Below are 57197 nucleotides of genomic sequence, written 5' to 3'. Positions count from 1 at the left end.
ATAACGGGGGAGACCATATACAGGCCCTAGGTTAGTCTCTTAATCTTTTAGTATGAAATGGTAATGTTTAGCTATCGCAATGGTGAATATTAAACTAATGTGACGTAGTAAGCGTAGGTATTAGCAAGTGTCCAGCAACGCTAACTCACAGGAGATGCGCTATGATCGACCGTCCAGTTACATTGCCAACGCCATTAAACGTACTCGTGTCGAAGTCACTAAGCTTATGTGAGCTTATATTACCCGTATGCGATGTGTTTTACCCCTTTGCTGCCATCTATGAAAACGGCCGAGTAGGTTGTATTTTCAACGACGAAACACAAGGTCAAAAGCGAGAGTCACAGCTTATCGAGCAGCTTCAGTGGCGAATTATCGATACCACCACCGACACAAACAGCTACAGCGTATTGGTTTATGCTGCGGCGGTTAATACCCAAGACAGTAAAACCCTCGACGCCATTGCCATAGCCACTGCTACACCAAATCATGAAGAGCGTTTGATTCTTTACCCTTATTACAAAGTTGATGATAAGGTAGTCATATCGCCACCAATTGATACGGTTACCCGGTGAAATTCGAGCGACTTTATATTTTAAACCGAGCAGAATTGCAGACACGTTAGTAATTTTAAAAACGTGTCTGCTTTCGTATCAGCTCAAACTTCTATTGAACGACGTATCTCGGCGTAGACCATAAACGGTCAATAATGAGGCCTTGGAAAGGTAGGCCGCTAGTAGGTGTGCAATACCTTTTACATTCGTTGTTACGATTAAAATTTTTTGTACTGTCATGGGCTGTCTTTGCTTGCCAAATCCCATTGGTCTGCTAGCATTCAGCCCAAAATTCATTAGCAAAATTAGGGATTAGTTATTATGTCTCGCGTTTTAATTATTGGTGCTGGCGGTGTTGCGTCGGTAACTGTGAAAAAATGTGCACGTTTACCGCAACATTTCGACGAAATTTACTTAGCAAGCCGCACGGTATCTAAGTGTGAAGCGCTACAGCAAGAAGTAGGTGCAGATCGCGTTAAGGGTGTTTTCGCTGTTGATGCTGACAACGCAAAAGAAGTGGAAGCACTTATCAACGAAGTAAAGCCAGACCTAGTAATCAACCTTGCGTTGCCATATCAAGACCTTCCAATCATGGATGCATGTCTTGCAACTAATACTGATTACCTAGACACCGCCAATTACGAGCCTAAAGACGAAGCGAAGTTTGAATACTCGTGGCAGTGGGCTTACCAAGACAAGTTTAAAGACGCGGGCATTATGGCCCTTCTTGGCAGTGGCTTTGATCCAGGTGTAACTAACGTTTACACAGCATATGCAGCTAAGCATTACTTCGACGAAATCCACTATCTTGATATCGTAGACTGTAATGGCGGCGATCACGGCCAGGCTTTCGCGACTAACTTCAACCCTGAAATCAACATTCGTGAGATTACCCAACGCGGTCGCTATTGGGAAAACGGCGAGTGGAAAGAAACCGATCCGTTAAGCGTACGTGAAGATCTGGACTATCAAAACATTGGTGTTCGCGCATCTTACCTGATGTTCCACGAAGAGCTAGAGTCTATTGTTAAGCACTTCCCTACCCTTAAGCGTGCACGCTTCTGGATGACCTTTGGCGATGCTTACCTTAACCACCTGCGTGTACTTGAAGGTATTGGTATGACTAGCATTGAGCCAGTTGAATTCCAAGGCCAGAAGATTGTACCACTAGAGTTCTTGAAAGCAGTACTTCCTAACCCAGGCTCACTTGCTGAAGGTTATAGCGGTATGACGTGCATTGGCACTTACATCACAGGCATTAAAGACGGCAAAGAAAAAACTATCTTTATCTATAACAACTGTGACCACGCGAAATGTAACGAAGAGGTAGGCGCGCAAGCAGTATCTTACACCACAGGTGTTCCTGCGATGATTGGCGCAGCGCTTATGCTTAACGGCACATGGAAAGAAGCAGGTGTATGGAACATGGAACAATTCGATCCAGACCCATTCATGGATATGCTTAACGAGCATGGTCTGCCATGGCACGTACTCGAATGTGAAGGTAGCCCTTTCACTAAATAATTGAAACATCAGGGCGCTTAATTCAAGCGCCCTTTTTTATTAACGCCACTATTTAAATCTAGATCAGATTACTGGAATGTAGGATACAGAGTAGTTTTGAGCTACGACCTGTAATGTAATACATTAGGCGTTTGATAAATGTTGAAAGCCGTTTTATTTTTTGGAGCTTTATCCCATTGACCGATTTAACTCAACGTACTGATATTCCCTCTCCTTGCTACGTGCTTGAAGAAGCAAAATTAATTAAAAACCTTGAGCTGATGAAACGGGTTCAAGACGAATCTGGCGCGCGTATTATCTTGGCGCTTAAAGGCTTTTCTATGTGGTCTTGCTTCGACATCATCAAACAGTACTTACACGGAGCAACGGCCAGTTCGGTTTGGGAAGCGAAACTTGCTGCAGAGATGGGTAAAGAAGTTCACGCATATTCTCCTGCGTACAAGGTTAATGACGCAAAGGAATTGGCGGGTCTTGTTAATCACCTGTCTTTTAATAGTTTGACCCAGTGGCATGCACACAAAGACGCACTTGCCAATGTGTCATTAGGCCTTCGTATAAATCCAGAGCATCAAGAAGCCGATACGCCACTGTACGACCCAGCTGCGCCAGGTTCGCGCCTGGGTATACGCGCTAGTGAGCTAGAAGGTGTAGACTTATCGGGTATTGAAGGTTTTCATTGTCACAACCTTTGTGAGTGTGACTCCTATGCTACTGCACGCACGCTTGAAGCTATTGAAAAACGCTTCGGAAAATGGCTTGGCCAATTAAAGTGGTTAAATCTAGGTGGTGGGCACCTGATGACCCGTGAAGGGTATGACGTTGAGCACCTTATAAAAACACTAAAAGATTTTAAAGCCCGTTACCCACATCTAGACGTAATTCTTGAGCCAGGGTCTGCGGTAGCATGGCAAACGGGACCTTTAATTTGCGAGGTGGTTGATATCGTAGAAAACGACGGAGATATCGCTATTTTAGACATTTCTGCCACTGCACACATGCCAGATGTACTGGAAATGCCTTATCGACCTACCATTTTGGGCGCGGGTATGCCTAATGAAAAAGCATATAATGTGAAGCTAGGTGGCAATTCGTGCCTTGCAGGCGATGTCATTGATACCTACTCATTCGATGCGCCGCTTAAGACCGGCGATCGATTACAGTTTGAGGATATGATGCATTACACCATGGTAAAAACCACCTTCTTCAACGGCGTAGAACACCCTGCTATCGGTATTCTGCGCGCTAACGGCGACTTTGAACTGGTTCGCGAATTCAGCTACGAAGACTTTAAAGGCCGTTTGTCTTAAACTTGAGACGAAAAATCAGTTAGCTATTCTCTATAAAAAAAGCCCGTGACATTGACGTCACGGGCTTTTTGTTTAGGTTCGTAAATGCAAATTATGAGTTCGATTTTGTCTGTTCTAGCGCCCAAAGGCCTGCGTACTTATTAAACTGATATTGTGCGAACAAAACAGCGAACAGGAATCCTCTACTTCCATCCAAGATCCCTAAGCGGAAAATATAGATTTGGATAAAGGTTAGCATTGACCTTAACAATGCCAACGCAAGCCCATGGCTCTTTTTACCTGCCTTAAATTTTTTAGTCGCCATTAGGCATGTGTAATCGCGATTTTTATGTAGCAAGTGTTCAAAATCACGCACTGAGTAATGTTTTAGATAGCCACCTTTCAAACAAATTGCCTCACCTTGATGTACCACTTTTTCATGGACAATATCTTTGGTGAAATGTGACGCTTCTCTTTTAAAAAGCCTTGTAGGTGCCCTGCCAGTCCTTCCAAATCTGGTAACTTTTCCAAGGAAAATATTGCGCCAACGCAATTTGTAAGCGTTATGAATGGGCTCGGACATGAGTAGTTTTGAGATAGTGGACGCTAGCTGCTCGTCCACTTCTTCATCTGCGTCGAGAGATAACACCCAATCGCACGTTGCTTTATCCAGAGCACGTTGCTTTTGAACACCAAAGCCCTGCCAATCAGTAACAAACACTTTGTCTGTAAATTGGTGAACAATTTCTACCGTTTTATCTGTGCTACCACTATCAAGAACAACAATCTCATCTGCTATTTTTTCGATAGACTTCAAACAACGGGCTATGCGGTCTTCTTCGTTTTTGGTAATAACAATAACAGAAAGGGTTTGGCGCATACTTCAATCCTAAAGAGAGCTTCTAAAACAGGCGAGTATACAATAAAAGTGTGCAGAATAATCGCTAAACACTGTTCTAGTGACTATACAACTCCACTTCCCGACGCCGCCTCAGATTTGTCTATCTCACCTTCAGCCAGTACTTCGTCATCTAACTCAATTTTAAATGACGTTCCCGCTTTTCCATTCAGGCTATAACGAAAGCCGTACATTTCGCCTTCATTTAGAGAAACATCCGCAAAGGTATTAGGGTGGATTAAGTCGTAAACACCTGAGTCGTTAGCTTGAGAAAATATATCAACTAACCATTTTCCTTCTGACATGGTGATTTTGAGTGTTTTTGTCATATGAGCCTCCATAAACCTCAGTCCTTTTTGAACTGGGCAGTTGACGTGAATTACACTCCTTTGTATTTATTCCAAGGCCCTTAAGATCAACAACGTGTTTACGCTTTTGCGTCTAGCCCAGCTTGATAAAGCGCATTCTTTTTCAAGTCATAGTGAGTGGCGACCACCGCCGCGGCCTTTTTAAGCGGCATGTGCTCACACAAAACACTTAGCAACGACATTGCCTCACTGGGTATCGCCTGGTCACTTACCTTCGCAGGGCCAATCATGACGACGAATTCGCCTTTCTGGTGCGCAACATCCGCATTGAGATAATCAATTACATCTTGCGCGCTGCCACTCACGTAGGTTTCGAAGGTTTTGGATAGCTCTTTCGCTACCACAATCTGGCGATCGCCTAGAACGCGCTGTATATCAGTAACGGTGTCTAAAATTCGACGTGGCGCTTCATAGTAAACAGTGGTGAACGTTCTATCTATTAGCGCTGACAACACGCTTTCACGTGCCTGCACTTTAACCGGTAGGAATCCTTCAAATATAAACTTGTCTGTTGGCAGTCCCGAAGCACTTAATGCTGTAATTGCAGCACATGGGCCCGGCAGAGCGCTAACCGGAATACCTTGCTCACGGCACTTGCGTACCAAAACAAAGCCCGGGTCGCTGATTAACGGCGTTCCAGCATCACTTATTAATGCTACCGACTCGCCGCCCTTTAAACGCTCACAAAGCATTGCTGTGCGCTTACCTTCGTTATGCTCATGCAGAGAAAGAGTTTTCGTTCCAATGCTAAAGTGCTGTAAGAGTCGAGCGCTGTGACGGGTGTCCTCGGCAGCGATCCAGCTTACTTCACTTAATACGCGTATTGCTCTGGCACTTATGTCGTCTAAATTACCAATAGGTGTTGGAACAATATATAAGGTGGCGGTGTCTGTCATAACAGTGATTAAGTCTTACGTTAATTTTGAAGAATATGCGATAAGTGTATCACGCCATTAGTCCAGATTATGCTGGCAAGCGTAGATTTTCACACTGGTTAAGATAAACTTGGCTTATAACGATGTAAAAGGAATGAAACTGTGCGTCATATTGGACAAGCTGGAAAAATCTTTACGCTATCAGCCGTCGCTTCTGTATTGGTGCTAACGGGCTGTGGAAGTACACCTAAAACCCAGTCAAAGCCTGTGGTAGTGGAACCTACCCCAATTGAAACCACACAGGTTGAAGATAACGTCACACCTGAGCACAAACTCCTTGAAGCAAAAAAAGTATGGGAGCGCACCCGCAACAAAGAACAGCGCGATACGCTGTTGCTGCAAGCGGCTGACCTGTACCTTCAAAATCAACAGCCCGTTTTGGCTCAGCAAGTGCTATATGAGGTAAAAGAAGACGGTATTTCAGGGGTAAATCAATCTTATTACTCCCTTCTGGTAACCAAAGCCTATGCGGGAATGCCTGATGCCTCGGCAGAAGAATTGCTGGCTATGTTGGATGGCGTAACCGGTAAAGGTGAAACCGCATTCCAAAAAGCGGAGCTTCAAACCCAGCTCTTCACGCAGCAAGGCAACCTGGCTGCGGCAGCGAATAGCGTATTAAAGACCAATCTTACTGACGATGAAAAAGTGCAACAAGTTTGGCAGTGGATTACCTCCATTCCTGCATCGTCACTAGATTCAGTAGGCAGTGCTTATCCCGACCTATCTCCTTTCATTACTCTTCGCGAACTAACTGAAGAAAACGCGTCGTCACCGGAAAAATTAGCCAAAAGCCTGCAGCAATTTAAGCAGGTTTATCGCGGTCATGTATTAGAAAACGCTTTGCCTGAAAACGTGATTGAAGCAACCGAGCTTACCGATGCTGGCGCCAACGATATTGCGGTTTTACTACCACTTTCTGGCAGGTTAGCACGCACAGGACAAGTCGTTAAAAATGGCATCATGGCGGCCTATTACACCGATGTTGAAAAGCGCCAAGATGAACATCTTCTACCTCGCCTTCGTTTTATCGACACCAACGAAGTAGATACACAGCATTTACTCAGCGAAATTGGCGATACCAAGTTCATCATTGGCCCTCTTTTAAAAGACACTGTTGAGCGTTTAATTCCCAGTTTGCCGCTTGGTGTGAACGTACTTGCATTAAACAGGCCTGACGAATTGCCAGACAATGCGTCTGCTAAAGGGGTGACAACAGGATCATCAAATCCGGCGATAGCCGATGATGCTCTTGCCTCTGGTACAGGTCTCGCAGGTGATGACACACAAAATGAACTCCACTCATTAGGCTTGCCTACCTCGCTGAATTATTACGGACTAGCACCAGAAGATGAAGCAAAGCAGCTTGCTGAATTTATCTTTAATAAAGGATATCGTGCGCCTATCGTTATTGCCGCACAAAGCAGTCTGTACCAGCGAATGGACGACACCTTTAAAAAGCACTGGCGAATACTCAACAATCAGGAAAACAAGCAGCGCGCCAACATAACGTCGGTATCGTTTAACGACAGTAATTCACTTCGAGAGGGAATTACACAGGCGCTAGATGTGGCGCAAAGCAACGAGCGTATCAATCAAATTGAGTACATGACAAATGATGAAGTGTACAACATGCCTCGCAGTAGGCGTGATATTGATGCCATTGTTGCATTTGCCTCACCTCAAGACACAGAACTGCTTAACCCCATTATCGAAGCGAGCTTAAACCCATACGATGGCAAACAAGTCCCCGTGTATGCCACCTCTCGTTCAATGGATTACGACAGCGGGAAAAACCAATGGCGTGACCTGCAGAATGTGCACTTTATCGACATGCCTTGGTTAATGCCTTCACATAGTTGGCAACCTCTTCAGCAGGAGGTTGAACAGGCTTGGCAAAATCAAAATACTATGCAAAAACGTTTATTTGCGTTCGGTTTTGATGCCTATCAGTTGTTGCCTCAGCTAGGCATGCTGAACACGCTAAAATATCTTTCACACGAAGGGTTAACGGGTACACTTTCCCTTAATCAACAAGGTGAAGTAATACGCAAACAGCCTCAGGCAATTATTCGTAACGAAAAAGTTCAAATGCTTTCGGAGTGAAATTATGTCAACACTGCAAGGGAGTGCAGCAGAAGACAAGGCCTGTAAATATCTGATGGAACAAGGCCTTACTCTTCGATGTCGAAATTACCACACTCGGCGTGGCGAGCTCGACATTGTAATGCAAGACGGCAGCACCATAGTGTGCGTTGAAGTTAAATACCGAAGACGAAATCAGTTTGGCAGTGCTCTAGAGTTTGTGACTGCCAAAAAGCTCCAGCGAATTCAGGCTGCGTTTGATTTCTATTTGTTAGATAATGGCTTAAATCCAGCGTCTACTTCTCTGCGAATAGACGTTGTTGCCATAGACGGAGACAACCTTCAGTGGTTGAAGAACGTGGGCTAAAGACTGACAATATCCAGCTTTTAAACTGATGTTCCCCAAAGAGGACTGGAAGCGTACGCCAACGATGAGCGCGGCCGATATTGATGAAAATGTCTTTATGTCAGACGTATTCCGTTTGTTTTATCTTATGATTTGCAACCCTTCATCGGTTTGATGAAAGTTTCTTAGGTTCCCACAAATAATGAGTCATCCCAACAACAAGGTTTCGTCCAGCAGCGTTGATAACCAAGAAATAGAGCTAATAGTCGGCAACTCCAGCTCTAATTTTTCTGGCGTAACGTCTACGATGCTGCAAGTAACATCGCTACAGAAGCATATGATTAATTTGCGGATAATGGGCAAGCATTTTGTTCCAGACCCATCAATGACTATTACTTTTTGGGAGGTCGCAAAAATGTGTCGACGCCCGCTTAGTAATGGTAAGTGGCGAATTTTTCATGCACGTCGCGTTGACGAGATGATTCAGGGTGTGATCCTCAAATACGTGTTTCGCGCCAAAATAAAGCTTGTATTTAGCTCTGCCGCTCAGCGAAAGCGTTCGGCTTCTACGGTGTGGTTAAGCAATAAAATGGATGCGGTTATTGCAATGAGTAATCGCTCTGCAAAATATTTAAATAAGCCCCCCGCCAAGATAAATCTCCACGGTGTGCAAATAGACAACTACACGCCAGCAGAAAACAAGCAAGAAGCTTGGCAAGCATTAGGCTACGGCGGCAAGTACGGCATTGGCATTCTGGGCAGAGTTAGAGAGCAAAAAGGCGTTCATCTATTTGTTGAAGCATGCATCAAAGTATTGCCCAAATACCCTGACGTGAACGCAGTAGTTGTAGGTGCCATATCCTCGAGTAACCAAGAATTTGTAAACGAGCTTAAAGAAAAAATTTCTAAAGCCGGGTTAACTGACCGAATTGTTTTCACCGGTGAATTGCCGTTTGAGCAAATTCCTAGAATCTTCAGTGCACTGTCATTAGTAAGTGCACTTAGCTATAACGAAGGGTTTGGATTAACTGTACCTGAAGCCATGAGTGCTGGGGCTGCGGTATTAGCTACTCAGGCGGGCGCATGGGAAGACATCATCAGGCCAGGCGTTGATGGGTATATTGTTCCTACCAAAGACCAGCAAGCTGTCACAGAAAAGATGGATTTGCTGCTTTCGGATATGGACAAACTCGCAGAAATGGGCAAAGCCGGACGCGAACACGTTGTGAAAAATTTTAAGGTTGAAGATGAAGCTAGAAACCTGGTTGAGTTTTTTCGCACGCTTCAATAGTAAATGCGAGTTGATTATCGCGAGCGATAAACGTTAGGCCGTTTTTCTCTCGCGCTGAGGCCACAGTTTAAACCTCTGACTTTCAGATACTGGCCATTACAAAAATCAAGGCGCTGTAATGCAGCGCAAAAAATTTCACTAAATGGTCTGCCATTTGGTGAAAACAAAGAGATGACACATGATTGAACAGATAAAAGCGAATTTTACCGAGAGCATACAAACCAAAATAGCGGCATCGGAAATATTGCCAGAGCATATTGAGAAAGCGGCGTACATGATAGTGGAAGCCTTAATTAGAGGTAATAAAGTACTAAGCTGCGGTAATGGCGGGTCTGCAGGTGATGCGCAGCATTTTGCTTCTAATATGCTCAACCGGTATGAACGCGATCGCCCCAGCTTACCGGCAATCGCGCTAAGCACAGACACCTCTACCCTAACGTCGATTGCAAACGACTATAACTTCGAAGAAATCTTTGCGAAGCAAGTACGGGCGCTCGGCCAACCCGGAGATATACTGTTGGCTATTTCAACCAGTGGTAACTCTCGTAACGTCATAGCAGCGATGGAAGCGGCATTATCTCGCGATATGACCATTGTCGCGCTTACTGGCAAAGACGGCGGTGAAATGGCGGGCTTTTTAAGTGAACATGATGTAGAAATTCGCGTACCGTCAAACCGCACTTCGCGTATTCAAGAAGTTCATTTACTGGTAATTCACAATTTATGTGAATGCATTGACGACAGCTTATTCCCTGCCAATCACGGCGACGAGTAGTAAAACAGATAACGAGGACACAAGTGAAAAATTTGGGACTACTGGGTTCTTTATTAGCCCTAATTCTTACATTACAAGGGTGTGTAGTGGCCGTTGGAGCTGCAGGCGCGATGGCTGCGAAAGTGGCTAATGACAGACGTACTGTGGGCACGCAGCTTGATGACCAAAATGCCGATGCTGCGGTGTCGTATCAATGGTCGAAAAGCGATGCGCTTAAAGAGCAAGCTAACCTTCAAGTGGATGTTTATAACGGTGTAGCTTTGCTAACCGGGCAAGCGCCAAACCAAGGCTTAGTTGACGAAGCTGTGCGCCGCGCCCAAGAAGTAAGCTATATCAAAAAAATTCACAACCAAATTAGAATTGGCGAGGCGATAGGTGCAGGCACACAAGCCAACGACCTGTGGTTAGCGTCAAAAGTGCGTACTAAAATTGTGGCAGACGAACGAGTGCCTGCTCTACAAGTTAAGGTAGTGGTTCAAGATTCAGAAGTATTCCTGATGGGTCGGTTAACCAATTTAGAAGCCACAGCCGCTGTAGATATTGCTCGCAATATTACGGGTGTCGCGCGCGTAGTTAGAGCCTTTGAAATTGTTCAATAGAGAGTTCGCCACTGCCCTTTTGGTTGCAGGGGCACTCTTTATGGAAATTTTAGACGCCACGGTTATCACCACGGCGTTACCTGTCATTGCTGCCGACTTCAATGTGCCGGCAGCCCACCTATCTATTGGAGTATCGGCATACTTAGTAGCCGTAACACTTTTTATTCCATTAAGTGGTTACGCCGCCGATAAATTTGGCGCTCGCACTATATTTGTAGCAGCGATTGCCGTATTTACTTTTGCCTCGGTGCTTTGTGGTCTGAGTACCAGCTTATTCGAATTTACCTTATCTCGAATTCTTCAAGGTTTAGGCGGGGCAATGATGGTTCCCGTGGGAAGATTAGTAGTTCTGCGGGACTTGCCAAAGGAAAAGCTGGTAAAAACCGTGGCCATTATAACCTGGCCTGCGTTAAGCGCACCGCTACTAGGCCCTGTGCTAGGCGGTTACATCGCCACTCATTTCAGCTGGCAGTGGATTTTTTATATGAATATTCCACTGGGCATAATCGCTATCATCGCGTCACTGTATCTCCTTAAAAACATTAAAGGCAATGTAGGTAAATTCGATATTAAAGGCTTTTTGCTCACCGGTATCGGCTTTGCGCTATTTATGGCGGGGATCGAGTTTTTAGCGAGTACCAGCGACAAGCTTATTCGACCACTTGGCATCATCGCTATTGGCTTAGTACTCATGGTATTGGCAGTCAAACACGTAAAAACGGCCAAGAACCCACTATTTTCTTTCGATGCGATGCAACACAAAACCTTCCGGCTTACTGTGTTTGGCGGCTCTGTTATGCGTGTCGCACTTGGCAGTGCACCGTTTCTTGTGCCACTCATGCTCCAGCTTGGATTAGGTTACTCACCTGTAGAAGCCGGCTCACTGTTGCTGTGGCTGTTTGCTGGAAACTTAGCGATAAAGCCAGCGACAACGTGGATCATGAATACCTTCGGCTTCAAACGCGTGCTTGTAGTAAACGGCGTGCTCATCGCCCTTGGTTTTGTGGCGCTCGCGATGATAAATCACTCCACATCGTCATTTACTATTGCCGTTATTTTATTTGTTAACGGTATTACTCGCTCAATGCACTTAACGTTAATAAACACCATTGCTTTTGCCGACGTACCACCCAATAAAATGCGAGACGCAAACACGCTAGGCGCCATTTTAATGCAAATGAACCGCGGTCTTGGCATTACCCTTTCTGCGCTTGCTATCGCTGCTGCAGCATTCATTCTTGGACAAAGCGCCAATATGCCAAACCTACAAACGTTTACGCTATCTATGATGTTTATGGCCGCAGTAGCACTTGTCAGCATTTACGATAGCTTAATGCTGTCTAAGGAAGATGGTGATTCAGTGTTAAACAAACGAAAAGCGAAAAAAGCACGACAGACTTAGTTCATAGGCTTCATTAAGTGAACTGATGACAATTGTCATACGCGATTGGTGACGTTTGTGACTAACGCAATCTGAGGTACCTCGGCATACTTTACCTATAGACATTACAACATCAGGTAAAGCTCATGGAACAAGTATCTCACGCTTCGTCAATAACTCCCGCTCAGAATGCTTCCATCCCGTTGGAACAGCAGCGCGAAGATTTTAAAAAGAACCGATTCATTGCCATGCCGCTGGCAGGCACTGTTGTTTGGGCTCTGCTTGGTATCAGCGCTCCTTTTGTATCTGAATTAACCATAACCTGGTTGCTGTATATCGGCACAGGTGCCATCTTCTACCTCGGTGCAGGTCTCTCCTACCTCACCGGCGAGCGATTTTTTGCCAAGAAGGCAGCAAAGAACAGTTTTGATCGTCTTTTCTTCGTTGGCATGATCATGAGCCTAATGGTATTTGCCATTGCGCTTCCCGTTGCAGCCATCGACCACACCACCGTTCCATTGAGTATTGGCATTCTCGCAGGCCTGATGTGGATGCCTTTATCATGGGCTATCGAACACTGGATAGGCTACTTTCACACGCTAACCAGAACCTTCGGCATTGTCGCCGCCTGGTACTTGTTTCCCGATGCACGGGTAGAGGCAATATCGGCTGTGATTGTCGCTGTCTACATTGTGTCATTAATCACCCTTGAACGCCGTTTTCAATCAATCAAATCTAACTAATTTCACTTTAACTAAGAAGGAATGCATTATGACTTATTTACTTTTAGCAGTTGCAGTTATCACCGAAGTTACCGCTACCATGCTGCTTAAAATGTCGAACGGATGGGAGAAGTGGGCTTTTGGGTACGGCGCTATCTTTTTCTACGCGATATCTGGGATGCTGTTTGCCATGGTCTTAAAGAATATGGGAATTGGGGTCGCCTACGCCATTTGGTCGGGTATGGGAATCGCACTTATCACTGCTGCTTCGGTGGTATTTTGGAAACAAACTTTCGACATTTATGCCGTGCTGGGTATTATGTTGATTATCTCTGGTACGCTGCTAATTACTAGCAAGTCTGCCGTTGTATTTCAGTAGGGACGAAGTACTCACAATGCTCAGCAATAAAAGCATACAAGATAGTTACAGCGCGGTGCCTGCCGTCAAAAACGAGAGCACCGCGCCTGACATGCCCCTTTTGGCAAGTGGACGGAAAAAGCGCTGGTCTCACGGAAGCTTGTTTTTTTCACTGTTCTTCTTTGTTCCACTCATTATTTCCCGTCCTCTTCCCATCGAAACATGGGTACTTCAAACCCTGGGATACCTTAGCTTTGTCATTCTTTACATTAAAGCCATAAACCAGCCTGTTAAAACACTGCCCACTTATTTGCTACTCATGTTTCTACTTTCGGTAGCATGCAGCTTTCAAAACCCTGGTGGCGCAACCATTATCGGCTTTATTGCTTTTATCGTAGGTTATTACAATTCGCTCAAGACAGGCATAATGAGCATAGGCGTGATGATGCTGGTACTCGTGTCACTGCACATTACCGTATTTAATAACGCACATTTTCTTTTAAGTGCTTCGTTGCTCAACAGCTTAGTGCTATTCGGGTTTGGTGTTATGGAGCGCAAAGAAACGCTCCATAGTCTGAAAGAGAGCCAGCAAGCCGAAGCACTACGAGTATTGTCTGCGATCGCTGAACGTGAGCGAATAGGCAGAGACTTACATGATGTTGCGGGTCACGCACTCAGCTCTATTTCGTTAAAGGCACAACTGGCCGATAAACTCATAAGCAAAGATAAGATTGAAGACGCGCATCGCGAGGTGAAAGCGCTGGCACAGCTTTCTCAAGCGCTACTGAGTGATATTCGTCAAGCAGTGTCAGATATCAAGCAGCTTTCTCTTAGCGATGAAATAGCAAAAGACAAATCACTGTTAGAAGAAAACGGCTTTAATGTTACAACCGATATTGAAGGCGGCGCTGAAGCACGTTTAAGCGCTAAACAAGAAAGCCAGCTTGCGCTTATTATCAAAGAGCTGACAACCAATACCTTACGCTATTCAAACGGTAACGCGGTATCCCTTGATCTTGAAGTTAATGAGCAAACCGTGAAAATGACCTATAAAGATCATGGCGTAGTTGAGAACACCGCATCAATTAAAGAAGGAAACGGATTAATGGGAATTAGAGAACGCGCGGCGTCTATTCATGCGGATGTGGACATTTCTTTCCTTCCCCACCCTATTGTCAGGGTTCAGCTTACTGCCGAGCAATCTTTGTCACATAAGGCTTCCCTATGAACTCAAAAGCGCCAACTACCATTTTGATTGTTGAAGATCAGTCGCTGGTTCGCGATGCCATTGCCATGCTTCTGTCATTAGAAGACGACTTAACCATTGTTGAAAAGTGCAGTAATGGAAAGGAAGCCATTGATTATTTAAATGATAACCCTGCACCACACATTATTTTGAGCGATATTGAAATGCCGCTGGTTTCAGGGCTAGATCTAGCCGCCCACATTGCAAAGCAAAATCTCAATACCAAGGTGGTATTAATGACTACCTTTTCTAAACCAGGCTACATCAAGCGTGCATTAAGTTTAGGGGTTAAGGGTTTTATATTGAAAGAGTCTGACAGCGACTACCTGATAGATGCCATTCACAAAGTCTCTGCGGGAGAAAAGGTAATTTCGACTGAGCTCGCCATCATGGCTCTTGACGACAACAATCCACTGTCGCAAAAAGAAATGTCCGCACTAAAACTTGCTTCAGAAGGGCTTAAAACCCAAGGCATTGCTCAATCACTGTTTTTATCTGAAGGTACGGTAAGAAACTACCTCTCTGAGGCTATTTCAAAGCTCGATGCGACCAACCGCGTAGATGCTGCTCGCATAGCTAAACAAAAAGGTTGGCTATAATAAAGGCTTAAAACCACGTCGTAGCAATTGCTGTAGACGTCGGTATATTTAGCTTTTCAGACAAACCGGTAAGCACGCGTTCGGGACCGTATACGATACCTTGCTGTTTAGCGGTCCATACGCAGGTTAAAATACTCGTACCTTTGCGTAATTCACACTGCCACTTAGCGGTCGTTTCAGCGAGCCGTTCGTAGTCATCTTCTATTTCCCAACCTCCGTCTACATGGTCTACGATAAGTTGTTCAAATTGAGCGAACGGAATAGGTTGAATGATTACCCATTCGTTTTTCTTAAACTTTTTTTCTAACCGCGATTTTTTAAAACTGGTAAACAATCCCACGCTCCATCTCCGTATGATTGAAAGGCCCTACTTACTACAAAAGCACGTCTTCTATTTCGACACCGTTCCCATAATCTGCCCTGAAGGTGTTGGACAAGAACACGATGTTCCAACCATTTCACTATTTGACGTTGGGCACGCGCCATACTCACCGTTTCCGCTATAACGACATTGGTTACCAAATTCAGGTTTAGCAACTACAACCTTGCCGTTTTTCTTCGCGTTTATATCTTCATCGTCGGGTAAATACACCGTGTAGGTACACCCTGACAAAAGCATATTAACAACAAGAAAACCAATACCGTAAAGTGCTTTCACTTTCATAAATAGTTGCTGGGCATTTTTAGAACAGTTTTAAAACTATGCTAATAATGAAGATAAAACAAGAAAAAATAAGCAAAAAAAAGCCAGTCTTTAGACTGGCTTTATAATTGTAACTCGTTGTAGCTATTAGAATTCAGTTGAGAATCTAACACCAAACTCGCTTGCGTCGTTGCTTAGAATTTGCAGGATGTAGTCACCTGTATTCAAGCGTGCATTGTCGTAACGCTCATCAAAAATATTGCGACCGTAAAGTGCAACAGTATACGCATCATTCGCTGGCGTATAAGCGATGTCGAAGTTAACAAGCTCACGGCTATCAAGTTTAGTCATACGCTCAGGTGCTGAAGTAGGCTCACCATACATTTCTGCACGATATGAGTAATCTGCACGTACGCGAATTGAATCACCACCATCAAGCTCAAAGGTATACTGCGGACCAATTGCAAGGGTTAGGTCTGGAGTAAGTGGCGCTACAGGATTGAATCCATCTTGCTCTTCAACATCAACATCCATATAACCAACGCTGGTCATCATGCTGAAGTTGCCATAGGTAAACGTAGCATCAGCTTCAACACCACGAGATGTTTGCTCTACCACAAGGTTTGCGGTGTCGAAGCCACCTTCGCTCACGCGACTTACTTGGTAAGGAAGATCTTCAAACTCAGTGTTAAATACTGCAACGCTAATGTCGAAGTAATCATTCACACGACCTTTAATACCTACTTCATAGTTAGTAGCAGTAATATTGTCAGACGCCGTAAAACAGTTATTTGCGCGAACCGCCGCTTGAGCGCCTTCGATATCATCAAAGCCACCTGCACCGAAGAACTCACCAATTAGGCAGTAAGGACGTGCTGGGAATTGACCCGACTGGTAGCCAGACTGAATTGTCGCATAGCCTGTCATGCCATTTTCAAATGTGTAGTTAGTGGCGAGTTCCCACGTCACTTCGTCCCAATCATTTGAATCATAGATAGTACCAAGTGCTGAAAATACGTTCGCTGATGCTTCTTTTTCATCTTTCGTGTAACGAAGGCCACCAGAAAGGCTAAGCTCATCAGTTAAGTCACGGCGAACGTTAACGTAAACCGCTTTTGAAGTGGTTTCTTGATCGAGCTCTAGCAGGTTAGCCCCACCGTCAAAACTAGAGTCATCACCTTGACGGTTGCTACCTTCTTCATTGAAGTAGTAAACACCAGCAACAAAGTCAGTGTATTCGTTGATATAGCCGTTAAGCTGAAGTTCGATTGATGTTTGATCGGCTTCGCCACGCTCAGGGAACTGATCCAACGAGTAAATTGTACCGTCATCATCAAGACCTGCTTTGTACTTAGATGTACGCTGGCTTGCAACAACCTTTGCAGTGTAGTCTTCGTTAATGTCCCACTCCGTAGTGAGTGAAAGACCACGCGCTTCGTTCGACACGCCAGTTACTGCTTCAGTACCTGTTGCATTGTCGTAGATATCAGCGCCTTCAGGTGTCACATCTGTGTTTCGTAACGGTACGCCAACACCATTCTGACCACCGAAGTAGCGATCTGAACCCACTTCATCAATTAGCACAGTGTAAGGACGCAGACCGCCGTCACCATTGTTAGCATCTGCAGTTAATACCATGCGGAAGTCATTTGATGGCTCCCACTTAAGAGAAACGCGGCCAGAAACATCTTCAGTCTCACCAACATCGTACTCGGCGTTAGGCACGTTGATGAACTCACCAAGACCATCGCGCTTGTTAAATGACAGGTTCATGTTAAACGCTACGGTTTCTGAAAGACCGTGGTTAACAAAAAGATCAGCTTTAACGCGACCACGTGTACCAAATTCAGTGTTGATTTTGGTTACATCACCTTGGTCTGGCTCTTTTGTGATGATGTTAATTGCACCACCAATCGAGTTACGACCATATAGCGTACCTTGAGGGCCACGAAGTACCTCAATACGCTCAATATTATTTAGGCTCCAGTTTTGACCAACCTGACGGCCCAGATAAACACCGTCTACATAAACACTCACACCCGGATCGGTTGTGATTAGGTGATCTTGAAGACCAATACCACGAATAAATGGGTTTACAGACGATGTGTGGCCGGCAGAGAAACCAGTAACATTTAGGTTTGGAACGAATTTACCAACGTCAGTCAGGTCAGTAATACCTTGGTCAGCTAACTTGTCGCCATCGAAGGCGCTAATAGCAATTGGAACTTCATAGATAACTTGAGGGCGTTTTGTTGCGGTAACGGTAATGGCTTCAAATTGTTGCTCTTCAGTTGCTTCTGCTTCTTGGGCAACGGCAATATTTGAAATTGCTGGAACGGTCATCGCTACTGCTAGTGCGACAGGTGAAAGCTTACTGGCGAGTGCCTTAGACACGTCAGTATTGGTTTTCATGGTATAACCCCTTTGCGTGAGTGTTAGGTGTAATAATATTTTTAGGCCGCTTCAAGTTCTTCTTTGGAACTTTGAAAGACTAAACTCACTAATTTAAGAGGCGCACATAACCTTGTGCTTATACTGGATTACAGGCAATAAAAAAGTAAGTCGCAATAAAACATTACAAACTTACTTTCAATGAAACTCTGCTTTAAAAGTAGAACTTACTTTTCCAGCCCTCTAAAATTCAGTAGAAGAATTTAGGCTTGAAGACTGGAACGATATGTTACCGTTAGATTACGATCTTGCAAAGTAAAATATTACACTTTCACTAAAATAAGACTTCAAAATTAGACTAATTGGTTAGGTTAAGCATCAAACAAAAATTGTTTATAAGTTTCATAAAATCAATTAGATATCATAAAGATAATTTACTCTATCTCTTCACAACACCTAACCGAATAAAGTAAAGAACACCTAGACCAAATGGACAAACTTTAAACAAATCACCACTTACTTGAATCATTCTTTAGCTCAGAGCCTCTGCATGTAACTATCGTTACCAATTTACCTCCTCCGTTTAGGCAGTAGCTATCAATATGATTGCGCAAGGTTCGCCTAATGGGCGTAAATTGACGCATGGCTCTGTTTGCATATGGCGTTACACCATTGCACAGTTGTCAACACAGGCCGCTAAACAAGACTATCAGACTAATATCTTACTCTCGTTGTCGACAATCCTAACCTTTTAAGGTTGAAAAAACGCCAAAATGGGCATATATTGTCGACATTAGTCATTTTAAGATTCTATACAGTGTTAGCAAAAAGCGAACAAGCCATAACCAACGCCGACCGTACTTTCTTTCAGTTAAGGAAGGATATTGTTGAGGGCATCATTCCAGCAGGCAGTAAGCTGAGTGAAATGGAATTGTCGACAAAGTATGAAGTCAGTCGCGCCGTTATTCGTGAAGCCATCAATCGTCTCGCTACTTGTCACTTGGTGGAACGTAAAGCTAACGTGGGTGCACGCGCAGTGGCCCTGTCTCCCGAAGGTCTAATTCAGCTATATCAAGTGCGCGAAGCGTTAGAAGGTATGGCCGCGCGATTAGCCGCCAGGTATATGACTGACGAAGAAATTGCCGACATGCAGGCGTTGCTTGATAGCCACTTCGATAAAGTTAAAGACGGTCAAAGCTATTATCAAGAAGCCGGCGATGTAGACTTTCACTACAGAATTGTAACCGGCAGTAAAAACGATCATCTCATCAGCGTACTTGTAGACGGGCTTTACCATCTTGTTCGTATGTATCGCGTACAGCTCGGTATGGCTGGCCCTCGTGTAAGCACTGCGTTTGATGAACACAGACACATCGTTAACGCTATTGCCAATCGCGACGAGGAACTGGCTGAAATGCTAATGCGTCGCCATATTCTTTATTCAAAAAATAATATTGAGAAGAAGCTTAATCATGGTTAACACCACTCAGTCTTCTTCACACCTAATTCACCTCTACCCTACTTTCAAATAAGCGAGTGATTATCATGAGTGCAGGAAAGAAATTCAGAACCGCATTAGAGAACAACAAACCGCTACAAATTGTCGGCACCATTAACGCCTATACTGCCATGATGGCAAAGACCATTGGGCACCAAGCCATTTACCTTTCAGGTGGCGGCGTAGCGAATGCGTCTTACGGCCTACCGGACTTAGGCATGACGTCACTTAATGATGTGATTGCAGACGTTCAGAGAATCACCAGCGCATGTGACCTTCCGCTAATGGTAGACATCGACACGGGTTGGGGTGGTGCATTTAACATTGCCAAAACCATTCGTGACATGGAAAAAGCCGGTGCGGCGGCTGTGCACATGGAAGACCAGGTTGCACAAAAGCGCTGTGGCCACCGCCCTAACAAAGAAATTGTAAGCACTGAAGAAATGGTCGATCGCATTAAAGCAGCAGTAGATGCCAGAACTGACCCAGACTTTTTCATTATGGCGCGCACCGACGCGTTTGCTCAGGAAGGATTAGAGAAAGCTATTGAACGAGCTAAAGCCTACGTTGCAGCGGGCGCAGACGGTATTTTTGCCGAAGCAATACAAACCGAAGAGCACTACCGTGCATTTGCTGAAGCGTTAGACGTTCCGATCCTTGCCAATATCACTGAGTTCGGCAAAACCGAACTATGGAACAAAGAAGAGCTTGGTGAATGGGGTGCCGACATGGTGCTTTACCCACTAAGTGCGTTCCGTGCGATGAATAAAGCAGCAGAAATGGTGTACAAATCTATACTTGAAAATGGCGATCAAAAAGCCGTTGTGGACAGCATGCAAACACGTATGGAGCTATACGATTATCTTGGCTACCACGAATACGAGCAAAAACTAGATGCCCTGTTCGCAGAAGGCAAAAATTAGTAAATAAATTCAGCTTGAAGTTGGCGGGCACGAAGATGCAGGGGTGAAGTACAGTTCCCTGCCCCTCCATAGAAGCGGGAGCGATACGCAGGGCGTTACCACGCCGTGAACCCATCCATGGGGGCTCCGCCTCGGCATCCATGCCTCGGAGGGGTAACACCCTGCGCACCGCCCCGTTTCATCGGTGCCCCGAGCCGACTCTAAGCTGTAACTTACACAGTTTATTTTTAAACAGACTTTCAAGTACCTTACAAATTACACAAGACCGGAGACAACAAGATGGCTAAACAGTTAAGTGGCGCGGGTTTACGCGGCCAAGTTGCAGGTAAAACAGCATTATCTACCGTAGGTAAATCAGGTTCTGGTTTAACGTATCGTGGTTATGACGTAAAAGACTTAGCGCAAAACTGTCAGTTTGAAGAAGTAGCGTACCTTATTCTAAAGGGCAAGCTACCTAACCAGTCTGAGCTAGACGCTTATAAAACTAAACTTCGCGGCATGCGCGGTCTTCCTACCGCGCTTAAAGAAGTGCTAGAGCGCATTCCTAAAAATGCTCACCCAATGGATGTACTTCGCACGGGTTGTTCAATGCTAGGTAACCTTGAAATGGAAACAAGCTTTGACCAGCAGCAAGACGTGACAGACCGTATGTTGGCGTGTTTCCCAAGCATCATTTGTTACTGGTACCGCTTCTCGCACGACGGCGTGCGCGTTGACGTTGAAACCGATGACGATTCAATTGGTGGTCACTTCTTACATATGCTTCACGGCGAAAAGCCACGTGAACTTCATGAGCAAGTCATGCATGTATCACTCATTCTTTATGCAGAGCATGAATTTAACGCCTCTACTTTTACGGCGCGTGTTTGTGCTTCAACCTTATCTGATATGCATTCTTGCGTAACCGGTGCTATCGGTTCACTGCGTGGTCCACTTCACGGTGGCGCTAACGAAGCGGCCATGGAAATGATTGAAGGCTTCACTTCACCTGATGATGCCGAAGAAAAAATGATGGGCATGCTTGAGCGTAAAGAGAAAATCATGGGCTTTGGCCACGCTATCTACTCTGAGTCAGATCCGCGTAACGAAATTATCAAGCAATGGTCTGAGAAACTAGCTGCCGATGTAGGCGACGACGTGCTTTACCCTGTGTCGGTTCGTTGCGAAGAAGTAATGTGGCGTGAGAAGAAGCTTTTCTGTAACGCTGATTTCTTCCATGCCTCTGCGTATAACTTTATGGGTATCCCTACGCCATTGTTTACACCAATCTTCGTAATGTCTCGTCTAACTGGTTGGGCAGCACACGTTATGGAACAGCGCGCTGACAACCGTATTATTCGTCCATCAGCAGAATACACAGGCGAAGAACTACGCCCAGTGCCAGCTATTAGCGAACGCGCTTAAGATTAAGGTTGGGGTTTTATGAATATTGATTACCGTAAACCGCTTCCAAATGCGGGTATCGATTTTTTCGATACCCGTGAAGCGGTAGATGCTATTGAACCAGGCGCCTATGCCAAGCTGCCTTACACGTCGCGTGTATTGGCTGAAAACTTAGTGCGCAAATGCGCACCTGAGATGCTCACCGACTCGCTAAAACAGCTGATTTATCGCAAGCGCGACTTAGACTTCCCTTGGTTTCCGGCTCGCGTAGTGTGTCACGATATCTTGGGTCAAACGGCACTGGTAGACTTAGCCGGGCTTCGCGATGCTATTGCGGCAAAAGGCGGCGATCCGGCCAAGGTTAACCCAGTAGTTCCAACACAGTTGATTGTGGATCACTCATTAGCTGTAGAGCATGCCGGTTTTGAGAAAGACGCGTTTGAAAAAAACCGTGCAATTGAAGACAGACGTAACGACGACCGTTTCCACTTTATCAACTGGACAAAAACGGCATTTAAAAACGTAGATGTTATCCCTCCGGGTAACGGCATTATGCACCAAATTAACTTGGAGCGTATGTCACCGGTTATTCAAGCCCGTGACGGTGTTGCCTTCCCTGATACGCTAGTGGGTACAGACAGCCATACGCCGCATGTTGATGCACTTGGTGTAATTGCTGTGGGCGTTGGCGGCCTTGAAGCGGAAAGCGTTATGCTGGGCCGTGCGTCTTACATGCGTCTGCCAGACATTGTAGGTGTTGAGCTAACGGGCAAACCACAGCCAGGCATTACTGCAACCGACATCGTATTAGCGTTAACAGAGTTCTTGCGTAAAGAGCGTGTGGTATCTGCATATTTGGAATTCTATGGTGAAGGTGCATCGCACCTGACGCTGGGCGACCGCGCAACCATTTCGAACATGACACCGGAATACGGCGCCACTGCAGCCATGTTCTACATTGACCAGCAAACCATTGATTACTTGCGCCTAACAGGGCGTGAAGAAAAGCAAATTGCATTGGTAGAGCAATACGCTAAGCATACCGGTTTATGGGCTGATGATTTAGAAACTGCCGAGTATGAGCGGGTGCTTACGTTCGACCTTTCTGCTGTTGGACGTAACATGGCTGGCCCTTCTAACCCTCACGCTCGCTTACCTACCAGCGATTTAGAAAGTCGCGGTATAGCAGCGAAGTGGACCGAGGAGGAAGGCAAAATGCCTGATGGCGCGGTTATTATAGCGGCTATCACCAGCTGTACTAATACATCGAACCCGCGCAATGTTATTGCGGCAGGCCTGCTTGCGCGCAACGCCAACCAGCGCGGATTAACTCGCAAGCCGTGGGTAAAGAGCTCACTAGCACCTGGTTCTAAAGCGGTGAAGCTTTACCTTGAAGAAGCTAACCTAATGAGCGAGTTGGAAGATTTGGGCTTTGGCGTAGTAGCTTTTGCTTGTACTACCTGTAACGGCATGAGCGGCGCACTAGACCCTAAAATTCAGCAAGAAATCATCGACCGCGACCTCTACTCTACAGCGGTATTGTCGGGTAACCGTAACTTCGACGGCCGTATCCATCCTTATGCTAAGCAAGCATTCTTAGCATCGCCGCCACTAGTAGTAGCGTACGCTATCGCCGGCACCATTCGCTTTGATATTGAAAAGGACGTATTGGGCACCGACAAAGACGGCAACCCGGTAACGCTTAAAGATATTTGGCCAAGCGATGAAGAAATTGACGCTATTGTAGCGAAATCGGTGAAGCCAGAGCACTTCAGAAAAGTGTACGAGCCAATGTTCGAGTTGAGCGTTGATTATGGCAAAGACATAAACCCGCTGTATGACTGGCGTGAAATGAGCACTTACATTCGTCGTCCGCCCTATTGGGAAGGCGCAATGGATGCCGTGCGCACTATGAAAGGTATGCGTCCGCTTGCTATTTTAGGTGACAATATCACTACCGATCACTTGTCGCCTTCAAACGCTATTCTAGCCAGCAGTGCAGCCGGTGAATACCTTCACAAAATGGGCTTACCTGAAGAAGACTTTAACTCGTACGCCACACACCGTGGTGATCACTTAACCGCACAACGCGCTACCCTTGCGAACCCGAAAGTGTTCAACGAGATGGTGCTTGAAAACGGTGAAGTGAAGCAAGGCTCTCTTGCGCGCGTTGAGCCAGAAGGCCAAGTAATGCGCATGTGGGAGGCTATTGAAACCTACATGAACCGCAGACAGCCGCTGATTATTGTAGCCGGCGCTGACTACGGTCAAGGTTCATCACGCGACTGGGCAGCTAAAGGCGTGCGTCTTGCTGGTGTTGAAGTCATTGTGGCAGAAGGTTTTGAGCGTATTCACCGCACTAACCTTATTGGTATGGGCGTGCTACCGCTTGAGTTTAAACCAGGCACAACGCGTAAAACCCTTGAGCTTGATGGCACAGAAACGTACGACGTAAGCGGCGAACCTTCACCAGGTGCAACGCTTACGCTAGTAGTAAACCGTCAAAACGGTGAGCAGCTAGAAGTGCCAGTAACCTGCCGTTTAGACACTGCAGAAGAAGTCTCTATTTACAGCGCAGGCGGGGTGTTACAGCGCTTCGCTAAAGACTTCTTGGAAGCTGAAGCTAGCTGATTGTGATAGGAAGACCTTTCAGTGGGAGGAGGTGAATCAGTTACAGGCCACGCCCTAAATACGTCTCTATAGGCTCCCAACTCGCATACTTGCGAGTTGAAGGCCCTGAAACTGACCCACCTCCCCCACTTAAGTTCGGCCAATATTGCATCAGTTTACTTAGCTGGGGGATAAGTTAGTCATAGGGCACGCCCTAAATACGTCTCTATAGGCTCCCAACTCGCATACTTGCGAGTTGAAGGCCCTGAAACTAATCCACCTCCTCCGTAGCTAGTATCAGCTAGTTTGGTTGGAAGCTGTTTGTGATTTGAACCCCCCCAGCCGCAAGGATGCGGCTGGGGAGCGCACATGGATGTGTTCACAGCGTGTTTCAAATCACGAACAACCTTACTTCTCTCCAGATAAAATGGTTTTTAGTTTAAGAGTGCGTTGAGGCACGGTTGAAACCTTCGGGGCGCATGGACGCGCCCCGAGAGCCTACAAGGATGTATTTACGGCGTGTTTCAACTGTGCCTCAACGCACTCATACCGACGAAAGGAAAAAACATGACAAAGTATGCGCCACAACTTCGAGTACCGGCTACCTACATGCGTGGCGGTACCAGTAAGGGTGTGTTTTTCAATTTAACCGATTTGCCAGAAGCCGCGCAAAAGCCAGGTCCGGCGCGCGATGCCCTGCTTCTGCGCGTAATTGGCAGCCCCGACCCTTACGGTAAACAAACCGACGGTATGGGCGGTGCTACATCAAGTACCAGCAAAACCGTTATCTTAAGCAAAAGTGAACGTGAAGGTTACGATGTCGACTACCTATTTGGTCAAGTAGCCATAGACAAGCCATTCGTAGACTGGAGTGGAAACTGCGGAAACCTAACGGCAGCCGTAGGCGCATTTGCGATAACCAATGGGCTAGTGGATAGAAGTAAAATACCAGAAAACGGCATCGCCACCGTCAATATTTGGCAAGCCAATATCAACAAAGCCATTATCGCTAGGGTGCCAATGACTAACGGGGAAGTACAGGAAACTGGCGATTTTGAACTAGACGGTGTCACCTTCCCTGCCGCAGAAGTAGAAGTAGCCTTTGTTGACCCAGCTGACGGTGAAGGGGCAATCTTCCCGACAGGACGATTAGTCGACACACTTGAAGTTCCAGGCGTAGGCTCACTTCAGGCGACCATGATAAACGCGGGTATTCCTACTATTTTCATCAACGCAGAAGATATTGGCTACACAGGCACTGAACTGCAGGATGATATAAACAGCGACTCCGAGGCGCTGTCCAAGTTCGAAGCAATTCGTGCACACGGCGCGGTTCAGATGGGGCTCATCAATGATGTGGGTGAAGCTGCAAACAGGCAGCACACACCAAAAGTCGCGTTCGTTGCTCCTCCAAGAGGTTACCAAGCATCCAGTGGCAAAGATATTTTGGGTTCAGACATTGATGTATTGGTTCGCGCACTGTCTATGGGGAAACTTCATCATGCTATGATGGGGACGGCTGCGGTCGCTATTGCAGCAGCTGCGGCGATACCCGGCACTCTTGTAAATATCGCAGCTGGCGGCGACGAAAGAGACTCGGTTACTTTTGGGCATCCATCTGGAACGCTTAGAGTAGGAGCAAGAGCTACGTTTGAAGACGACAAGTGGCAAATTAAGCAAGCTGTAATGAGCAGAAGCGCACGTATTTTGATGGAAGGCTCCGTGCGTGTTCCCGCTGAACAAAGTTCAGTACAACGCAATGTTATATAAGAATAAAATCATTTAGACATAAGTATAAAACGCCCTCTCTTTGAGGGCTTTTTTGTCTTAAATTGGTTATTATCGAAGCCTAAGTGCCGAGAGTAGATCACATGTATAAAGTTCTTGTAGTAGAAGACAGTCTCACTGTCCGAAAGATTGTAAACAAACTTATTGAGGATAATCCTCACTTTACGTGTGATCTGTGCGAAGATCTTGCGGAAGCTAAAAGTGCCCTCGAGAGTGACACCGAATACTTGGCAGCCATCGTCGACTTAAACCTTCCCGACGCGCCCAACGGCGAGAGCGTTGAGCTTGCACTTTCCTACAACGTTCCAACCATCGTACTTACTGGGAACTTCGACGAATTTACCCGTGCTCAGTTACTCGATCAGGGCGTACTGGATTACATCACAAAAGAGTCTCGCTATTCATACCTTCAAGTGTCTAAACTTGTAGACCGTTTAAGAAAGAATCTCACTACCAAAGTGTTGGTGGTGGAAGATTCTAGAACGAGCCGAAATCACATTTGCTCATTACTTCGCAAATTCCAATTTCAGGTGCATGAAGCGAACGATGGCTTAGAAGCGTTGGAAGAGCTTGATAATCACCGCGATATTAAAATGGTTATTGCTGATCACCGTATGCCCAATATGGACGGTTATGAACTGGTTAAAGCAATACGCCACGAAAAACGCATGCAAGACTTGGTATTTATCGGTTTATCGGCAAACGGCGACAGCGTGTTGACCTCGAAATTCATTAAAAGCGGCGCCAATGACTTCCTGTCCAAACCTTTTTATCACGAAGAATTCTACTGCAGAATTATGCAAAACCTTGAATCACAAGAAATGATTCAAACCATTAGAAATTCAGCAAACTTAGACCCGCTAACCAAGGTATACAATCGCCGTTTTCTCTACGAAAAAGCAGAAGAGTTATTTGCCAATAAAGCGTCGAGAAAGGATGTCATTGTGTCTATGATCGATGCTGACAACTTCAAAAGTGTAAACGATACCTACGGCCATAAAACGGGTGACATGTTATTGCAGGAATTTGCAGCATTGTTAAAAGATTACTTCCCCGACGATCTTATTGTGCGCTATGGGGGTGAAGAATTTACAGTGGTATCGGTAAGGCCACCTAAAGTGTATCTATCTGCGCTTTCAGCGTTTATGGATGCAGTGCGCTCTACTATTTTTACCAATCACAAGTTCAATATCACGTGCAGTATCGGCGTATGTACCGAGGAACACAAGTGCTTGGCGTCGCAGTTAGAAGTGGCTGATGCGCGCTTATACGAAGCTAAGCACGCGGGCAAAGATCAGATTATTTTGAGAGACTCAGTTGCCAAAACAGTAGAGGCGTAAATCACTTAGTCTACTGCAGCCAACGCGGCATTAAGTAGCAAACAACGACCAATAAGCAAAAATAGCCAAGCAATAGGGTGGCAATCGGCTTATCAATCAGTAAGCGTCGTTGACCAGAGGTGGTGATCGTCGCTGTATCGTTTTCATCATTAGCTGACAAAACAGACAAGATAATAGCGGGTATCACTGTGCTCGCGAACCCCGTTACATTCCACCAAAACCAAAACATGTCCTCGACAAAAAATGCGAACGACAAATTAGTCAGCACGCCACACATCAGGCCGGTATTGACCTGTGTGGCCTTTATCTTCTTCGTTAGCATGCCAAGTAGAAACACAGCCAAGACGGGGCCAAAAAAAACAGAGCCCACTTTGTTCACCGCTTCTATAACGGTAGGCGCTATATCGCCAGCATTGAGCGAAAGCAGCAAAATAATCCCTCCCCAAAGCAAGCCCGCAAACTTAGCATGACTCAGGTAGCCTTCAGGTTTTGCGCGTTTCCGAGTGAGTTTGAAATAATCTTCCAGTGAAACAGCGGCAAGAGAGTTTATTGCTGAGCTCAGTGATGACATGGCTGCAGCAAGAATAGCGACCACAAGCAAGCCGATAAGCCCATGAGGTAAATAATTAAGAATAAAGACCGGCATAAGCCAGTCCGGATTATCTTTAGGAATTTGCGATAGCAAGTTGGCGTCGTTAAACGCTAGTGTGCCGATCACCAAGCCTGCTAAACAATATAGAAGTGTTATAGGGAACCTGAAAATGCCATTTGCTAACATCATCTTTTTAAGATCGCTTTCCGATTTCGCTGACAATGCCCTCTGTGCTTCTGATTGATCACAACCGTAGTATGAGGCGTAGAGGATCACGCCACCTAGCACCATAGGAAAGAAGCCGAAGCCGTCACCATCAAAACCCAGAGATGAAAAATTAAGGGTAGAGACCCGCTCGCTTGGAAGTAGCTGTAAAAAGTGCTCCCAACCGCCTAATGCGTTTAGACCAAAAGCAATGCAGATAGCTGTGCCCAAAACGATGACAACCATTTGTACCGCGTCACCATATACAACTGCTTTCATACCTCCTTGTAAGGAGTACAAAACGGTAATCACACCAATGAGTAATATTGCCTGCGTGGATGAAACCTGCATGGTTCCTTGCAATATAATGGATAGCGCGTAAACCATTATGCCGGTAGCGAAGGCCCTGCTAAATTGAAATACAACACTGATACAAATACGGGTAGAGGTAGAGAAACGTCGCTCAAGATAGTCATAAATACTCACCACACCGCTTCGGTATAATGTAGGCAACACGGTGGTAATGAGTAAAAGCATGGCTAACGGAACTGCCAGTTCATAAGAGAGCCAAATCAGCCCTCCACCCTCACGGAAGCCGACAAATGCAGGAGCGGAAATGAAACTGACCGCCGAGAGTTGCGTCGCCATCACTGAAAGTAACAGCGGTTTCCAACTTAAGCTTCTTCCAGCGAGAAAATAATCTTTCTTTGACTGCTGTCCACGCAAGCTAAAGCCGATAACGAGTAACGTGATGAGGTAAATCGCGATGACACTGTAATCAAGAATATCCATATAGACGCAAGGTTAAGCAACTAAATACCTACCATTACATAAACTCGGTCTATTTGCATAAAAAAACGTATAAAAAAGCAGCGCTCAAAGAAACAGTGTACGTTACATCCAAGACCTTCTAGTTGACTCCACCTCGAATAGCACACTATCTGCTAGTTTATTAGCGTAGTCTTCTGGTAGAAACGGCACAGTCACCGCCCCCGAAGCCAGTACAAACTTAACGGTGGCCTGTTTTCTTCGCTTCATAAACACGCTTTGCTTAACGATAACTTGCTGCGCTTTATAGGGCTCAAAGCATTGATAGTCGATGCCTATTCTACCTCGCCTTATATAAACGTACTTACTGTCGTAGGCTATACCCCATCGCCACCACCTAAGCGTGAGTAACAGCGATACCGCACTAAAGACAACGAGTGAACCTAGCATAATATCAAGATGGGACGACAAAGCGCCAATAGTGAAAAAGGTAATAAAAGGCAATGTCCAACCCGCAAACAACCAAAAAGTAATGAATCGCTTGCTAATGGGATGATAATCTTGGCCTCGCAAGTCGCATTCAGGCATTACTTCTTGGCTAAGCGCAAAAGCTTCATCTTCGGTTACCGATGGCACAATAAGCTTATTTGGCGACATCAGTTCTTGCATTTGCTGCCCAGCCGTTGAGTTCTGCTCAAAATACAAATTCACACGCTTTAGTATTTTATCCAGCCAGTCTTGCTTCGCCGTAATCATTTGGATGCGTGAAGCTCGCATACTGACTTCCAGTTTATTAAGTAAGCCGCTGCGACGGATATAGCGATCACCTGTTCGTGAGAGTGTATAGCCGTAAAAAGTGAAAAGCGCGCCACCAACACTCAGCAGTGCCACTAACGCCATAAGCATCATGAGAATGACAAAGGCATACAATCCAAATTGCCACCACGCAACCGTTTGTTCACCAACCAGCTGATTTAGCTGCAAGCCTTTATCGGCTAACCACTCTGAAACTAGACCGAACACATCGTCATAGAAAGGTGCCGCAGCACCCAGTATGATCCACACGCGATTGTTGGTGATACCGTGAATAATGATGTCTTTCACGGACCGTCGATTTAATACTTCTTCATTTGAATGGGAAGAATCTATCGCTTTAGTGCGCGTTCGTGGCGTGGGAAAAGATGAACTCTGCTCGTCGGATAAATATTCATTTGGCAAACAATCCAGGTCACCCTCATCGTGCAGCGCTTTTTCATACAACACCTGCTTTTTTAGCGCTTCAGCATAATCTTCAGGAACCGCTACAATTTTAGCTTCTTCTTTCCCACTTCCTGCGGTATCAAGCACCACTAGCGCGTACCCAAAAGGTCGGTAGTAAAAAGGGCGTTCTATCTTTACGTTTTGAATACGCCACAAGGGCAAGTTGGTATAGCGGCGTTGAAACACGCCATGATGAATCTCAACGTGCTGGTTGTGCACGCGAAACTTGTACATTAAAAAGCTAATTACGCCGCTGACACTGGTAGATAGAAAGAGGATTCCAGCACCGATTAGTACTTCAGGCGACAGCAGGTTATCCCAAATATTGAACGATATGGCTAAGGCGGGAAGGGTATAAATAAGCACTTGAGCCGAGTTGGTAAAATTGCGAATAGTAAAATACAAAATAGAAATTAGAGAGAGGCGCTGCCACTCATCACCCGTCTCTACTTTAAGTTTCGGTTCTTCCATATTAGCATCTTGCCCATGGGACTTGAGCGCAGCATCTTCTTTCAGCTCTTTTGACTGATTAAGTGTAGGCGCTTGGTGTGAGGGCCTTTCTGATACCGTCATTAGCGTGCACCTATGTCTTTATGAGCAAGAATGAACTCACGCAACTGCTCTGCCCTTTCAATGCTTAACCCAGGTATTTCAAACGTGTGCATTTCACCACCAGCCGAAAACACCTGAAGTGAGGCAAGACCCGCCCACCTGTCCAATGGACCGCGATTAACCTCTACATGCTGAACACGCAAAATAGGTTGGCACGAAAGTTTTCTAAAAATTAGCCCTGACTGCTTACTGATGTCTTGCTCTCGAATCGCATAAAATATGCGTACATCAGCAAAAAAGTGGTACAGCGCCCATAGAGAGCCTACAGCGACGATACCAGCTACAACATACGGGTAGGCTTGCAGCAGTCCTTCTGGCAATGACCAAAAGCGTTGGAATCGTAACGCAGAAGCAATACCTATTAGCACTAAGGCTATCAATCCAATGGAGAGGATATTTAGTGTCCGGTACTTTTTGGATATAGGAAGTAAAGCGAGCGTTTGAAGTGAGGGAATTTCCTCTACGCTAAGCTGATTATTTGAAAACACGGTTTCTTGTTGTGCGCTAATTCTCATCGCATTAATTCCTTTTACCACTGTATAAATAAGTTCAGCCTGCCGCTTTTTTTAAGGAGAGGCTTAGCTACTTAGCTACTTAGCTACTTTGCTACTTAGCAACGCTGCTCTGAACGCTTTCTCTAGCGCAGTTTTTATAACAAAAAAGAGGGCAAGCCCTCTTTTTCACGTTACCTATTAAAGAGCGCGTTATGCTAACTAGTCATCAACCTGCTGTTCATTCAGCCAATCGTGTAGTGCCTTCATGTCGTGCTGAACGGCCATTTGTAGCTCTTCCACCCAATCATGCACGTTCTCCCACCAAGTCGGATGGTCGCCTTGCTGAATTTGATTAGCAATACGCTGTACACGAGCCAAACCAACAGAGCCAGCGGCGCCTTTAATTTTGTGAGCCTGTGAGCACACTTCTGACTTTTCGTCCGCACTTAAGCTTAGCTGCAGTATTTCCATGTATTCAGGCATTTTTTCTTGGAATACTTTAACGCTAGCGCGCACCATTTCATCCCCTATGGTATCAACTAACATCTGTAACAAGTCCATATCTAAAATGTTACTTAATGTTTTGTTAGGTTCAGGGCGCTCTACTTCGCCATCAATTTCAAGCGGTGCAGGTGGTGCATGGAACAACTCGTTAAACACCTCGATAACGCGAGATTTTTTAATCGGCTTAGCAATAACGTCATCCATACCGTTTTCTAAGTATTCATCACGCTTTTTAATGACGTTTGCCGTTAGCGCCACGATGGGCGTTTGCATAACCAGATCTTCTTCAATAATCGTACTTGCCACATCGAATCCGGTCATGTCAGGCAATTGAATATCAAGCAAGATAAGGTCGTATTGGTTTTCCCTGACTTTGTCTATGGCTTCTTGCCCCGTCATTGCTACATCGACTTTCTGGCCAAGCTTCTCAAGCAAGGCTTTAGCGACCATGACGTTCAATTCAATATCTTCTACTAACAAGATATTGAGCCCTGTCACTTGAAGCTGCGCCACTTTCATTGGGCTGTTAGAAATTTGAACTGGCAACACGATTTCAAAGCGGGTGCCTTTACCCACTTTGCTAGAAACGTGAATTTCACCTTTCATCAAGTCGACCATTTGCTTACAAATTGCCAATCCAATACCGGTACCTGTGGCCGATTGGTGGTCAGGGTGATCAACCTGATAGTACATGGCAAAAATCTTTTCAATTTCGCTTTCTGGAATACCCACTCCAGTATCTTCAATGACAAAGGTAACATACGCCTTATCGCCATCGGATTTCGTTGATGAAACCGATAAGCTTACGTGCCCTTTTTGCGTAAATTTCACTGCATTAAACAAGATGTTCCACAAAATTTGACGAAGGCGCGTGCCATCTATTTCAACAAGACGGGGAAGTGGCTCGTTGATTGTTGTTTTAAGCTCTAGCTGTTTGTCAGCGGCCAACAGGCGAATAATGCTGCTGAGTTCCTCGGTAAAGTCCTTCAACGATATAGTTTTTAGACTTAGTTCAAGTTTGTCTCTATCTAATTTATCTAGGTCAATAATGTCGTTAAAGATATTACCTAGCGTAATGGCACTTGCGTAAATTGTACTAACCCAGCTGAATTGCTCGTCGCTTAACTCGGTATCACGCAGCATGCGACTTAAGCCAACAATACCGTTCAATGGTGTACGAAGCTCATGGCTGATGGTCGCGATAAAGCGCGTTTTATCTGTGCTAGCTTTCGCCGCAGCATTTTCAGCCTGCTTACGCTCAGTCATGTCGCGACCGAATGATAGTAGCCCCAAGCGGTTGCCTTCTTTATCGAAGAAAGGTACACGCTTCATTTCGAAGTAACGACGACGTCCATCAGCAAAGCGAAGCCACAGCTCTTCTGTGATACTGGCGTTGGTTTCTAGAACTTCGTGATCACTTGCTACAATTTGGCGGGCAAGCTCTTCCTCGTATACGTCTTTTGGCGTTAAGCCAAGCAGCTCTTGCTCGGTTTTGCCCGTCATCAACTCGGCAATGCGGTTGCAGCCCGCAAATCGACCTTCTTCATTGCGATAATAAATTAAGTCTGGCGAAGCATCGATAATGGAGCGAAGTAGCGTAGATAAGCGGCGCGCTTGGGCCTCTTGTTCAGATTTATCCTGAATTTCTTTTTCTAAATCTTTAAATAGCGCTTCACGCTCTTCTTGAGCCTGCTTACGTTGCTCTATTTCGTGATTTAGCTGGCGAATATTGCTCTGTAATTCTCGGTTAAGAAAAACGTCTTCTTCACGTAAACTTTCTAGCTGACTAACGACTTCTTTAAGATTAGTACGCGAATTCTCTAGCTGCTTAATTAGTTCACTGAAAAAGTAGAGAACCCATGGCGCAGACAACATGGTAAGAATAACGGCACTTATAAAATCGTCGGGTTGGACTTGGCTTCCCATACTTACGCGTATCACGTAAGAACCGCCTAGCGTGAACACAAGCGAAAGAACAACAAATAAGATGCTGAGCTTTAGAGTGCCAAAACGCTGAACAAATTGAGCAAAGCGGATTGCCCAAGAATCGTTTGGTGAATCTGAATGCATGTACGTCTAATCTAAACTTATTTTGCCTTTATCCTATCAGGCTTTCCCCTCTTCGGGAATGCGGTTTGTCAAAGCATAACTCTGTGGCCCTACCCAGAATTAGGATTTGAAAGGCGACTTTTCAGTAATTTCATTAATGTATTTGGTATTCACCCACCCCACCTTCGTGTAAGACACTTTCGCCCACTCCCCTCGCTTTTCCAGTATTTTTAATACCTCGCCCTTGTGCAATCCATTCTCGATCGTTGGGAATGAAACATCGGGGCCTCTTCTCACATTCAGTGAATTAGCACTTACATTAGCCACCCGCTTTACAGCACTATCAAGATCCCGCTGAATTTGATCATGCGCCTCTCGCTGTGAATTCGAATCACTTGACTCAGTTGCCCACGTTTCACTATCACTTTGCAAAACAGCGGCTTTGAGTCTTTGAAGGGGAAAAGCGGGGCCAGGATCGACCTTTCGTGACGGCGCTATTTCTTCGTGCCCGACGATAGTAGAGATGTTGTAGTGGCTACACAATGCTTTACAGAGCGATAACGTCCTGACAATTTGTACGTCGGTGTACTTGTGCCAATAACCCAAAGACTGTTGGTTAATGTGCTGGGCAGCTAATACTTCATTCTCGCCAAAAATTTCGCCAAACCAACTTTCAAAGGTGCCGTCTCCCCTTGCCTTAAGCTGGCCAGCATTGTCTAATTCAATGCCGATAGAGTACTGGTTCAAGCCACTACGCCCCTCGTAATAACTTTCTCCTGCGTGCCACGCTATTTTATTAGTCGGAAGCATTTGAACAATGTCACCATTGCGTCCAACGGCAAAGTGAGCTGACACACCGCTATCGGCATTGGTCAAGACATTCACCGAAGATGAAAGGCTACTGCCGGCGGTAAAATGAATAACAATAGTATCGGGAGATCCAGATTGAAAACGCCCAGATGTATTAGGAGAAAGCCTGAAGGTGATATTGTCGCCAGTTAGAATATGATCATCTATACTAAATATAGGCAGTGGTGAAGCATGTAGTGTATTCATACAATAATCCTTATTGTCTTAACAGCACGCCACCACAGTGAATTTTTATTCTTCGCCTTCCACATAAGCGTACACTCAATTCACACACAGGGCTCTTTATCAACATCCTTCAGCGCACCACGAGCCTTACCTGTGGTCAATTTTCAACCAATATAGCAAACTACTTATATTAGTGGAACCAGAGCTTTACAAATTAATAAAAATACACCACAAACCGCTATTGACAACATAAAACATCAATTTCAAAGCATATTTATTCATTAACAAAACGCAAATGAGAAATAATATCATTTATGAGGGGTGAGTTATTCACTTTGCAACACTGATAACATTTTTGTTACAAACATAAATGATGATGCGTAAATAACTGATTAATATCGACTTAATTATATTTATACTAATTCACTATAAAGCTTATACTTTTAGCGTTTGATTTTAGTTTTTAATGTGGGTATTTTGTACGGCCCGCATCGCAATAATGCATAAAAATGCGGAAACGACTGGAATCCTCTAATAATAAAATAACGACAAGAAAGGCGCACGCCGCAAGCAATACCGCTCGCAGGCATAAAAGACGTCTAATAATGTTGTGATACGCAAACCTAGGCGCATCTACACGCAACGCATACCTTGCCCAGTCAAAAGGTTGAAGGAGTTAAGAGATGAGTTTATATAATCCCAATGATTCCCGGGACAACTGTGGGTTTGGCTTAATCGCTCACACTCATGGGGAAGCCAGTCATGAATTGGTAACGACTGCAATACACGGTCTTGACCGTATGCAGCATCGTGGCGGCATCGCTGCCGACGGGAAAACCGGTGACGGCTGTGGTTTATTACTGCAGAAACCGGATGCGTTCTTCCATGCAATCGCCGAAGAAAATGGCTGGAAACTCAGCAAAAAATACGGCGTGGGCATGATTTTCTTAAGTCAGGACCCGGTACTTGCGCAAGCCGCGCGTGAAGTACTTAATGAAGAACTAGAAAAAGAAACACTTTCAGTAGTGGGTTGGCGCGAAGTGCCTGTCGACCACTCAGTACTGGGTGAATTAGCGCTAACGGGTGTTCCACAAATTGAACAGGTATTTGTGAACGCGCCAGCAGGTTGGAGAAAACGCGACCTTGAGCGTCGTTTGTATATGATCCGCCGCCGCGCTGAAAAACGTCTTGAGAAAGATCCCGATTTTTACGTAGCTTGTTTGTCGGGCTTGGTTACGATCTACAAAGGCTTGGTAATGCCAAAAGACTTACCTGCCTTTTATCACGATCTTGCCGATGAGCGTATGCAAAGCGCAATTTGCGTTTTCCACCAGCGCTTTTCAACAAACACACTACCACGCTGGCCGCTTGCTCAGCCTTTCCGCTTCCTTGCGCACAACGGTGAAATTAACACCATTAAAGGAAACCGCGACTGGGCCATGGCACGTGCTGCTAAATTCGCAACGCCACTTATTCCAGACCTTAAAGATGCTGCACCTTTCGTTAATACCGAAGGTTCAGACTCATCATCGCTGGATAACATGCTGGAGCTATTCTTAGCCGGCGGTATGGATTTATTCCGTGCTATGCGGTTACTTGTTCCACCGGCCTATCAAAACAACAAGACCATGGACGATGATCTTCGTGCATTTTACGAGTTTAACTCTATGCACATGGAACCATGGGACGGCCCAGCGGGTATCGTTTTAACTAACGGTCGCCACGTTGCCTGTAACCTTGATAGAAATGGTCTACGTCCTGCTCGTTACGTTATTACTAAGAATGGTTTCATTACCCTAGCCTCAGAAGTAGGTATCTGGGATTACGAGCAAGCTGACGTAGTTGAAAAAGGCCGCGTAGGCCCAGGTGAAATGCTCGCTGTAGACACGTACACAGGCAAAATCTGGCGCTCTACTGAAATTGATGAAGACTTAAAAGCACGCCATCCTTATAAAGAGTGGCTAGACAAGCATATTCGTCGATTAACGCCAATTGAAAAGCTTGACGCGTCATTGATTGGTAAACGCGTGTTTGACGACGACGCCATGGCGGTGTACCACAAGCTACACGCCTACAGCTATGAAGAAATTCAACAAGTCGTAAAAGTACTCGCGAAAGACGGTCAAGAAGCCGTTGGTTCAATGGGTGATGACACGCCAATGGCGGTTATGTCCTCGCGTCAGCGTACGGTTTACGACTATTTCCGTCAGCAATTCGCACAGGTTACTAACCCGCCTATTGACCCGCTACGTGAAAACCACGTTATGTCGTTGGCAACCTGTATTGGCCGCGAGCAAAACGTATTTAGCGAAACCTCAGGTTACGCTGACCGCGTATTGTTTGACTCGCCAGTGCTAATGTATACCGACCTTAAGCAACTGCGCGAATTTAACCCAGACAACTACTACTCAGAAATCGTGGAGCTTCAGTATGCGCCGCAAGAAGGTTTGAAGAAAGCCATCGAGCGCGTGTGTAACGAAGTCGAGATGCTGGTTAAAAACAAGCGTGCTGCGTTCGTTATTCTGTCTGACAGAAACATTAAACAAAATCGCTTGGTTATCCCTGCAGCAATGGCAGTTGGTGCGGTACAACGTCGCTTAGTTGAAAAGTCATTACGCTGCGATGCTAACGTTGTTGTTGAGACAGCAAGTGCCCGCGATCCACACCATTTCGCGGTGTTGATTGGCTTAGGTGCCACTGCGGTTTACCCATTCCTAGCATATGAAACTATTGAGCAGCTTTGTGAAAAAGGCGAGCTAGATATTTCTCCTATGCAGGCCACGTTGAACTACCGTAAGGGTATCAACAAAGGCTTGTACAAGATCATGTCGAAAATGGGTATTAGCACTATTGCTAGCTACCGTAGCTCTAAACTGTTTGAAGCAGTAGGTATTAACAACGAAGTGATGAAGTTATGCTTTAAAGGTGTGACCTCACGCATTCAAGGTGCGGGCTTCGATGATTTCCAGCAAGATCTTATCAACCTAAACCGTATTGCTTGGCTTAAGCGTAAATCTGTCGATCACGGCGGCTTGCTTAAATACGTGCACGGTGGCGAATATCACGCCTATAACCCAGACGTAGTCAGTACGCTTCAAAAGGCTGTGGTGTCTGGTAACTACGACGACTACCAGCAATATGCAAAGCTTGTTAACGAGCGTGCGCCTGCGCACATTCGCGACTTGCTAGCTATAAACCCTGATTGTGACCCTATTGATATTAGTGAAGTAGAAGCACCGGAAAACTTATTCCCACGCTTTGATACTGCGGCAATGTCAATTGGTGCACTAAGCCCTGAAGCGCACGAAGCACTAGCGATTGCCATGAACCGCCTGGGCGGTCAGTCTAACTCTGGGGAAGGTGGCGAACACCCTTCTCGCTTTGGGACTGAAAAGAACTCTAAAATTAAGCAGGTGGCTTCAGGTCGCTTTGGTGTAACGCCTCACTATTTGGTTAACGCAAACGTTATTCAAATTAAAGTGGCGCAGGGTGCAAAGCCGGGTGAAGGTGGTCAGCTTCCAGGCGATAAGGTAAATAAATACATCGCACAGCTACGTTTCTCTGTGCCGGGTGTAACCCTTATTTCACCACCTCCACACCACGATATCTACTCAATTGAAGATTTGGCACAGCTAATTTTCGATTTGAAACAGGTTAATCCAACGGCACTTATATCCGTTAAGCTAGTATCTGAGCCGGGTGTTGGAACCATTGCAACGGGTGTAGCGAAAGCCTATGCCGACCTTATCACCGTTTCAGGTTACGACGGCGGTACAGGTGCAAGCCCGCTAACATCAGTTAAGTATGCGGGTAGTCCGTTCGAGCTTGGTTTATCTGAAACGCAACAAGCGCTTATTGAAAACGGCTTACGTCACAAAGTACGCGTTCAAACCGACGGGGGTTTGAAAACAGGCTTAGATGTAGTAAAAGCCGGTATTTTAGGTGCTGAGAGCTTTGGTTTTGGTACAGGTCCAATGGTGGCTTTAGGCTGTAAATATCTACGTATTTGCCACTTGAACAACTGTGCGACAGGTGTTGCAACGCAGGATCAAAAACTGCGTGACGATCACTTCATTGGCTTACCTGATATGGTAATGAACTACTTCAAGTTTATTGCTCAAGAAGTGCGTGAAATCATGGCGTCTATGGGTATTGCTAAGTTCGACGACCTTGTTGGTCGCACAGAGCTACTTAAAGTTCTAGATGGCATTACCGCTAAGCAAAACCGTTTAGATTTGTCGCCGTTGCTAGCGCAGCCTAAAGCAGGCGACCATACGCGCTTATTCTGCTCGCAAACCACCAACGCACCTATCGATAAAGGTGAATTGAACGCGCAGATGCTTAAAGACGGCCAGCAAGCGGTTATTGACGGTAAATCTATTACCCTTAAATACCCAATCCGCAATACGGATCGTTCTGTCGGTGCGCTGCTATCAGGTGAAATCGCTAAACACCACGGTAACCACGACTTTGAAGATACACCTATCAAAGTTGAACTTACCGGTACAGCGGGTCAGAGCTTCGGTGTGTGGAACGCTGGCGGCCTGCATATGCACCTTGAAGGTGATGCCAACGATTATGTAGGTAAAGGGATGACCGGCGGTAAGCTTGTTATTCACCCACCTCGCAATATCTCTTACGACGCCCACGACAGCGCCATTATGGGTAACACCTGCCTTTACGGTGCAACAGGCGGTAAGCTGTTTGCTGCTGGCCGTGCTGGCGAGCGCTTTGGCGTGCGTAACTCTGGTGCTATTGCGGTAGTTGAAGGCATTGGCGATAACGGCTGTGAATATATGACAGGCGGTATTGTAGCTGTACTTGGTCCGGTTGGTGTTAACTTCGGTGCAGGTATGACTGGTGGTTTTGCTTATCTTATGGATGATGGCGACGACCTTGATAACCGCGTGAATGCCGAACTGGTCGATATAATGCCAATTGAAGATAAAGCAATTCTTGCTGAGCACTTACGTGGCTTAATTAATCAGCATTACGAAGAAACAGGAAGCGAGCACTCGTTGTCGTTGCTTACTGATTTCGCCGCAACGCTGAAACGCTTCAAGCTTATTAAGCCAAAAACCAGTGATGTGAAAAACTTGCTTGGTCACATCAGTCGTTCAAGTGCTGAATTACGCATTCAGGCTCAGTAGGAGGATTTAGTTTATGGCAAAGAACGTATACCAATTTGTCGATGTTGAACGTATCGATCCGCCGAAAAAGCCGATCATGGTACGTAAACAAGAGTTCGCGGAAATTTATCAACCGCTGAGCCAATCTCAGACCGAAGGCCAAGCAGATCGCTGCTTGGACTGCGGTAACCCATACTGTGAATGGAAGTGTCCTGTACACAATTATATTCCACAATGGTTAAGCTTGGCGAACGAAGGCCGTATTTTGGAAGCTGCGGAACTCTCTCATAAAACCAACAGTTTGCCGGAAGTATGCGGCCGCGTATGTCCACAGGACAGACTGTGCGAAGGTGCATGTACACTGAATGACGATTTTGGTGCAGTAACTATCGGTAGTATTGAAAAGTACATTACCGATACAGCATTCAAAATGGGCTGGCGCCCAGATATGTCTGACGTGGTATGGACTGACAAGAAAGTGGCGATTGTAGGTGCAGGCCCAGCGGGTCTTGCATGTGCTGATATTCTGGTTCGTAACGGCGTTAAACCTGTTGTTTACGACAAATACGAAGAAATTGGTGGCCTACTTACATTTGGCATCCCGTCTTTCAAACTAGAGAAAGACGTAATCAAGCTACGCCGCCAAATCTTTACCGAGATGGGTGTTGAGTTCGTACTTAACACTGAAATTGGTAAAGACGTCCAGTTCCAGGAATTGCTTGATAAATACGATGCTGTTTTTCTTGGTATGGGTACGTACAAGTCGATGCAAGGTGGTTTCGATAACGAAGAAGTTGAAGGCGTTCACGAAGCCTTACCTTTCCTTATCGCCAACACCAATCGCGTGATGGGCCTTGAGAAAGATCCAGCTGATTACATTGATATGAAAGGCAAGCGCGTCGTTGTATTAGGTGGTGGTGATACCACCATGGACTGTGTTCGTACGTCAATCCGCCAAGGCGCTGCCCAAGTTACCTGTGCATACCGCCGTGACGAAGAAAGCATGCCAGGATCTCGCCGCGAAGTTGTTAATGCGAAAGAAGAAGGGGTTGAGTTTAAATTCAATCTTCAGCCGCTAGACATTGCAGTAAATGAAAACGGCAAAGCCTGTGGCGTTAAGCTGGTTAAAACTGAAATGGGGCCGCCTGACGCCAATGGACGCCGCCGCCCTGTTGAAGTAGAGGGTTCAGAGCACGTACTAGAAGCTGACGCGGTAATTATCGCCTTTGGTTTCCAGCCAAGCCCTGCGCCATGGTTTGCTGACTTTGGCATTATGCTTGATGAAAAAGGTCGAGTACGTGCACCGTCTGCAGGTAAATTTGCGTTCCAAACATCACACCCACAAGTATTCGCAGGTGGCGATATGGTGCGCGGTAGTGACTTGGTAGTTACGGCTATCGACGAGGGCCGTAAAGCCGCAGAAGGGATTATGGATTACATAGGCGTTTAACCGTCGCTCTCAAGTCGCTTTATAAAAAGCTCGATAGTTCTGCTATCGAGCTTTTTTGTTTGAAATAATTAAGGGATACGATTTACATTAGGCTGCGCTATGGAGGTGGGAATTGGAAATCATCCGCGCAGCACACAGGTATCGTATCAGCTGCCAAGCCTTACCCCGATTACATGCAGGTAGCACAAAAGCGCAAGCAACATACTAGAAACGTTGAAAGCATACGTTAATAAACCAAGGTTTAGTTGATGTACAAGAACATCCGCTCTAGTATCTGATATTCAAATAAAAAATAATTACACAAGAGCCCATATATGAAGAACTGGGATATTAAAAGACTTGCCATATATTTGCCCCTATTGTCAGGCATGAGCGGCTTATCTTTTGCTAGTTATGCTAATAGCATTTCGGTAGAAGAAGCGACTAAAAGAGCTTTTGCTGATAAACCCAGCATAGTGTCTTGTCCTTCAGAGTTTCAGCAGGTGAAAATTGCACAAGATGCTCGTCAATGCCAGGCCTTTGACGAACCATTAACATCTGTCATGGTGTATCATTCACCGGCGGCGCCAGAAGCTATGGTCAATCTCTATCAAGCGGCACACCCCGCGTTAAAAACCCACACACCGGTCAACGGGCGTACACTACTGTCCTCTCAAGACAAAACAGTGAGGGTTATCGTAAGCCCCGATAAGACAGGTTCTCAAGTCGATATTTTGGTTACGTCAAACGCTAATTAAGCTCTACTTTTTCAAAGCCAGTGTAAAACATACTCATGTTGGCATCTGGCTTGCAATTCCATCGTAAACAACACGATGACAGTGTCTGGCGTCATTTTTATGACACCAGAGAAACTAGAGGTAACAGACTAGTTTGCCAAATATAAGCTGGCACGGCCTAGAAACTCTACTGTCATTGGCTTTTATTCTTGAAATTTGCGAGGGTTACGATGGAATTGGCAATTATTCTAATGATGTTACTTATTGTCGTTGCACTAGGTGCCATAAAATTGTCAGACGGTGGAGTCGCTTTTCCTTTCAGGCGAAAACCACAGTTATTCACGCCGGTAGAACATACCTTTTTAAACCTTATCGAACAGGCCATGGGGCGTGAGTTTAGAATAGTATGCCGCGTACGTCTTAATGACCTTGTATCAGTTCGTCAATCTGCCAACAAGAAGACAGCAAGCCAAGCGCTTAGCCGTGCATCAAGCAGGCAGCTAGACTTTGTACTGGTTGATAAACAAGATATGAGCCCGGTAATGGCCATCGACTTAGTCCATAGCCAAGGTAAAGAGGGTTACAAAGCGCAAAAGGATTGGTTTGTAACAGGCGCATTAGATGCAGCCGGCCTTCCTCATGCACGAATAAAAGTAAAATCTGGCTACACCGTCGATGACATTCGCGAATGTTTGGAAAACAAACTTATTCCGTATCGTCGATTACAAAATAAAATGGCTCAATTGCCAACACACAACCCAGAGCCACCTAAGCGCCCTACTCGCCCGGTGCGCTCAAGCAGACCAGCTGCCGCCTGATAGTTAACTCACATTTCCCCTAGCCTTTGTTGCTTAACTGTTTTCTTACTCTCAAATAGTGCAACAAAGGCATTTTTCTGTCAGTTTCTTTGTTTTCCTTATACAATTACTACATTCAACAGCGTATTCACGCGTTAAATTCCCTTAACACCGTCGGTATAGTTATGAAAAAAATTGGTATTTTAGGTGCAATGGATGAAGAAGTTGCGCTACTCAAAGCGTCTCTTTGGAATGTTAAAGAAACCCAGTGGAAGCACCTTACATTTTATGAAGGCACGCTTGACGACATAGAAGTGGTGTTAGTTAAATGCGGCATTGGAAAAGTGGCAGCAGCTATCGCCACTACCGTACTTATTGAGCTATATGCACCCGATGCTGTGGTTAACACCGGCTCTGCAGGTGGCTTCGACAAGAACCTGAACATTGGTGATTTAGTGATCGCCAGTCACGTTATCCATCACGATGCTAATTTAACCCACTTTGGCTACAAACTCGGTCAATGTGCCGGTATGCCAGAAGACTTCCGTTGCGATACAACATTAATGGAAACGGCCCGAACCGCAGCTGCAGGTATTACGTCGCTTCAGTCTACAACAGGTTTAATTTGTACGGGTGATGCATTTATTGGTAGCGATGAAGCAGTAGCGGAATTACGAGAAAACTTTCCGGATATGAAAGCTGTTGAGATGGAAGGTGCAGCCATTGGCCAAACCTGCCATATGCTCGACACGCCATTTCTCGTAATTCGTTCGTTATCTGATATTGCAGGCAAAACATCATCTGTAAGCTTTAAAGAGTACCTAGAGACTGCCGCTAAGCATTCGGCACAACTTGTTATGGCAATGATTAAAGCCCTCGCTAAATAAGATGACAGAAGTTATTAGCGACCCGCATTATCAGTCGCTATTCGTACTTTGGTTGGCTATCGCCATCGACGCTCTGTGGCGCTGGCCCCAAAGTACTCACCCATTAACGCTAATGCGCTACCTTGTTTTACAAATGGGGCGCAAAGTGGTGCCATCTTCCAACTATGGCCCGTCTCAGCACTACATTTCAGGCACATTAGCTGCGTTGGTACTTCTCGCGCCTCTGATAATCTGCGTAGCCATTTTAGTGTATATGGCGCAGTACCCTGTTTTCTTCGAAGCCATTATTCTTGTTGCACTCCTCGATTTCGGCTACCAGCGTCAGCAGTATAAGAAGGTGCTAGGAAGTGTGGGAAGAAACAAGAAATCTCTTGCCCGTGAAATGGTACAAACCATAACAGCACGTCAATGCAATTCACTTACCGATATAGGAATTGCCAAAGCCGCTATAGAATCGCTATGGCTCAAGTTTCTTTATCTTTATTGCGGCGTTATTTTCTACTTTGTAGTGGTAGGCCCCATAGGCGCACTCATTTATCGATTACTTTTGCTCACATCTTGGCAGTGGCATTACCGAACCCCAACAATGACTTTTTTTGCCAAACCCGTACGCAACCTTGTCTACTTGCTTAATATGCCGCCAGCGGTCATTGGTGGTCTAGCAGCACTACTGGTGAGCCATCCTATTAAAGGGTTTCGCGCCATAAAGCGCTCCCCAGTGAAAGATAAAACGTCACTGCTGCTTGCACTTATGGGTGGTGTACTAGATGTAAAACTGGGTGGCCCTGCAATTTACGCAAATAAGAAAATTCGATATCCCCGTGTAGGTGGGGCTAACGAGGTAAAATACTCTCACATGCTATCAGCTAAAAGCACCGTTAATAACGCGATGATAGCAATTAGCGCTTTCGCCTCATTAGTAATGCTAGCGATAGCGGCCCCATCATGAAAGCAGCAGGTCCAATGAAAACCATTTTTTTTGTAGTTCTATACTATCTGCCTCTTATCGCGCTTGCTGATTCATCGTCAGATAACAGCTCAATACACCTTGCAAACGCCAATCAATTTGCTTCTGCTAATGTTGCACCAAGCTCGGAATCAAGCGCTTTATCAAATCCCGCCGAGCTAAAAATAGTCAGTCTTGCGCCACACCTAACAGAATGGGCGTTCAGTTTAGGTTTAGGTCCTAATCTTTTAGGCGTCAGCGACTATAGTGACTATCCAGAAGCAGCCAAAAACATTCAACGTATAGCTGATTTTCAGGGGGCAGATATTGCTGCAATAGTGGCTTTAAAGCCAGATTTAGTTTTGGCTTGGGAGGGTGGCAACAAACCTCAAGATATCCATAAGCTTTCTTCAATGGGGCTTAATGTATTTAGTAGTAAGATTGAAAACATTACAGATATTGCGAATGAAATAAAAAGGCTTGGCGCACTTACCAACACGCAAAAAAAAGCAAACAAACTCAGCAATACCTTTCTCAACGATTTAAAAAATCTAAGGCATAAATACGATACTGAGCCACGTCAACCAGTATTTTACTATTCATGGACAGCGCCACTAATGACAATCGGCCCCAATGCATGGGGTAATAAGCTATTAAATATTTGTGGTGCACAAACTCTATTTGCAGATAGTCCTGTAGACTACCCGCAAGTGACAGTTAGGGACGTATTGGTCCGTCAGCCGCATGCTCTTATCGCTGCGTCTAAAAACTCGCGCCAAGAACTAGAAGTATTCTGGCAGAAACACCGGCGTTTTCTAAATGCGCCACTTATTGTTGTAGATCCTGACGTTACAAGCCGGTTTTCGCTACGATTAATAAATGAACTAAAATCGCTCTGTGAAGGTATTAAATAAAACGCATAAGCGTTATACTTAAGTCTAAAATATCAGTAAGAAGGTAAGAGCACCATTTCATGCGGATTGTTGTTGCGGGTTTTCTAGTTGTTGTCAGTATTGCATTATTTGTGTCGCTTCAGTGCACTGCAAAAGCCACTGCCCAAGCCTCAGTTGCTGCTTCTCCTTATCTTATTGAGCGCGTCGCAAACAATGACTGGCTTCTTATCGACGTTCGCTCTCCCGAAGAATTTGCTGACGGTCATATTCCCGGTGCAGTGAATATGCCTCATGAAAACATTAGTGACTATCTAAGCGAATTAGAAGGTCACAAGAACAAGCCTATTATCATCTACTGCCGCTCTGGTAGACGAGCCAAACTGGCTATGAAAGTGTTAGAAGAACTCGACTTTTCTGAAGTCATGCATTTAGAGGGCGACATGTTAGGCTGGAGCGCGGCAGGTATGACAATAGATAGGATGTAGACAAGCATATTTTTCCATAAAACTACGCGATATTTTTATAAACCCACCTCTTAGCTGATGACTGTGTGTAATTATTCCCCTGTGGTACACTTTTTTCATTCAACGATTGCATGACACACCTATGAAAATAGATATAGCTACTCCAGCCATGTTATTTCCAGCAATTTCTTTATTGCTTTTAGCCTATACCAATCGTTTTTTGACGCTTGCGACTATCATCAGAAACTTTTCAAAAGAAGAGAAAGATGACAATACACAGGCACAAATCAAAAACCTTCGTTTACGTATTCAGCTTATTAAGCGCATGCAAATAGCAGGAGTGAGCAGCTTTTTTCTATGTGTAGTGTCCATGTTAGCGATTTATCTTACCTACCAACAGGTGGGCAATTGGGTGTTCGCTGCAAGTCTAGTGTCACTTTTGTATTCACTTTGGATGTCGGTAAGAGAGATATTGATTTCTGTAGAAGCATTAGATGTTCACCTTGACGGAATGAAAAGCATACCGAATAAAGAAAAAGTATGACGCCTTCAATTCATATGAACCGCATAGTTCAAAGCGAAATAAATTACGAGCAGTTAGCCCCAGCGTTTTTTGCAGGCGTCATTTCTCTTGGTAATCGTGTTCACGGAGACAACTACCTGACCGATGACCTGATCGCTGATTACTATGCTAAAAGTTTCATTGGCACTACTAATGCTAGCTGGGTAGCACTGTATGCAAACAAAGTGGTGGGTTTCAGGCTAACCTTTGCGCACACACAATGGAAAGCAGATGAGTGGTGCAGCCCTTCCCTTTGGCCAGTAGATCCAAATACCGTATGTTATTTCAAATGCAACACGGTCGACCCTGCAATGCAGGGGTATGGTATTGGCAGCACATTATTGAGCAAATCTATAGACTGTGCACGAAATCAAGGCGCAGAAGCGGGTTTAGCACATATTTGGTTGGCAAGTCCGGGCAACAGCGCATTTAAGTACTTCACCAAAAATGGGGGCCAGCTTATCAAAAAGCACCCTAATAAGTGGCGCTACGCATCTATTCACGAAGGCTACGACTGCCCTGTATGCGAGGGTTATTGCGCGTGTGAAGGTGCGGAAATGCTACTCCAATTTTAAGCATTCCTCACTGCAAAACTTTTTCATCTATGACCTACGATCCCCTTATTTCACGCGGCGTTTCTTCAATGTTACCCGCGGCAAACAGCTACTGGCATGCCACACATAAACCACCGAGAATGCCGCCTTTAAACAAAAAGGTGAGCACCAAATACCTCGTTATCGGTGGTGGTTATACCGGTCTTTCAGCTGCGATCACGCTTGCTCAAGCTAAGCAGAACGTGACGTTGCTTGATGCAAACTCACTTGGATTTGGATGTGCAGGACGCAACGGCGGCTTTATCCTCTCGGGTAGCGGCCGGTTGAGCTTAAGCGCCATAGAGGACAAGTGGGATCATGACATCGCCAAAGCTATGCAAGGCGAGTTTGAAGGCGCGGTACACCTGCTTAAACAACGTATTGCAGACTTTGATATGCAGGTCGATTTGGTAGAAGGACCATATTTAAAACTGGCGCATAACCTAAAGCAAGCCGAACTACTCCGTGCCAGTGCTAAGCATCTTGAGTCACACTTCAACGTACCGAGCTCTCCACTTAGTGAAAAAGACCTTACTGCGCGCTTTGGTATTGAAGGGGCGTATGGTGGCGTTGAGCTAAAGGGTGCATGCTTACACCCATTAAAATTAGTAAGCGAATATGCAAGAGTAGCAAAGGAGCTTGGCGCTACGCTTTTCTACGACTCTCCCGCCATTAGCATTGAAAAGCACAAAACCGGTTACCTGGTCAAAACGCCAAGCGGATCTGTTTCGACCAAGCATATACTCATTACGACTAACGCCTATACCCCTAAACGTTTTCACGACAGTGTGGATAACAAGCAATTTCCGGTGCAATCAAGTATTTTTGTCACTGCTCCTATGAGCCAAGAACAGCGTGTGCAGTCGGGCCTAACCTCGCCGATGAGTTTTATGGATACTCGGATGATGAAATATTATTACCGTGTACTGCCAGATGGCCGGTTATTGTTTGGCGGTCGTGGGGCAGTAAAAGGTAAAGATGCAGATAAAACTTCAGAGAAAGAGCGCTTGTACCGCGCTATGGTAAAAAGTTTCCCTTCACTTAGCGGTATCGCCATGGATTATTTTTGGAGTGGTTGGGTAAGTGTATCGTTAGACAGTATGCCGCGGATTTTCATCGACAATAAGGTGAGCGGCAACAATGCAAGCCGCTCTAGCGGTAATATCGGTTATGCCATGGGGTATTGCGGTTCGGGCGTTTCTTTTGCCGCGTTTGCAGGGCAACGACTTGCTCAACGTATGATGGGTAGCAATGACGTCGATTTATCGCTTCCCCTTTATCACTCTCCTTTGAAAACCTACCCCTTTGCGAAAGCAAGGAGACTGGCACTGCATGGTTTGTACCAATGGGCCAAAATAGCAGAACGCTAGTAATGTATAATTTACGATTCACCTTAATGTTAAGCATTGCATACTGGCTATAAATTAGGCTATTTTAGGTATCTATTCTTTGACGGATTCACCTCATGTCATATATTGATGCCTTTGCTGTAGCCGTTCCCACTGAAAATAAAGCGTTATACATTGAGCACGCCAAACTCGCCGGCGATATTTTTAAAGAGTATGGTGCGACTAAAATACTTGAAGCTTGGGGTGACGATGTCCCTGTAGGGGAAGTCACATCTTTCCCGATGGCTGTTAAAGCCAAAGAAAATGAAACTGTGGTGTTCTCTATTGCGTTTTGGCCTTCAAAAGAAGTGCGTGATACCGCATGGCAAAAAGTGATGGAAGATCCTAGAATGCAGGAAAACGAAAACCCCATGCCTTTCGACGGTAAACGTCTTATTTATGGGGGCTTCGCTCCTATTCTCGAATTATAACGGTATAGCTTTCAGCTATCTCATATCGTCTATTTTCGCCAACGCCGACGGCAAGTCGGCGGCTAACTTTTTGTACCGGCGGTATACGATAAAAACGACCACACTGTTTATCAAAAGCTGTGTTCCCCACAGCGTGAAGGCGTTAAACATCAGTACATTAAAAACGGCCAGTGCCAGCAGTCCACACCACAAAGCCAAGCATCCATAGAGGCTAATTTTCCAGTAATGTAATTGTTGTTTTAATTGGTTTTGTTTAAACGTCAACATTGACTGAACGTCTAACGTCTGGCCCTTCCACTGTTTTTGCCTTACCCAATATCCCCATGCCCCGAAGGCGGCGGGAATAGGTGTAAGTACCATGAAAAGCAAAAATTGGTATGTGCTAAGTGGCTCGAACAACACCAAACTTAAACACCACATAGAAACCGCTAGCCCGAGCACCAAATCAACGGCACCTTTTAGTTTAAGTTTAAATCTTGCGCTCTTGGTTTCTTTTATCAGTGAATCTGTATCTACTAAAGGGGTTGCATCCTTGTAGGCATTTTGCCACTGAGCGAGTTGCTTATCTAATTCGTTCATTCGCGTGCTGTTATCGGCCATACTTAATTTTTCTTCGCTCAAGGCTTTTTTGTTATCGCTCAAGGCTTCTTTATGATCGCTCATGGCTTTTTTATCTTCGCTCATGGCTTCTTTATGATCGCTCATGGCTGTTGCTCCATTATCTGCGTTAGCTGTTGGCGGGCGCGGCTTACTCGCTTAGCGACGGCACTCTCTTTGATACCTAACATATTGGCTATTTCCAGCTGACTGAAACCTTCTAATAACAAAGCCAGTACCTGTCTGTACTTTATTTCTAGTTGTCGTAAGCCTGCCATAAGATCCATCGCGTTCTCTTGTAACGTTGCATCCCGAGATGAGCTGGCGCTGGCTGTGTGAGAAGAATCTAACTCGCCGTCATGGGTAAACTCTTGTCGCCGCTGCTCTTTAATCACGTGATCAACCGCCTTGTTGTGCGCGACTTTGGCCACAAACGTTTTCACACTTGCCTCACCGCGAAAGCCACTACCACTGTCTTTTGAAACTCCTTCAAAAGCGCGCCAAACCGCCAGTGACATTTCTTGTATCAGCTCATCTTGAAGTGATTTATTAGCCTCAAATGTTGCCGCAATACGCGCCATGAGCGGCGCGTATTCACTAAGCAGTTTTTCTATTTGAATGGTTTCTTTCACTGCATTTCCATTTTTATTATTTTTAATTCCACGCTGTTTTTGTAATGTTGAGTTTCATTCCGTGGTCGATTATCGAAACAACCGCTGATAAGCAACAAAGCACACACATGAAACAATAGGGCCTAACACTAACCCCGATAAGGCAAAGGTATAAGGCGCAAGCGCAACACTCAAGAACATCATGACACCCACGAGTAGCATAGGCTTATAAGCGCCTATTACCGCAGCAATGCTATTTTTTAAAGACGCCGATATAGAATGGTGCTGTAAAATTAGTAGCAAAGGTACAAATAGGAGCAATAGGTTTATTGGCGTCGCCGAGCCCATCATTAGCCCAACTTTCCAAGCGGGTACATCTACTACACTCCCGTTTGCTAGAGCCGCCATTGACTCAGCCCCCATTAACATATCGCCAATTCGAAATTGAATCCACGCTATTGCAGGCCCGGTTAAGCTCCATAGCGCAATATTTGCCCATGAACGTATCGTTCCCCCCGTTAGGCTAACCTTGCCTTTTACTGCTAAATTGGCAATTGCTAACCACATTAGGGTGGCTAAAATAGGACTTACCCATTTAGATATCCCTAAGCCAACAGGGCCCGCCAATGCCTGAATAAGGCCAGCAGTGAGTAACATTAAAAATGAAAGACCTAACAGTTTAAATGGCGCTTTTGTAAAAAGCAGCCAACCTTCTTTAAGCCATGTGACTGCTTCTTTTGCCGGAAGCTCTTTGGTTTCTTGTTGGTATGTTGCATGAGTTGAGGTTACGGTTGTCATCATATTATCCTTTTGCATTGCGTAAGCGTTTGTATTTCACCCCAAGCTGCAACGCGTAAACTGCTCTTCGTACATTTGGGATTATTGTTTAACTTTCCCCTATAGACGATGGCAATGACAAAAACCTGACAAAATTTTTTAAAAAAAGAAAGAATTATTAAAAAACCTCTGTATATCAGCAGCTTTCAACAATCAAAATTCATTAACCATGTTCTTAAGCTGACATTTCAAGCAAAAAAAAGCCCGCTAAATTAAGCGGGCTTTCAAAACATTTCAAAAAAGCATTAGGCTAACGTAATGCGCGCAAACTTGCGTTTACCCACCTGGTATACGTTTTCACCTTTTTCAGTAATAACTAAACGGGTATCTTCCACTTTATCGCCGTTAATTTTAACTGCGCCTTGCTTAATCATGCGCATAGCGTCAGACGTTGACCCAACAAGCTTCGCTTCTTTCAACAAATTACCAATGGCAATACCTTCATCGCTCAATGCAATTTCAAGCTCTGGCATGTCGTCAGGAATAGCATTTTTCTGGAAACGTTGAATAAAGTCCTGATGCGCGCCTTCTGCCGCTGCGTCGTCATGGAAGCGTGCAATAATTTCTTTCGCCAGCATGATTTTAATATCACGTGGGTTTTCACCGTTAGCAACACGAGATTTAAGTTCAGCTATCTCTTCAAGTGGACGGAAGCTGATAAGATCATAGTAACGCCACATCAAATCATCAGAAATAGACATCACTTTACCAAACATATCGTTTGGCGCGTCAGTGATACCGATGTAGTTGTTCAAAGACTTAGACATCTTCTGAACGCCGTCTAGACCTTCTAAAAGCGGAACCATTACAATAGATTGCTGCTTTTGGCCTTGCTCTTTTTGAAGCTCACGACCCATTAGCAAGTTAAAGCGCTGATCAGTACCACCTAATTCAACGTCTGACTCTAGCGCAACTGAATCCCAACCTTGCACTAACGGATACAGAAACTCGTGAATAGCAATTGGCTGACCGTTGTTATAACGCTTTTTAAAGTCGTCACGCTCAAGCATACGTGCAACGGTCTGACTAGCCGCAAGTTTAATCATACCTGCCGCGCCAAGGCCATCCATCCACTCTGAGTTAAAACGAATTTCCGTTTTATCTTCATCAAGGATCTTGAACACCTGTTCCTGATACGTTTTTGCGTTCTCTAATACCTGTTCTTTACTTAAAGGCTTGCGTGTTACATTTTTACCTGTAGGATCGCCAATTAGGCCAGTAAAATCGCCAATAAGAAAAACAACTTTGTGGCCTAGTTGCTGAAATGTACGCAACTTGTTGATCAACACAGTGTGACCAAGATGCAGATCAGGCGCAGTTGGATCAAAACCCGCTTTGATAGTAAGGGTTTTGCCGGATTTTAGTTTTTCAATTAAATCCTCTTCGGGGAGTATTTCATCAACGCCCCGTTTAATCTCAGCTAGCGCTGTTTGCCAATCTTTCATTTGTACGTCACACTCTTAAAAAAACTGTATATTCAATATTGGCGGGCATTTTACGCGTACAACGGAACCATTAAAAGGTTTGCGCGTCAAAAAACGGATTACAAACAGTCATGTTGTTAAACCCAACAGTTTTTAACGTGGAAATAGAGTGCTGAATTAACGGGGACTGTATTCAGTAAACTCAAGAAATAGTCTTCATGATAAGAGCTATTGGGTGTAACAATTTGCGCTAACAATATAATGAGAAAAGTTGCATTTTTAAGCAACGTATGTGAAATAGTGTTGTGCACATAACATTTCTCAGGTGGGCAGTAGTATGAGAAAGAAACTAGACGCTTCTAAAGCGCTCAATTTATTTAAAAAGTTACCGAAACAGCACAGAACTGGGTTAGCAGTAGCTAGCTTATTTCTGGGTGGGCTTATTCTTTTTCCAAGTGAACCAGTAGAAGCCAGTCGCCATCAAGAAGCACACATTCTGGATGCGGGTGTCCGCTATCCGGTGGAGCTTCATATTGCGCCGTCAACCAACGTATTTTCTGGTGAAGAAGAATCTTCATGGCAGACGTACAAGGTGCGCAGTGGCGATACATTAGCAAAACTATTTAAGCGTGCTGGCTTCACGTCGCGTGACGTATATAACGTAACGCAGGCAGGAGAGCTAACAAAAACGCTGGTTACTTTATTGCCCGGCGATGAACTATCGTTTAAGGCGAATAAAGACGGCAGCTTCGGCGAGTTAAAGTACAAATTGTCTTCGACTGAAACCCTGTTTGTACGCCCAGAATCGTCGGATGAGAACAGCGCCTTAACCGCTGAGCTTGAAAAGCGAGATGTAGACATTCGCTACAACTTCGCCCAAGGTGAAATTCACTCAAGTTTTTGGAATGCCGCCAGTGAAGCAGGTTTAACCAGCAATCAAATTATGAATTTGGCTGGCATTTTCGGCTGGGATATCGACTTCGCTATTGAGATCCGATCTGGCGATACGTTTAACGTAGTATTTGAAGAGCAGTACATTGATGGTGAATTTGTCGGTTACGGCGACATCGTAGCAGCAGAGTTTACCAACCAAGGCGAGCATTTTAGCGCTATTCTTCACGAAGATGGAACATACTACACGCCTGAAGGGCGCAGTATGCGTAAGAGCTTCCTGCGTGCGCCAGTGAATTTTAGATATGTAAGCTCTAACTTCACAAAAGCTCGCTTCCACCCAGTGCAAAAGCGTTGGAAAGCGCACCGCGGTACAGATTACGTTGCTGCGGTTGGTACGCCAGTTATGGCTGCGGGTGACGGTAAAGTAATTAAAGCGGGATACGATAAATATAACGGTCACCATGTTTTCATTCAGCATGGCGAGAAATACACGACCAAATATCTTCACTTTAAGAAGCGTGCAGTGAAAGTGGGAGATACGGTTAAGCAAGGCCAAACCGTGGGCTATTTAGGTAGTTCAGGTATGGTTACTGGCGCCCATCTGCACTATGAGTTTTTAGTGGATGGTGTTCACAGAAACCCACGTACGGTAGAACTACCGAAGGCGCTTCCTATTGCTAAGGAAGAGAAAGAAAGATTTATGGAAATTGCCGCAATACGCCAAGAGCAGCTAGATAATAACAAGCGCATTATGCTTGCGATGCAATAGCGACGACTAGATGGCAAAATATATTGGCCTGATGTCAGGTACTAGCATGGACGGCGTCGACGCCGTCCTATGCGATATTTCACATACGTCTTGTACTACCCTCGCCGCCCATTCAATTCCTTATTCTGCCGAATTACTTACTGCACTCAATGCACTTTGTAGTGAAGGTCCTGATGAACTTAACAGTTTGGCCATCGCTGATAGACTGGTTGCTGAAACCTTTGCACAGGTCACCTTAGCGCTGCTTGAGAAAAACAACCTACATCCTTCGGATATTACGGCTATTGGCTCGCACGGCCAAACCATACGTCACCACCCAAATTCCGATGTATTGTCAGCACACTTTGCAGGATCATCCATACGCGGCTTCACCTGTCAGATAGGCGATCCTAATACCATCGCTGTTCTTACCGGCATTGATGTTATTGCCGACTTTAGGCGCAAAGATATAGCCCTTGGTGGTCAGGGTGCTCCCTTAGTGCCCGCTTTTCATAATGCAGTATTTGCCAGTGATGATAAACACCGGGCACTCGTTAACATTGGCGGTATAGCAAACGTTTCAATGCTTGCGCCAAAACAAGATGCTTCGCCACCTAAAGGGTTTGATACCGGACCCGGTAACACCTTGATGGATCAGTGGATAAGTCTTCATTTAAATAAAAGCTTTGATAAAGACGGAGCATGGGCTGCGTCAGGGCATTGTCACTCAGGCCTGTTAGACAGGCTCTTACTGGATGATTACTTCGCTTTGCCTGCACCCAAAAGCACTGGCAGAGAGTATTTCAATATCAATTGGTTAAGTAATGCGCTTGCCAATTACTTCCCTTCTAGGGCAGAGCTGCAAAGCGAAGAAAAGAACAATAATTTAGCCCCTAAAGACGTGCAAGCTACCCTACTTTCGCTAACAGGTAGCACTATCGCTCAGGAAATTGTGAAGCATTTTCCTAAAACAAATAGAGAAGGCGCAAAAAGCGAAGTTATAGTGTGTGGCGGTGGCGCTTTCAATAAAGCATTAATGCATAACCTGAGCAATGCGTTGAGCGATTATGTAGTAACAGACAGCCATGCTCTGGGCATCCATCCACAGCACGTTGAAGGCGCAGCATTTGCGTGGTTTGCACATGCGTATGTGAATGATATTCCAGGCAATGTGCCTGCAGTCACAGGGGCTTCGAAAGCCACGGTACTCGGAGCGTTATATAAAAAAGCGTAAGGGCGACAGGCTATCGCCCTCAAACGCTTTATTGGTTCTTTTTATAAAAGCAACGTCACCACCTTAACTTGCCGTAACAAATAAATTCGCCATTACCAATACTAGCGCGTAACCCACGCTATACGCTGCAAGAAGAAGCAACACGAACTTGCCGTATTTGGCGAACGTCAGGCCCTTGACCTTACTCATGGTAACAATACCTGCTGATGAGCCAATAATAAGTAACGAGCCCCCCACGCCTACTGCATACGTGAACGCCATCCACTCAGCTGTCGACATGGCAATGTCCGCTTTTAACAACGCAGCAGTTAATGGCACATTATCTATCATGGAAGACAACACCCCCATCACAAAGTTGGCCCCTGTTGAAGGCATTACGCTATATACATGTAAAAGTGCGCCCAATGCGTCAATGTGATCGAGCATACCGACAAGCAGCAACACCCCAAGGAAAAACAGAAGCGTGTCGAATTCTATTAGGCGAATATAGTCCAAGATAGGATCATCATATTTTTCTTCTCCCATAAAGGTTGCCACTAAAAACATAACCGCCATACCCGCTAAAAACGAAAGCATAGGTGGAATAGCAAAAAGCACATTGGCAATTAACGTCAGTACAATAGTGGACAGGAATATTCCCGCAATTACGTAATCAACCGGCCTAAGTTCATGACGTGTTTTTTTTATTTTAACCTCCCCCTTCATACCTATACTCAACAGTAACGCTAGAAATAGTACTGCTGTGAGTGAAGGAATAATAAGTAAGAGCAGCTGAGTTATAGTGACCTTATCATCCAAGAAAATCATAAGAGTGGTGACATCCCCGGTTATTAGCGACACGCCCCCAGAGTTCACCGCAAATACCACTAGCACGGCAAATCGCATGGTTTGGTTAAAGGGCAAACCCAAGGATAAAACCATGGCAATAGACACCAAGGTCGCTGTGATGTTGTCAGCTAGCGAGGAGAAGCAAAAACTAAAAATAGCGGTAAAGAATATGAGTTTTTTGAGGGTTATTTTTTGCGGCATGATAATGTTTAACATGTTTTCAATCATGCCTTTGCGGTTAAGGTAAGCAACGAAAGTCATTGCCGCTAAAAGGAATAACCAGAGGGTGGATATTTCGCTTATGTTTTCTATGAGGTGTTCATTGAGCTCTGCTAGGTGAGGGCCCCTATTCGCATCTATGAAAAGAAGGATCCATGCGAATGTTCCGAAAAATAATGTGGTTTTGGCTTTATTCACGTGTAGCACTTCTTCAAATACCACACCCAATAATGCCATTACCGCTATGCCAATGAGCACATAGTCCAGCATACATTTTACTCCCAAATTGTCAGGGGTGAATTATACGATTGCTGCTCATGCTTTAGCAGGTGTTCTGCGCTATACAAGGGGAAAAATCAGTTATATTCAACATGTACTAAACTGATGAAAATACGGTGAAAAAATGCTGTTAACTAATTGAGTACATTCCTCAAAAAAGTGGAATACATAACGTATTCAATATGCATCGAGTAGGGTGAGGCGTCACCGCCTCA

Annotated in this window: 49 protein-coding genes; 33 read left to right on the top strand and 16 right to left on the bottom strand. The window is 45.2% G+C overall.

The features are described from left to right. Positions 1-161 precede the first annotated feature (161 nt). From ACX5KA_RS19925 to nspC, 3 genes are all read left to right on the top strand, one after another. Entirely contained in the window at positions 162-572 is a 411-nt protein-coding gene (locus ACX5KA_RS19925; RefSeq protein ID WP_014950513.1) for a hypothetical protein, read from the top strand. Positions 573-872: 300 nt separating this feature from the next. Next, positions 873-2075 carry a saccharopine dehydrogenase family protein gene (locus ACX5KA_RS19920; protein WP_014950514.1) on the top strand — a complete coding sequence of 401 codons (1203 nt, stop codon included), beginning with the start codon at positions 873-875 and terminating at the stop codon, positions 2073-2075. Between the two features lie 176 nt (positions 2076-2251). Beyond that, entirely contained in the window at positions 2252-3382 is a 1131-nt protein-coding gene (gene nspC, locus ACX5KA_RS19915; protein ID WP_458732032.1) for a carboxynorspermidine decarboxylase, read from the top strand. 91 nt (positions 3383-3473) lie between these two features. Here nspC and ACX5KA_RS19910 read toward each other — a convergent pair whose 3' ends face one another. The 3 genes from ACX5KA_RS19910 to rsmI all read right to left on the bottom strand — a co-directional run bounded on the left by ACX5KA_RS19910 (position 3474) and on the right by rsmI (position 5523). Continuing rightward, a complete protein-coding gene (locus tag ACX5KA_RS19910) occupies positions 3474-4241 on the bottom strand; it encodes a glycosyltransferase family 2 protein (RefSeq protein WP_458732031.1) in 768 nt (255 codons plus the stop codon). 83 nt (positions 4242-4324) lie between these two features. Continuing rightward, positions 4325-4588 carry a hypothetical protein gene (locus tag ACX5KA_RS19905; RefSeq protein ID WP_458732030.1) on the bottom strand — a complete coding sequence of 88 codons (264 nt, stop codon included), beginning with the start codon at positions 4586-4588 and terminating at the stop codon, positions 4325-4327. A gap of 98 nt (positions 4589-4686) precedes the next feature. Further along, positions 4687-5523, bottom strand: a complete 837-nt coding sequence (rsmI, locus tag ACX5KA_RS19900; RefSeq protein WP_458732029.1) for a 16S rRNA (cytidine(1402)-2'-O)-methyltransferase — start codon at positions 5521-5523, stop codon at positions 4687-4689. A 141-nt stretch (positions 5524-5664) separates the two neighbouring features. On the opposite strand from rsmI, the gene ACX5KA_RS19895 reads away from it, so the two are divergent. From ACX5KA_RS19895 to ACX5KA_RS19850, 10 genes are all read left to right on the top strand, one after another. Continuing rightward, positions 5665-7665, top strand: a complete 2001-nt coding sequence (locus tag ACX5KA_RS19895; protein ID WP_458732028.1) for a penicillin-binding protein activator — start codon at positions 5665-5667, stop codon at positions 7663-7665. Positions 7666-7669: 4 nt separating this feature from the next. Further along, positions 7670-8011: a YraN family protein gene (locus ACX5KA_RS19890; RefSeq protein ID WP_014977255.1), complete on the top strand. Its 342-nt coding sequence runs from the start codon at positions 7670-7672 to the stop codon at positions 8009-8011. A gap of 181 nt (positions 8012-8192) precedes the next feature. Then, entirely contained in the window at positions 8193-9281 is a 1089-nt protein-coding gene (locus ACX5KA_RS19885; protein ID WP_014977256.1) for a glycosyltransferase family 4 protein, read from the top strand. Between the two features lie 178 nt (positions 9282-9459). Beyond that, entirely contained in the window at positions 9460-10056 is a 597-nt protein-coding gene (locus tag ACX5KA_RS19880; RefSeq protein ID WP_458732027.1) for a phosphoheptose isomerase, read from the top strand. A gap of 23 nt (positions 10057-10079) precedes the next feature. Continuing rightward, complete coding sequence (locus tag ACX5KA_RS19875; protein ID WP_014950523.1) at positions 10080-10655, top strand: BON domain-containing protein; 576 nt, start codon at positions 10080-10082, stop codon at positions 10653-10655. A 19-nt stretch (positions 10656-10674) separates the two neighbouring features. Continuing rightward, a complete protein-coding gene (locus tag ACX5KA_RS19870) occupies positions 10675-12057 on the top strand; it encodes an MFS transporter (protein ID WP_331284381.1) in 1383 nt (460 codons plus the stop codon). A 125-nt stretch (positions 12058-12182) separates the two neighbouring features. Continuing rightward, positions 12183-12779 carry a DUF7010 family protein gene (locus ACX5KA_RS19865; protein WP_014950525.1) on the top strand — a complete coding sequence of 199 codons (597 nt, stop codon included), beginning with the start codon at positions 12183-12185 and terminating at the stop codon, positions 12777-12779. 28 nt (positions 12780-12807) lie between these two features. After that, the gene (locus ACX5KA_RS19860) at positions 12808-13137 is read left to right on the top strand and encodes a DMT family transporter (RefSeq protein WP_014950526.1); all 330 of its coding nucleotides are present in this window, start codon (positions 12808-12810) and stop codon (positions 13135-13137) included. A gap of 16 nt (positions 13138-13153) precedes the next feature. Next, the gene (locus ACX5KA_RS19855) at positions 13154-14344 is read left to right on the top strand and encodes a sensor histidine kinase (protein ID WP_014950527.1); all 1191 of its coding nucleotides are present in this window, start codon (positions 13154-13156) and stop codon (positions 14342-14344) included. Further along, positions 14341-14961 carry a response regulator transcription factor gene (locus ACX5KA_RS19850; protein ID WP_014950528.1) on the top strand — a complete coding sequence of 207 codons (621 nt, stop codon included), beginning with the start codon at positions 14341-14343 and terminating at the stop codon, positions 14959-14961. Before ACX5KA_RS19855 ends, ACX5KA_RS19850 begins: the two co-directional genes overlap by 4 nt. A gap of 7 nt (positions 14962-14968) precedes the next feature. Here ACX5KA_RS19850 and ACX5KA_RS19845 read toward each other — a convergent pair whose 3' ends face one another. From ACX5KA_RS19845 to ACX5KA_RS19835, 3 genes are all read right to left on the bottom strand, one after another. Beyond that, a complete protein-coding gene (locus ACX5KA_RS19845) occupies positions 14969-15301 on the bottom strand; it encodes a hypothetical protein (RefSeq protein ID WP_014950529.1) in 333 nt (110 codons plus the stop codon). Between the two features lie 51 nt (positions 15302-15352). After that, positions 15353-15625 carry a hypothetical protein gene (locus ACX5KA_RS19840; RefSeq protein WP_014950530.1) on the bottom strand — a complete coding sequence of 91 codons (273 nt, stop codon included), beginning with the start codon at positions 15623-15625 and terminating at the stop codon, positions 15353-15355. Between the two features lie 126 nt (positions 15626-15751). Next, positions 15752-18016 (bottom strand): TonB-dependent receptor, encoded by a 2265-nt coding sequence (locus ACX5KA_RS19835; RefSeq protein WP_014950531.1) that lies wholly within the window; start codon positions 18014-18016, stop codon positions 15752-15754. Positions 18017-18812: 796 nt separating this feature from the next. Between ACX5KA_RS19835 and ACX5KA_RS19830 the strand changes: the two genes are divergently transcribed. The 6 genes from ACX5KA_RS19830 to ACX5KA_RS19805 all read left to right on the top strand — a co-directional run bounded on the left by ACX5KA_RS19830 (position 18813) and on the right by ACX5KA_RS19805 (position 27537). Then, a complete protein-coding gene (locus ACX5KA_RS19830) occupies positions 18813-19475 on the top strand; it encodes a GntR family transcriptional regulator (protein WP_061486458.1) in 663 nt (220 codons plus the stop codon). A gap of 65 nt (positions 19476-19540) precedes the next feature. Continuing rightward, positions 19541-20416, top strand: a complete 876-nt coding sequence (gene prpB / locus ACX5KA_RS19825; RefSeq protein WP_039218892.1) for a methylisocitrate lyase — start codon at positions 19541-19543, stop codon at positions 20414-20416. A 279-nt stretch (positions 20417-20695) separates the two neighbouring features. Then, positions 20696-21820: a bifunctional 2-methylcitrate synthase/citrate synthase gene (gene prpC / locus ACX5KA_RS19820; protein WP_061486459.1), complete on the top strand. Its 1125-nt coding sequence runs from the start codon at positions 20696-20698 to the stop codon at positions 21818-21820. 18 nt (positions 21821-21838) lie between these two features. Further along, positions 21839-24430, top strand: coding sequence for a Fe/S-dependent 2-methylisocitrate dehydratase AcnD (acnD, locus tag ACX5KA_RS19815; RefSeq protein ID WP_061486460.1), 2592 nt, complete (start codon positions 21839-21841; stop codon positions 24428-24430). 546 nt (positions 24431-24976) lie between these two features. Next, positions 24977-26179 carry a 2-methylaconitate cis-trans isomerase PrpF gene (gene prpF / locus ACX5KA_RS19810; RefSeq protein WP_458732026.1) on the top strand — a complete coding sequence of 401 codons (1203 nt, stop codon included), beginning with the start codon at positions 24977-24979 and terminating at the stop codon, positions 26177-26179. A 101-nt stretch (positions 26180-26280) separates the two neighbouring features. Continuing rightward, positions 26281-27537, top strand: a complete 1257-nt coding sequence (locus ACX5KA_RS19805; RefSeq protein WP_039218898.1) for a response regulator — start codon at positions 26281-26283, stop codon at positions 27535-27537. Positions 27538-27547: 10 nt separating this feature from the next. On the opposite strand, the gene ACX5KA_RS19800 is transcribed toward ACX5KA_RS19805, so the two are convergent. The 5 genes from ACX5KA_RS19800 to ACX5KA_RS19780 all read right to left on the bottom strand — a co-directional run bounded on the left by ACX5KA_RS19800 (position 27548) and on the right by ACX5KA_RS19780 (position 35076). After that, positions 27548-29125, bottom strand: a complete 1578-nt coding sequence (locus tag ACX5KA_RS19800) for a sodium:solute symporter family transporter (protein ID WP_458732025.1) — start codon at positions 29123-29125, stop codon at positions 27548-27550. Between the two features lie 102 nt (positions 29126-29227). After that, positions 29228-30934 carry a PH domain-containing protein gene (locus ACX5KA_RS19795; RefSeq protein ID WP_458732024.1) on the bottom strand — a complete coding sequence of 569 codons (1707 nt, stop codon included), beginning with the start codon at positions 30932-30934 and terminating at the stop codon, positions 29228-29230. Continuing rightward, positions 30934-31488, bottom strand: a complete 555-nt coding sequence (locus tag ACX5KA_RS19790) for a PH domain-containing protein (RefSeq protein WP_458732023.1) — start codon at positions 31486-31488, stop codon at positions 30934-30936. The genes ACX5KA_RS19795 and ACX5KA_RS19790 overlap by 1 nt, the downstream gene beginning before the upstream one ends. 198 nt (positions 31489-31686) lie before the next feature. Beyond that, positions 31687-34041: an aerobic respiration two-component sensor histidine kinase ArcB gene (arcB, locus tag ACX5KA_RS19785; protein ID WP_458732022.1), complete on the bottom strand. Its 2355-nt coding sequence runs from the start codon at positions 34039-34041 to the stop codon at positions 31687-31689. Positions 34042-34140: 99 nt separating this feature from the next. Continuing rightward, positions 34141-35076 (bottom strand): N-acetylmuramoyl-L-alanine amidase, encoded by a 936-nt coding sequence (locus tag ACX5KA_RS19780; protein ID WP_458732021.1) that lies wholly within the window; start codon positions 35074-35076, stop codon positions 34141-34143. A 662-nt stretch (positions 35077-35738) separates the two neighbouring features. Here ACX5KA_RS19780 and gltB point away from each other — a divergent pair. The 12 genes from gltB (at position 35739) to ACX5KA_RS19720 (ending at position 49311) form a co-directional block, all read left to right on the top strand. Then, positions 35739-40205, top strand: coding sequence for a glutamate synthase large subunit (gene gltB / locus ACX5KA_RS19775; RefSeq protein ID WP_039218914.1), 4467 nt, complete (start codon positions 35739-35741; stop codon positions 40203-40205). 13 nt (positions 40206-40218) lie between these two features. Next, the gene (locus ACX5KA_RS19770; protein WP_039218917.1) at positions 40219-41634 is read left to right on the top strand and encodes an FAD-dependent oxidoreductase; all 1416 of its coding nucleotides are present in this window, start codon (positions 40219-40221) and stop codon (positions 41632-41634) included. Between the two features lie 314 nt (positions 41635-41948). Continuing rightward, positions 41949-42371 (top strand): hypothetical protein, encoded by a 423-nt coding sequence (locus ACX5KA_RS19765; protein ID WP_039218919.1) that lies wholly within the window; start codon positions 41949-41951, stop codon positions 42369-42371. A gap of 209 nt (positions 42372-42580) precedes the next feature. Beyond that, positions 42581-43168 (top strand): DUF2726 domain-containing protein, encoded by a 588-nt coding sequence (locus ACX5KA_RS19760; RefSeq protein ID WP_039218922.1) that lies wholly within the window; start codon positions 42581-42583, stop codon positions 43166-43168. Between the two features lie 164 nt (positions 43169-43332). After that, complete coding sequence (locus tag ACX5KA_RS19755) at positions 43333-44034, top strand: 5'-methylthioadenosine/adenosylhomocysteine nucleosidase (RefSeq protein WP_458732020.1); 702 nt, start codon at positions 43333-43335, stop codon at positions 44032-44034. Between the two features lies 1 nt (position 44035). Next, on the top strand, positions 44036-44983 hold the full coding sequence (locus ACX5KA_RS19750; RefSeq protein WP_458732019.1) for a cobalamin biosynthesis protein CobD/CbiB: 948 nt from the start codon (positions 44036-44038) through the stop codon (positions 44981-44983). 14 nt (positions 44984-44997) lie between these two features. After that, positions 44998-45894 carry a cobalamin-binding protein gene (locus ACX5KA_RS19745; RefSeq protein WP_458732018.1) on the top strand — a complete coding sequence of 299 codons (897 nt, stop codon included), beginning with the start codon at positions 44998-45000 and terminating at the stop codon, positions 45892-45894. Positions 45895-45953: 59 nt separating this feature from the next. Next, positions 45954-46358 carry a rhodanese-like domain-containing protein gene (locus ACX5KA_RS19740; protein ID WP_458732017.1) on the top strand — a complete coding sequence of 135 codons (405 nt, stop codon included), beginning with the start codon at positions 45954-45956 and terminating at the stop codon, positions 46356-46358. A 121-nt stretch (positions 46359-46479) separates the two neighbouring features. Next, complete coding sequence (locus ACX5KA_RS19735) at positions 46480-46881, top strand: DUF2721 domain-containing protein (protein WP_458732016.1); 402 nt, start codon at positions 46480-46482, stop codon at positions 46879-46881. Further along, positions 46878-47474, top strand: a complete 597-nt coding sequence (locus tag ACX5KA_RS19730; protein WP_458732015.1) for a GNAT family N-acetyltransferase — start codon at positions 46878-46880, stop codon at positions 47472-47474. Before ACX5KA_RS19735 ends, ACX5KA_RS19730 begins: the two co-directional genes overlap by 4 nt. 29 nt (positions 47475-47503) lie before the next feature. Beyond that, complete coding sequence (locus ACX5KA_RS19725) at positions 47504-48862, top strand: NAD(P)/FAD-dependent oxidoreductase (protein WP_458732014.1); 1359 nt, start codon at positions 47504-47506, stop codon at positions 48860-48862. Between the two features lie 95 nt (positions 48863-48957). Further along, a complete protein-coding gene (locus ACX5KA_RS19720; RefSeq protein ID WP_458732013.1) occupies positions 48958-49311 on the top strand; it encodes a DUF1428 domain-containing protein in 354 nt (117 codons plus the stop codon). 15 nt (positions 49312-49326) lie between these two features. On the opposite strand, the gene ACX5KA_RS19715 is transcribed toward ACX5KA_RS19720, so the two are convergent. The 4 genes from ACX5KA_RS19715 to tyrS form a co-directional block, all read right to left on the bottom strand. Continuing rightward, positions 49327-50016 carry a hypothetical protein gene (locus ACX5KA_RS19715; RefSeq protein ID WP_458732012.1) on the bottom strand — a complete coding sequence of 230 codons (690 nt, stop codon included), beginning with the start codon at positions 50014-50016 and terminating at the stop codon, positions 49327-49329. Further along, positions 50013-50540, bottom strand: a complete 528-nt coding sequence (locus ACX5KA_RS19710; protein ID WP_458732011.1) for an RNA polymerase sigma factor — start codon at positions 50538-50540, stop codon at positions 50013-50015. Before ACX5KA_RS19710 ends, ACX5KA_RS19715 begins: the two co-directional genes overlap by 4 nt. A 69-nt stretch (positions 50541-50609) precedes the next feature. Beyond that, the gene (locus tag ACX5KA_RS19705; RefSeq protein ID WP_458732010.1) at positions 50610-51317 is read right to left on the bottom strand and encodes a hypothetical protein; all 708 of its coding nucleotides are present in this window, start codon (positions 51315-51317) and stop codon (positions 50610-50612) included. 284 nt (positions 51318-51601) lie between these two features. After that, positions 51602-52801 (bottom strand): tyrosine--tRNA ligase, encoded by a 1200-nt coding sequence (gene tyrS / locus ACX5KA_RS19700; RefSeq protein WP_458732009.1) that lies wholly within the window; start codon positions 52799-52801, stop codon positions 51602-51604. Between the two features lie 316 nt (positions 52802-53117). Between tyrS and ACX5KA_RS19695 the strand changes: the two genes are divergently transcribed. After that, complete coding sequence (locus ACX5KA_RS19695) at positions 53118-54443, top strand: OapA family protein (RefSeq protein WP_278344031.1); 1326 nt, start codon at positions 53118-53120, stop codon at positions 54441-54443. Positions 54444-54453: 10 nt separating this feature from the next. Beyond that, positions 54454-55656: an anhydro-N-acetylmuramic acid kinase gene (locus ACX5KA_RS19690; RefSeq protein WP_039218951.1), complete on the top strand. Its 1203-nt coding sequence runs from the start codon at positions 54454-54456 to the stop codon at positions 55654-55656. A gap of 63 nt (positions 55657-55719) precedes the next feature. On the opposite strand, the gene nhaD is transcribed toward ACX5KA_RS19690, so the two are convergent. Continuing rightward, complete coding sequence (gene nhaD / locus ACX5KA_RS19685; protein WP_039218954.1) at positions 55720-56973, bottom strand: sodium:proton antiporter NhaD; 1254 nt, start codon at positions 56971-56973, stop codon at positions 55720-55722. Positions 56974-57197: the final 224 nt, after the last annotated feature.

This window comes from Alteromonas alvinellae (genome assembly GCF_902705805.1).
This window is presented reverse-complemented; position numbering and strand designations above follow the sequence as displayed.

Coding starts and splice junctions, on each gene's coding strand:
- ACX5KA_RS19705 (WP_458732010.1), bottom strand. CDS start 51,317: ATGACAACCGTAACCTCAACTCATGCAACATACCAACAAGAAACCAAA.
- ACX5KA_RS19725 (WP_458732014.1), top strand. CDS start 47,504: ATGACCTACGATCCCCTTATTTCACGCGGCGTTTCTTCAATGTTACCC.
- ACX5KA_RS19880 (WP_458732027.1), top strand. CDS start 9,460: ATGATTGAACAGATAAAAGCGAATTTTACCGAGAGCATACAAACCAAA.
- ACX5KA_RS19735 (WP_458732016.1), top strand. CDS start 46,480: ATGAAAATAGATATAGCTACTCCAGCCATGTTATTTCCAGCAATTTCT.
- ACX5KA_RS19850 (WP_014950528.1), top strand. CDS start 14,341: ATGAACTCAAAAGCGCCAACTACCATTTTGATTGTTGAAGATCAGTCG.
- ACX5KA_RS19715 (WP_458732012.1), bottom strand. CDS start 50,016: ATGAGCGATCATAAAGAAGCCATGAGCGAAGATAAAAAAGCCATGAGC.
- prpC (WP_061486459.1), top strand. CDS start 20,696: ATGGCTAAACAGTTAAGTGGCGCGGGTTTACGCGGCCAAGTTGCAGGT.
- ACX5KA_RS19740 (WP_458732017.1), top strand. CDS start 45,954: ATGCGGATTGTTGTTGCGGGTTTTCTAGTTGTTGTCAGTATTGCATTA.
- rsmI (WP_458732029.1), bottom strand. CDS start 5,523: ATGACAGACACCGCCACCTTATATATTGTTCCAACACCTATTGGTAAT.
- acnD (WP_061486460.1), top strand. CDS start 21,839: ATGAATATTGATTACCGTAAACCGCTTCCAAATGCGGGTATCGATTTT.
- ACX5KA_RS19890 (WP_014977255.1), top strand. CDS start 7,670: ATGTCAACACTGCAAGGGAGTGCAGCAGAAGACAAGGCCTGTAAATAT.
- ACX5KA_RS19910 (WP_458732031.1), bottom strand. CDS start 4,241: ATGCGCCAAACCCTTTCTGTTATTGTTATTACCAAAAACGAAGAAGAC.
- nhaD (WP_039218954.1), bottom strand. CDS start 56,973: ATGCTGGACTATGTGCTCATTGGCATAGCGGTAATGGCATTATTGGGT.
- ACX5KA_RS19865 (WP_014950525.1), top strand. CDS start 12,183: ATGGAACAAGTATCTCACGCTTCGTCAATAACTCCCGCTCAGAATGCT.
- ACX5KA_RS19745 (WP_458732018.1), top strand. CDS start 44,998: ATGAAAACCATTTTTTTTGTAGTTCTATACTATCTGCCTCTTATCGCG.
- ACX5KA_RS19690 (WP_039218951.1), top strand. CDS start 54,454: ATGGCAAAATATATTGGCCTGATGTCAGGTACTAGCATGGACGGCGTC.
- ACX5KA_RS19720 (WP_458732013.1), top strand. CDS start 48,958: ATGTCATATATTGATGCCTTTGCTGTAGCCGTTCCCACTGAAAATAAA.
- ACX5KA_RS19860 (WP_014950526.1), top strand. CDS start 12,808: ATGACTTATTTACTTTTAGCAGTTGCAGTTATCACCGAAGTTACCGCT.
- ACX5KA_RS19695 (WP_278344031.1), top strand. CDS start 53,118: ATGAGAAAGAAACTAGACGCTTCTAAAGCGCTCAATTTATTTAAAAAG.
- ACX5KA_RS19760 (WP_039218922.1), top strand. CDS start 42,581: ATGGAATTGGCAATTATTCTAATGATGTTACTTATTGTCGTTGCACTA.
- ACX5KA_RS19925 (WP_014950513.1), top strand. CDS start 162: ATGATCGACCGTCCAGTTACATTGCCAACGCCATTAAACGTACTCGTG.
- ACX5KA_RS19905 (WP_458732030.1), bottom strand. CDS start 4,588: ATGACAAAAACACTCAAAATCACCATGTCAGAAGGAAAATGGTTAGTT.
- tyrS (WP_458732009.1), bottom strand. CDS start 52,801: ATGAAAGATTGGCAAACAGCGCTAGCTGAGATTAAACGGGGCGTTGAT.
- ACX5KA_RS19800 (WP_458732025.1), bottom strand. CDS start 29,125: ATGGATATTCTTGATTACAGTGTCATCGCGATTTACCTCATCACGTTA.
- ACX5KA_RS19755 (WP_458732020.1), top strand. CDS start 43,333: ATGAAAAAAATTGGTATTTTAGGTGCAATGGATGAAGAAGTTGCGCTA.
- ACX5KA_RS19835 (WP_014950531.1), bottom strand. CDS start 18,016: ATGAAAACCAATACTGACGTGTCTAAGGCACTCGCCAGTAAGCTTTCA.
- ACX5KA_RS19920 (WP_014950514.1), top strand. CDS start 873: ATGTCTCGCGTTTTAATTATTGGTGCTGGCGGTGTTGCGTCGGTAACT.
- arcB (WP_458732022.1), bottom strand. CDS start 34,041: ATGCATTCAGATTCACCAAACGATTCTTGGGCAATCCGCTTTGCTCAA.
- ACX5KA_RS19795 (WP_458732024.1), bottom strand. CDS start 30,934: ATGACGGTATCAGAAAGGCCCTCACACCAAGCGCCTACACTTAATCAG.
- ACX5KA_RS19750 (WP_458732019.1), top strand. CDS start 44,036: ATGACAGAAGTTATTAGCGACCCGCATTATCAGTCGCTATTCGTACTT.
- ACX5KA_RS19805 (WP_039218898.1), top strand. CDS start 26,281: ATGTATAAAGTTCTTGTAGTAGAAGACAGTCTCACTGTCCGAAAGATT.
- prpB (WP_039218892.1), top strand. CDS start 19,541: ATGAGTGCAGGAAAGAAATTCAGAACCGCATTAGAGAACAACAAACCG.
- ACX5KA_RS19855 (WP_014950527.1), top strand. CDS start 13,154: ATGCTCAGCAATAAAAGCATACAAGATAGTTACAGCGCGGTGCCTGCC.
- ACX5KA_RS19780 (WP_458732021.1), bottom strand. CDS start 35,076: ATGAATACACTACATGCTTCACCACTGCCTATATTTAGTATAGATGAT.
- ACX5KA_RS19765 (WP_039218919.1), top strand. CDS start 41,949: ATGAAGAACTGGGATATTAAAAGACTTGCCATATATTTGCCCCTATTG.
- prpF (WP_458732026.1), top strand. CDS start 24,977: ATGACAAAGTATGCGCCACAACTTCGAGTACCGGCTACCTACATGCGT.
- ACX5KA_RS19790 (WP_458732023.1), bottom strand. CDS start 31,488: ATGAGAATTAGCGCACAACAAGAAACCGTGTTTTCAAATAATCAGCTT.
- ACX5KA_RS19885 (WP_014977256.1), top strand. CDS start 8,193: ATGAGTCATCCCAACAACAAGGTTTCGTCCAGCAGCGTTGATAACCAA.
- ACX5KA_RS19730 (WP_458732015.1), top strand. CDS start 46,878: ATGACGCCTTCAATTCATATGAACCGCATAGTTCAAAGCGAAATAAAT.
- gltB (WP_039218914.1), top strand. CDS start 35,739: ATGAGTTTATATAATCCCAATGATTCCCGGGACAACTGTGGGTTTGGC.
- ACX5KA_RS19840 (WP_014950530.1), bottom strand. CDS start 15,625: ATGAAAGTGAAAGCACTTTACGGTATTGGTTTTCTTGTTGTTAATATG.
- ACX5KA_RS19770 (WP_039218917.1), top strand. CDS start 40,219: ATGGCAAAGAACGTATACCAATTTGTCGATGTTGAACGTATCGATCCG.